The sequence below is a fragment of the Streptomyces physcomitrii genome (genome assembly GCF_012273655.1).
Taxonomy (GTDB): Bacteria; Actinomycetota; Actinomycetes; order Streptomycetales; family Streptomycetaceae; genus Streptomyces; species Streptomyces physcomitrii.
In genome coordinates, this window is record NZ_JAAWWP010000018.1 from 56,744 (window position 1) to 114,414 (window position 57,671).

Sequence of the window (57,671 nt, forward strand, 5' to 3'; positions counted from 1 at the left end):
AGCACCACCATGCTCAGGTATCTGCCGTTCCTGCTGGTCCTGGCGCTGTGGATCTACGCCTTCATCGACTGCCTGAACACCCCCGAGGAGGAGGTCAAGCACCTCCCGAAGGTGGTGTGGGTCATCATCGTGCTCCTCTTCGGCGAGGTGCTGATCGGCCCGGTCGCCTGGCTCGTCGCGGGCAAGGCGCGCCGCCCCGCCGGAGCCGGGGGCGCGCACACCCCCTGGAACCGGGGCGGCTCCCGGGGCGGCTGGGTCGCCCCCGACGACAACCCCGACTTCCTGCACGGGCTGAAGAAGGAGGGGCCCGCGCGGGCGGCGGACGAGGACGGCCCCGCGGACCCGGACCCGGCTGCCCCGGACAAGGACGCGGCCCTCCTGAAGGACTGGGAGGCCGACCTGCGCCGCCGCGAGGAGGAGCTGAAGCGGCGCGAGTCCGCGGACCGGCCGGAGGGAGAGGGCCGCAGGTCGGAGGACGAGTCCTGACCGCGGATCCGAGGAGCTGACAGCAGGGGGAGCACGGTGGACTGGGGGACCCTCGTCGCGACGGCCAGTGGCGGCCTGCTCGCCGTGACCGGCACGGTGCTGGCCGACCATCTGCGCCACCACCACGAGGACGACCGCGGCCTGGAGGAGCGCCGCCGCGCCCTCTACCTCGACTTCATCGCCGCCGCCGGGGCCTGCCACACCCGCCTCCGCGAGATCGCCCAGCACCCGGCCACCACCGCCGGCCGCGACACCGACTCCCGGGCGGCCCTGAACGACGCGGGTATATACGAGGCCCGCGAACGCCTCTACATCGACGCGACGACCGCCGTGGCGGGCGCCGGTCAGTCCCTCTTCGAGCACCTGCGCGCCCTGCAGCGCGCGGTGGCGGGCGGCGCCGCCCAGGACTCGGCCGCCTTCCACGAGGCCTACCACCCCTACCTGGACAGCGTCTGGCGCTACCGGGTCGCCGTACGCCGGGAGCTGGAGGGCCGCTCGCTGACACCCGCCGCCTTCGGCTGGCAGAGCTGGGACGGCCGGGACCGCTGCCCCAACTGCCGGGAGCGCGCGGCGGAACCCGGACTCGGCGGCGGCCCGGCCGGGTAGCCTCCCGCCATGCCGGACACCGCACCCGAACCCCTCCTCCACCTCACCGAACGCTCCCTGTGGGAGGCCGCGAAGGCGAGCGGCACCTACGAGTGGTCCACCCGGGGCAGGACCCTCGCCGAGGTCGGCTTCATCCACTGCTCCGCCCGCCACCAACTCCCGCGCGTGGCCGCCTTCTTGTACGGCTCCTACCAGGGCCCCGACGAACTCGTCGTCCTGGTCGTCGACCCGACCCGCCTCACCGCCCCGATCCGCCACGAGCCGGGCTCCCCCGACTCCGAGGAGACCTTTCCGCATGTGTACGGGGCGATCGAGGTGGGGGCTGTGGTGGGGGTGGAGCGGTGGGAGGGGTGAAGAGAGTGGTCGCGGCGGACAGACCGCGAGGCATGGGTTCAGCCGTTCGAGGTTGACGCCATGACGGTGGATCTTTGGCCATTTTGGGAACGGAAGTAGTGCACGTACCTGCGAGTACGAGAGAGTGTCAGAGCTATGGAGAACACTCACTTACACAAGGCACCGTTCGCTGGGGGCAGACGATGACAGTGGTTGAGCAGTGGACGACCGATCATGAAGACGAGTCCGTCATCGTTGTCTCCGAAGACGAGTTCCGGGAGGCCGCAGCACGGGCGCTGGCCGACCTGGGCCTGACCTACGCGGACCTGGAAGAGCAGGCGGAACGCAGAGACTTCTCCTCGGCTCAGGCACACGCCCTCTGGGTATCCATCGGCGGCACGGTTGACCTTTGAGCTTGCGCGTCAGGCTCGTGACTTCGCCAGGGATCTGCAATACACACTGAACGCCACGATCTGCAGCGATGTACGCATCATGGCTGTCCAGCGACCGTCACGGACGCTGGACGTCTTCACTGTGGGTTCAGGTCTCTCTCGTCAGAACCTGACGCAACCAGAGGGTTTCCCCGTCCGGATCGACAAGAAGGCCCCTCGGCTGTGGATGAACCTCAGCTACCAGGTGCACTTAGATCATGAGCAGAAATACCTAACGGTAAGTAAGTCGTACTGTGGCATCTTCTCCGACGCGGATCTGAAGACGGCCCTCTGCCACTTCGATTTCGAGCGCGAGAAGGAGCAGTACACGGCCGCGCACCTCCAGGTCTACGGACAGTCCGCGGCGTTGCAGGCCCTGAACAGAGAAGGCGACCGCAAGAGAGCGCTGGACAAGATCCACTTTCCAGTCGGCGGCAAGCGTTTCCGGCCGAGCCTGGAGGACGTCATCGAGTTTCTCGTCAACGAGCGGCTGGCTGAGCCCCGGGAGGGCTGGGAGCAGGTGGTCGAGGAGGGCCGGAACCGATTCCATCGCAGCCAGTTGCGTGCGGCGATGCGACGTGACACGGCACTCGTCGAGGAATTCATGCGCGAGCAACAGCAACAGTCGTAGAGACGCTTATGTGGCGCGGTCGGCAGCCTGCTGGCCGCGCCCACGCGTGTACCGCGCCCCTCGCCAACTCCCGCTCCGGACCGCCCTCTTGAGTAGCGGTCGCCTCACCCTCGTCACGGCACGCGATGAGCCCGGGGGGTGAGCACCCCCCGGTACCACCCCGCGTACTCCGCCAGCCGAATCGCCGTGCCCGGGCCGGGAGTTGTGCCCGCCGTCTGCCAGGCCTCCGTGCGGTACCAGCGGTCCTCGGTGAGCATCCGGGCCTGGTGGGGGGTGACGCGGCCGGGGGTGTCCCGCACCCGGTCGAGGTACTGCTCGGCGGTCAGGGAGGCGGTGGGTGCCGCCAGGCCCAGGTGGCGGGTGAGCAGGGCCGCGAACTCGTGCAGCGGGACGGGGTCCGGGTGCGCGGCGTGCTGGATGCCGGGGGTCAAGTCGTCGGGGCTCAGGGCGAGTTCGGTGAGGAGGGCGGCGAGGTCGTCCACCGCGACGAAGGAGAGCAGGGCGCGTCCCTCGGCGGGGAGGGCGGGGACGCGGTGCAGGAGTTCGGCGAGGGCGGGGACCACCCACTTGTCGCCGGGGCCGAGGACGAAGGGGGCGCGCAGCACGGTGCCGCCCGCGGCGAGTACGGCCTGCTCGGCGGCGAGGCGGCTGCGGCTGGTCGGGGAGGCCGGCGCGGGCGGCAGCTCCTGCGCGCTCAGGCCGCGGTGCGGGCCCGGGCCGTAGACGGCGGTGGTGCTGACGTACAGGACGCGGCGCACCCCGGCCCGCTCGGCCGCGGCGAGCAGGTCCCGGGTGCCCTGCGCGTTGACCGCCTCGCAGGCGGCGGCGTCACCGCCGACGTACGAGGCGCAGTGCACCAGGGTGTCGGCGCCCTCGCAGGCGGCGCGTAGCGAGGGCACGTCGGTCAGGTCGCCGGCGCAGAACTCGACGCCGGGCTGCCAGCCGCGGCTGCCGGGATCGGGGAACTGCCGTACGAGAGCGGTGAGATGGCGTGGACGTGGAGGTCGGCCCTCGACGCGCGGGGCCGGCACCACGGGCCGAGGGCGGGGCAGCCCGCGGGCGGGCGCGGCCAAAGCGCCCGGGTCGGGGCAACCGGGCCGGTGCGCCGACCCGTTGAGGCGCTCGGCCAGGACCCGCAGTACCGCCGAGCCGATGAACCCGGTCGCTCCGGTGAGGAGGAGCCGTCCGCGGGCGGTCACCGGGGTGGGGCGGGGTGCTGGTGGGGGAACGCGGATTCCGCGTCCTGGATGCGCAGGAGGCCGCGGGCGACCGTCTCCTCGTCCTGGGTCAGGGTCACCGCGACGGGTATCTGCCCGTGCGGTACGGGGCCGGTCGACTCGGCGTCCTGGGGCCCGAGTTGGCGGGCGGTGAGATAGCAGGGGCGGTCGAGTTCGACGTACTTGCTGAACTCGGCGCTGACGTAGGGCGCGAGGGCGTGCTCGAAGCCGGTGGCGAGCTGGGCGGCCTGCCGCATCGCCTCCAGGATGCCGCGGCCGGGGACGTGGTCGCTCTGGCTGTCGAAGATGACCGGGTGGGCCGGGTCGGCGCGCAGCAGCAGGGTGCCGGGGCGGCCGGAGGCGGCGAGCATCACGTCCCCCGGCTCGGCGCCGGTGAGCCCGTGCGGCACGGGCGAGGGCACCTCGATCTGGACGGAGTCGGCGCGGCCGGGGCGCAGCCGCCGATAGGCCGCGGGCGAGACGCAGTTGGCGGCGGCGCCGCCGCGGCCGACCAGGATGCCCTCGCAGTACAGCTCGACCTCGACCCGGATCACGGCCAGCCGCTTGCCGCGCATCTTGATCTCGCGGGCGTGCACGGCGGCCGTGGCCGGGGCGCCGAGCGCGGCGACGACCGGGTGGTCCGGCACCTCGTAGTGCAGGTCCCACAGGAGGAACTGGTTGTCCAGCGGGGCGTGGTAGGCGGCGTGGGCGAGGGCGGTGCCGGCCTGGCGGATCGTCTCGGCGATCAGCATCGGGTTCTGCCTGCCGCGCACCGGGCGGAACAGGGCGTGCGTCTGGGGCCAGCGGACGGCGAAGTGGTAGCTGTCGGTGTCCACTTGGCGGAAGTGGGTGAGGAGGACGTCCGCATCGTCGGCGCGGTGGACGATCTGGCGCGGAACGGAGGTGACATCCGGGGAGTCCACGGCGAGGTGGCGCTGGGCGGCGTGAACGGGCTGACCGGATGCGGCGACGATCAAGCTCATCTGATTCTCCCCCCTTGCGTGAGAAGCGGGGCGCCTCTCGTGTGGTGACGATACCAAAAAAACCACCGGACCGGTTTGTTTGGGTCTCAAACATTCTTTGTCATCTTCGGCCGCGATTCGAGGCGGCCGAGATAACGGACAGAACGGCGAATTACCAGAGATTTCGGCCCGGTGACGCCGGTAACGCAGGTGCCGAAGCACAGCTCACACGAGCCCGGGGGCGCTCGGCAATCGCTGGCTGGAACCCTTTACCCGGCAAAGAGGGGAATCCCCTGCCCGCACAAAACAAACCGGTGCTCACGTAGACTGGACAGATCGTCACCCCCTTGTTGATTACCCGGCGCGAAGCGGGTGAACGCGAGCAACATCCGGAGGCAAACGAATGGCGAAGCAGGCGCGTGCCGTGCAGACGCGGCGCTCGATCGTGGAAGCCGCCGCGAGCGTCTTCGACGACTACGGCTACGAACGCGCCGCCATCTCCGAGATACTGCGCCGGGCGAACGTCACCAAGGGTGCTCTCTACTTCCATTTCCAGTCCAAGGAAGCCATCGCCCAGGCGATCATGGACGAGCAGACGGCGACCGTCGACTTCACCTCGCACGAGCGCGCGGGCGGCTCCCCGCTCCAGGCACTCGTCGACGGCGGCCAGCAGTTCGCGTACGCACTGCGGCACGACCCGATGGCGCGGGCCGGCACCAGGCTCTCCATAGAAGGCGTCTTCTTCGGGGGGCCGCACCCCTGGGGCGACTGGTTCGACACCACCGCCCACCTCCTGAAGGAGGGCAAGGCGCGCGGCGAGGTGCTGCCGCACGTGGATCCGGAGACCACGGCCGAGCTGATCGTCTCCTCGTTCACCGGGATCCAGCTGATCTCCGAGTCGGTCACCAAGCGTGCCGATCTGCGGGAGCGCGTCGCCCAGTTGTGGCGGCACCTGCTGCCCGGCATCGCCAACCCCGCCGTCATCTCCTGGATCAAGACCGAGGGCACCCTCCAGCTGGAGGAGCTGGCGGCGCTGGAGGAGAAGGAGCGCGGCGCGGCCCCGGACGAGCGCGGCGCGGGCGGCGACATCGATGCCGCCGCCGGGTCCCCGGAGGCCGGAGACCTCGACCGCATAGACCGCGTCGGCTGAGGCAGCCGCACCCGCGCCTGCTCCCGCGGCCCCGGGCACCTCGCGCAACGCGCCGGTCCCGTACGTCACTTCGCGCCCCGCGAGCACTTCGGACTCCGCGGTCGCGTCCCCCGCGGTCGCCCGCCGTGCGCTCGCCGCCGCGCCCCCTGTACGCGGCGGGAGCGCACCGGCCGGCCGGAGCGTGAAGGATCCGCTCCCCGGTGACTCACCTTTCCCGCACGGCGGTCGAGGGCGTCCCGAGAGGGCATGGCGGGTTCGCCGCGGACTTCTCGCATCGCGTTCACGCCCTCCCCTCCCTGACCGACTCCCCCGGCCGCGGCCCCCCAGGGCCCCGGCTCCGGCCGTCCGGTGGGCTGAGCATAAAACCGGGTGCCTGGTTTATCAATCGTCAGCATTTGTGACCTCGCCCGCTTCCTTCGCACGGTTCGCGCCAGGAACCACGGGGGTTCACGCCAGAAAACAGTGGAGCCGACACACAGTTGACGGACCGGTCGGTCTGTTTTTAGGCTGTGCAGTGTCAGAGTCAGGTTCGGCGACTGCCAACGGCCGTGGCCGAACCGTGCGTATCTCCACGTACCCATCGCGCACACGCGGTGGCGGGCCGAGCATCGGGGCGGTGTGAAGTGGCACTTCAGGAACGAGCCGAGAGAACCAGGGCGAAGCTGATCCAGGCCGCGGCGACCGTCTTCGACGAGGTCGGATACCAGCGGGCCACCCTGATGACCATCAGCGAACAGGCGAAGGTGACCAAGGGCGGGCTGTCCTTCCACTTCACCACCAAGGCCGAACTGGGCCGCGCCGTCCAGGCCGAGGCCAGTTCGCTCTCCGCGGCGGTCCTGGAGGACCTGGCCGAGCGGCAGGGCCCCGCCCTGGAGATCGTGGTCGAAATGACGCACGCGCTGGCCGAGTTGCTCACCGCGGACGTGGTGGTGCGCGCGGGGACCCGCCTGGCCCAGGAGTTCGAGAGCCCCCAGGACCCGGCCCTCAACGCGCAGGTCTACTGGCTGAGCACGCTGCACCGGATGCTCAACCGCGCGGTCGTGGACGGCAGTCTGGCCCCCGGCACCGATGTGCGGGCGGCGACCGCCCTGATCATGTCGGTGACCATGGGCGCCGAGCGGCTGACCAGCACCCCGTACCAGTGGGCCGCGCTCGGGCGCCCGGAGGTTCCGGCGGAGAGCACCCAGCAGTGGATGTCCCGGATGTGGCGGGTGCTGCGCCCGACGCTGGCGGCCGCCCCCGGCCCCCGGCACAGCGCCGCCGCTGCCGCGGGGGGCTCTCCACTCCCCTCCGGGGGCTCCCCGTTGAGCAGCGTGCCCGCGCCCGGACTGCCCTCGGGCAGCAGCGGCACCGTACGGCAGCTGGTCCCCGGCCGCCTGCGCGGCTGAACGCCGCACCCTTCAGTCCTCCCCCCACGGAAGAGGCCGGCCCCGCACATCGCGTGCGGGGACCGGCCTCCGTGCTGTTCCGGGGCGGGCCTTCGGGCCCTCGCGCGGAGGGCCCGGCGGGCTCAGACGCCCGCGTAGGAGTGCTTGCCGCTGACGAAGATGTTGACGCCGTAGTAGTTGAACAGCCAGCAGGCGAAGGCGAGCAGGGCGATGTAGGCGGCCTTGCGGCCCTTCCAGCCGGCGGTGGCACGGGCGTGCAGATAGCAGGCGTACGCGATCCAGGTGATGAAGGACCAGGTCTCCTTGGGGTCCCAGCCCCAGTAGCGGCCCCAGGCGTCGCCCGCCCAGATGGCGCCCGCGATGATCGTGAAGGTCCACAGCGGGAAGACGGCGGCGTTGACGCGGTAGGAGAACTTGTCCAGCGAGGCCGAGGCGGGCAGCCGCTCCAGGACCGAGGTGGCGAAGCGGCCGGGCTGCCCGCCGCGCTCCAGCTTCTTCTCGTAGGAGTCGCGGAAGAGGAAGAGGGCCGTGGCCATCGCCCCGACGTAGAAGACCGCGCCGCAGAAGATCGCGGTGGAGACGTGGATCCAGAGCCAGTACGAGTGCAGGGCGGGGACCAGCTGGTCGCTCTCGGTGTAGAGGACCGTGACGGCGAGGCCGAGGTCGAGCAGGACGGTGGTGACCAGGATCAGGCCGAGCCAGCGGATGTTCTTGCCGAGTGCGAGCAGGCCGAGGTAGACGCCGATCGCGACCGTGGAGAAGGTGATGTTGAACTCGTACATGTTGCCCCACGGCGCGCGCTGCACGGAGAGCGCGCGGGTGAGGACGCCGGCCGCGGCGATCAGGAAGGCGAGCGTGGTGAGCGAGACGGCGATGCGGCCGTAGAGGTCGCCCTGCTCGTCGCCGCCCGCGGCGCCGGGGCCGTCGGGGACGTCCGAGGCACCGGCCGCGGACCGGGTCACGACCTTCGGCCGCTCCAGGACCGCGGTGCCGCCGCCCTGCTGCTTGACCCGCACGGCGGGCGCCGCCGGGGTGGCGGCCTCCCCGGTGGCGGTGAGGGCGGCCGCGGTCCGGCCGACCTTGCTCCGGCTGCCGAGGATCCACTCGGCCAGGTGCGCGAAGAAGGCCAGCGTGTAGACGGCCATCGCGGAGTAGATCAGGACGTTGCTGATCTGCGCGAGGTTCTCGTTGTTGGCGACGGCGAGGGTCACTTCTCAGCCCCTTCGGCGGGTACGAGGTCGGGGTCGGCGCCGGCCGCGGCGGTCGGCGGGGTGGCGGCGGAGGTCTCGTGCTCCGGCTCGCCGACGGACGGTACACGGGTGTGGAGCGCGCCGGAGAGCTGGCCGAGCTCCTCGCCGAGCCGGGCGGACTCGCTGCGGCCGAGGCCCGCCATCTCGACGACGGTCACGCCGTCCTCACCGGTGCGGGCGCGCACCCAGACGCGGCGGCGCTGGATGAAGAGCGAACCGCTGAGCCCGGCGATGGCGGCGACGGCTCCGCCGAGCGCCCAGCCGTTGCCTGGCTGCTGGGAGACCTGGAAGGTGGCCCACTCCTTGATCTCCTTCTCGAAGGTGACCGAGCCCGCGCCGTTCGGCAGCTTCAGCGTCTCGCCGGGCACCAGCCGCTTCTTGAGCAGCTCGCCCTTGGCGTCCTTGAACTTCGCCATCTTCCGGGTGTCCAGCTGGTAGACGTTCTGCGGGATGCCGGAGTCCACGCCGAGGCTGCCGTGGTAGGCGGAGAGCGCGAGGACGGGGAAGTCCAGGGCCGGGAACTGGGAGAACATCTGGCCCTTGCCCGCGCCCGCGAAGGTCGGCACGAAGAAGGCGTTGAAGCCCAGCTGCTCCTTCCTGCCCTTGCCGTCCTTGTATCCGTCGAGGACCTTGACGGCGCCGGTGGAGGTCTGGTTGGAGTCGATCGGCAGCAGCGGCACGGCCTGGCTGTAGACCTTCTCGCCGCGCCCGTCGCGCACCGTGATCACCGGGGCGTAGCCGTGGCCGACCAGGTAGACCTTGGAACCGTCGACGTCGAGCGGCTTGTTGACCTCGATGGACTTCTTCTTCGGGGGGCCGTCGGCGCCCTCGCGGTAGGTGATGTCGGCGCGGTAGGTGCGCGGGGTGCCGGTGTTGGGGCCGCTGCGCTCGTAGGTGCCGACGAAGTTGTCCAGGTCGAAGCTGAACGGGGCCAGGTCCTCGGGGTCGTAGAGGCTGCCGGACTTGAAGTCGTCGTACTGCGGGAGGGTGTTGGCGAAGCCGTCGCCCTCGATGATCAGCTTGCCGCCCTCGGACTTGAAGAGCTGGCCGCAGGCGAAGGCGATGAGCAGCACGATCAGCGAGAGATGGAAGACGAGGTTGCCCGCCTCCCGCAGATAGCCCTTCTCCGCGGCGATCGCGTCCCCGCTCCCGTGCACCCGGAACCGCCGCCGCCCGAGCAGGGCCCGCGCCTCGGCCCGGACCTCCTCCTCACCGGCCGCGGTGCGCCAGGTGGTGTACGCGGGCAGCCGGGTCAGCCGCTTGGGGGCGCCCGGCGGGCGGCTGCGCAGCTGGCCGACGAACTGCCAGGAGCGCGGCACGATGCAGCCGACCAGGGAGACGAAGAGCAGGATGTAGATCGCGGAGAACCACACCGAGCTGTAGACGTCGAAGAGCTGGACCTTCTCGTAGAGCGGCCCGAGGGTGGTGTGGGTCCGCTTGAACTCCTCGACCTTCAGCTCGTCGGCGCCGGTCTGCGGGATCAGCGAGCCGGGGATGGCCGCGAGCGAGAGCAGCAGGAGCAGCAGCAGCGCCACCCGCATCGAGGTGAGCTGGCGCCAGAACCAGCGCACCCAGCCGATCACCCCGAGCGCCGGCAGCTGGGCGAGGCTCTCCTCCCGGGGCGCGGTGGACAGCTGGGCACCGGCGGCGCCGAGTTCCGGTTCGCTCTCGGGGCGGGTGTCCCCGGAGCGGGGCGGCGCGGTGTCCGGCGCCTCGGACTCGCCCGGGGCACTGGTCCCCGTCGGGGCGGAAGACTTGCTCATCGAATCTCAGATCCCCACCGTGAAGCCGTTGGACCAGACCTGCATCTCCTGTACGACGCGCCCCCAGGCGCCGGTGAGCAGCAGCAGTCCGGTCGCGATCATCATGCCGCCGCCGATGCGCATCACCCAGGCGTAGTGCCGCTTGACCCAGCCGAAGGCGCCCAGTGCCTTGCGGAAGGCGACCGCGGCGGCGACGAAGGGCAGGCCGAGTCCCAGGCAGTAGGCGGTCATCAGTATGGCCCCCCGCCACGCGCTCCCCTGCTCGGCGGCGAGCAGGTTCACCGAGGTGAGGGTCGGGCCGAGGCAGGGCGTCCAGCCGATGCCGAAGAGCGCGCCGAGCACCGGGGCGCCGGCGAGCCCGGTCACCGGCTTCTTGTGGAAGCGGAACTCGCGCTGGGTGAGCCAGGGCATCAGCCCCATGAAGAAGATCCCCATCAGCACCATCAGCACGCCGAGGATCTTCGACAGCGGCCCCTGGTACTCCTGGAGCGTGGCGCCGAAGTAGCCGAAGAGGGCGCCGCCGGAGACGAAGACCGCGGTGAAGCCGAGCACGAACAGGCCCGCGCCGCCGACCATCCGGCCGCGCCGGGCCTCCGCGAGGTCGGTGCCGCTGACCCCGGTGACGTACGAGAGGTAGCCGGGGACCAGGGGCAGTACGCACGGGGAGAAGAAGGAGACGAGCCCGCCGATGACGGCGATCGGCAGTGCGAGCAGCAGGGCTCCGCTGTAGACCGTCTGGTTCATGCCGGCGGCGAGGGTGTCCACAACATCACTTCTCGGCGATCAGGGGGTCGAGCATCTTCCGCAGATCCTCCCCGCTGAGCGGCTGCAGCGAGCGGGCGGCCACCCGCCCCTTCCGGTCGAGGACCAGCGTGGAGGGGATGGCCTGCGGGTTGAGGGTGCCCTTGGGGAAGCGGAGCATCAGCCTGCCCGCCGGGTCGTACAGGCTCGGGTAGGGGACGCCGAAGTTCTCCTCGAAGCGCTTGGCCGGACCGGTGCCGGTGTCCCGGGTGTTGAGGCCGACGAACTCCACGCCCTTCGGCCCGGTGGCCTTGGCGACCTTCACGAAGCCGGGGGCCTCGGCGCGGCAGGGCGGGCACCAGGAGCCCCAGACATTGAGGACGACGAGCTTGCCGCGCAGGTCCGCGAGGTCGAGCGGCTCGCCCTGGAGGGTCTTGCCGCTGATCTCGGGGCCCGGCTTGCGGTCCGCGCTCTTGACCGTGGAGATGCCGTCCTTGCTGGTGACGAAGTTGGTGTTGCCGGAGCCGCCGGAGGTGCCGCCGGCCCCGCAAGCGGCCAGCGCGAGCGCGGCGGCCGCCGTCAGCGCGCCGAGGCGGACGGCACGACGAACGGTTGCAGCGGGGCGGGAATCGCGGCTGGCGGCACTCATGTGAAAAGTTTCGCATGCCGTATCAGGGGATCTTGGCCGCCCCCCGCCTGTACGGATTTTCCCATTTCAGCGGGGGTTTGGGCGGGGTGCGGCACCGGTCTCCGGCGGGGTGGCTCAGCCCGCGCTCTCCTGGCCGCCCTGCCCGTCGGATTCCGGGGTGCCCGATCCGGCGGAGCCCCCGGTCTCCTTGGCGAATCCGCTCCATCCCGCGGCCGGGGCCTGGCCGACGTCGAGGCCCTGGAGCTGTTCGAGCACCGCGGGCTTCTGCACGTCGAGCCAGTCGGTGAACTGCCGGAAGGAGACCAGGCGGACGTCCTTCTTCCCGCTCTTCTCGCCCGCCCGCACGATCCGCTTCAGCGCCTCCTCCACGGCGTCCATGTAGATCCCGCCGTTCCAGGCCTCGAAGTGGTTGCCGATGAACAGCGGCGCGCGGTTGGACTCGTAGGCGCGGGTGAATCCCGCCACATAGGCCTCGGTCGCCTGGGTGCGCCAGCCCGGGTAGTTGTGGGCGGGGGCCTGGGTGGAGTTCTTCGACTGGTTGGCGAGGATGTTGTAGTCCATCGACAGGACCTCGAAGCTGTGCCCGGGGAAGGGGACCGCCTGCAGCGGCAGGTCCCAGACGCCGTTCTTCTTGCCCGGCCAGCGCTGGATGCCGCCGGGCGAGGAGGCGTCGTAGCGCCAGCCCAGTTCGCGGGCGGTCGGCAGCAGGTTCTCCTGGCCGAGCAGGCAGGGGGTGCGGCCGCCGACGAGTTCCTTCTCGTAGTCGAAGGGCAGCGGGTCGAGGTCCTCGAAGCCGGTGTTGGTGCGCCACTTGGTCACGAAGGACTTCGCCTGGGATATCTCGTCGCGCCACTGGGCCCCGGTCCAGTTGCCGACCGAGCCGGTGCCGCCGCAGAAGTGCCCGTTGAAGTGGGTGCCTATCTCGTGGCCCTCCAGCCAGGCGCGGCGCAGATTGGTCAGGGTGTCCCTGATGTGCGCGTCGGTGAGGTAGCCGATGTCGGAGGCGCCGACCGGGTTGTTCGGCGGGCGGTACAGGCGCTTCTTCGACTCGGGCAGCAGATAGAGCCCGGAGAGGAAGAAGGTCATCGAGGCGCCGTGCTCCTTGGCCAGGTCCAGGAAGCGGGGGAAGAGCCCGTTGCCGACCTCGCCCGCGCCGTCCCAGGAGAAGACCACGAACTGCGGCGGCGTCTCACCCGGTTCGAGCGGCTTCGGCGTCTCTGGCTGGTGCGGCTGGCGCCCGGTGTACGCGGTCGAGCCGTCGCCGATCAGCTGCGGATCGCGGACCGAGGCGGGGGGCCGCCCCTCGGGCCGGGTCCGGCCGGGTCCGCCACTGCCGCCCTTGTCGTGGCTGAGGGTGCCGCACCCGGTGAGCCCGAGCGCCGCCGCCGCGGCCCCCGCTCCCAGTACGCCCCTGCGGCTGACCCCGCCTATGCCGCTCATCTCCGGCCCCGCCTCTCTCTGGTCGTCTGCTGCGCGCCCGGCGGCTGCCGGACACTGTGTGAGAGGCCGCGAAGGGCGCGGAGGTTGCGCCGGATTGCTGTGTTCAATGCCCTATGCAGCCTTCTGCCGTGCTGTGAACCCCCCTGCACCGATTCGCCACGTTCCGCTCCCCCTCCACCACGGGGAGCGAGCGCGAACGGGCAGCAGGGCCCGGCCCCCGAGGGGCACCACGCGGGCCCGGATCACCGAAGGTGCGAGGAGCCACGCGCATCACTGACAACGACGACCACGGCGCACGCATGGTTCCCTTTCGGGCCGTGCGTGCGCCGTGTGCGCGGGGTTGTGCGCCCCCATGTCGTACGTGTCGTACCTTGCTCGGTCGCCCTTCGCTCAGGCGTTCCGCCGTGCCCGGCGAGGCGTGCAGCGCGGGCGGACGCGGACGGGCCCCGAGGCCGCTCCGGACCGAAGTCCCTTACGCCCCGTACGCCTTGCTCTCGCCCTTCACCGGCTTGGCGCCCGCCAGGAGGTGGGCCGGGACCAGATCGCGGGCGGGCTCGCTGTAGCCGACCGAGACGAGCCGGTCGCCCTCGAAGGTGAAGCGGGTGAGGGAGGCGAGGGTGCACTCCCGCTTGCGCGGGTCGTGCCAGAGCCTGCGGTTCTCCAGATGGCTGCGGAGCGTCCAGATCGGCAACTGGTGGCTCACGCACACCGCTTCGTGCCCCCGGGCCGCGTCCCGCGCCGCCTCGACGGCGGCGAGCATCCGCTCGGCCTGCTCGGTGTACGGCTCGCCCCAGGACGGGCGGAAGGGGTTGACCAGGTGCTTCCAGTTGGCGGGGCGGCGCAGCGCACCGTCCCCGACGCCGAAGGTCTTGCCCTGGAAGACGTTCTCCGCCTCGATGAGCCGCGGATCGGTGGCCAGCTCCAGGTCGTGGCCCTTGGCGATCGGCGCCGCCGTCTCCTGCGCCCGCTCCAGCGGGGAGGCGACGACGTACGTGATGTCGCGCGGCGCCAGGTGCTCGGCGACCCGGTCGGCCATCCGGCGGCCGAGTTCGGAGAGGTGGTAGCCGTCGAGGCGGCCGTAGAGGACGCCCTCCGGGTTGTGCACCTCACCGTGCCGCATCACATGGACGACGGTCCGCTCCCCGCTCACTGCCTCACCGCTCCCCTGCCGTTGCCCGCCCGTGCGCTCTTGCTGCCGCCCGCTCATCCGGTGGCCTCCGCGGCCGCGCGGGCGGCGGCCGGGAGCGCGGCGGCGACGCGCTCCACGGCGCGGTCGTCGTGCGCGGCCGAGACGAACCAGGACTCGAAGGCGGAGGGCGGCAGATAGACGCCCTGCGCCAGCATCGAGTGGAAGAAGGCGGTGAAGCGGAAGCTCTCCTGGGACTTGGCGTCCGCGAAGTCGCGCACCGGCCGCTCGGTGAAGAAGACCGAGAACATATTGGACGCGGACTGCACCCGGTGCGCCACGCCCTCCTTGCTCAGCGCCTCGGTGACCAGCGAGCGGATCCGCTCCGAGGCCGCGTCCACCTTCCGGTACGCCGCCTCGTCGAGCAGCCGCAGCTGGGCGAGGCCCGCCGCGGTCGCCACCGGGTTCCCGGAGAGGGTGCCGGCCTGGTAGACGGGGCCCGCGGGGGCGAGGTGGGCCATCACCTCGGCCCGGCCGCCGAAGGCCGCCGCGGGGAAGCCGCCGCCCATCACCTTGCCGAAGGTCATCAGGTCCGGCACCACACCGTCGACGCCGAACCAGCCCGCCCTCGACGTACGGAAGCCGGTCATCACCTCGTCCGAGACGAAGAGCGCGCCGTCGGCGGCGCACAGCTCCTTCAGCCCGGCGTTGAAACCGTCCTCCGGCGGCACCACGCCCATGTTGCCGGGCGAGGCCTCGGTGATCACACAGGCGATCTCGCCGGGGTGCGCGGCGAAGGCGGCGCGTACCGCCTCCAGGTCGTTGTACGGCAGCACCAGGGTGTCGCCGGCCTGGGCACCGGTCACGCCCGGGGTGTCCGGCAGCGCGAAGGTGGCGACCCCCGAACCGGCCGCGGCGAGCAGGGCGTCGACATGCCCGTGGTAGCAGCCCGCGAACTTGACCACCTTGCTGCGCCCGGTGAAGCCCCGGGCGAGGCGGATGGCCGACATGGTCGCCTCGGTGCCGGAGGAGACCAGGCGCACCTGCTCGACCGGCGCGACCCGGGCGACGATCTCCTCGGCGAGCTCGACCTCGCCCTGCCCCGGCGTACCGAAGGAGGTGCCGCGCCCGACGGCCGCCTGCACCGCGGCGAGCACCTCCGGGTGCGAATGGCCGAGAATCATCGGCCCCCAGGAGCAGACCAGGTCGACGTACTCGCGCCCGTCCGCGTCCGTCAGGTACGGACCCGTGCCCGAGACCATGAACCTCGGGGTGCCGCCGACCGCCCGGAAGGCGCGGACCGGCGAGTTCACGCCACCTGGGGTCACCTGCGCGGCCCGGTCGAAGAGCGCCGCGGACCGGGGCGCGTCCGCGGGGTAGGGCACGGTCTCCGCCGGGTGAACGGTGCCGTGGTCAATGTTCGCCTCTGCCATACCCCTCAGCGTACGGCCCGCGCGGCGGGCACCCCGGCCGGGCCCGGGCGGGCGGGCCGCGGGGTGGCGGCGGCGGGAGCGGCGGGTGGCGAAAGGGGGGCGGCGGCGGAAATACGCTCCCGCAAGCGATCGGCCCTCTTCTTCCGTGGTCGCGGCGCGGGCACACCACCTACCATGGGCCGGGGTTCTCACGAGCACCTCCCGCATGCCGCCGCGTCCGGGCGCCCCACGCGCCCGCGCCTCGCGGACAGCTTGTGCCGCCGCACGTTTCGGCGGGCGGCCGTGGGGGAGGTCATTGACACGATGATCGGGCTGCGCGGTACTGCTGTGCATCCAGATGAGCAGTCGGGTGGAGATATGCATCGCGGTGGCGGACTGGGCGAGGGCACTGACGACCTCGGTCCCAGGCGTGCCCGGCGGGGCAGGCATCGCCGGGACGCGCACGCGGCGGAGACGGACACGACCGGCGGCCAGTTGCCCGGCGAACGGAGCGAGACGAGCGGAACGGTGCCGGAAAGCAGGAATGGCCGGGTGGGGGTCACCTACAAATACTTCGGCGCGCCCGACGGCGCGACCGCGGCCCGGGTCCCCATCTCGATGCGGCCGGACGAGCTCGGCGGTGACGAGCTGGGCATGGGCGGCATGTTCACCAAGATCAAACCCGAGACCATGGCCGCGATGGTCCTCACCGGCATCGAAGGCGTCCCCCTGCACCGCGTCCCCCCGCTCGAACTCGTCGTCCTCCACCCGGACTACGCCGTCGTCAAGCTCCCGATGACCGTCGTCGACCCGCTCCGCGGCATCGGCGAGGAATCGGTCGGCGCCGCCGCCTTCATCTGGTCCACGGTCCCCGACCGCGGCGGCCCCCGCGACGCCTTCGACGTCTACCAACTCCTCCACGAATGGCAGGACTTCAGCCACCGGCTGCACGAGGCGGGGCATCAGCCGTACTGTCTGGTGTGGCCTTGAGCTGAGGGGCCGGTGGTTTCGGGCGGGGTCTTCGGGCCTCGCCCTCGGCATGTTCCGGGTGCGGTGCCGAGCGGCCAGGGGCTGAAGGCAACGGGCCGCCGAGGAACTGCTGCTTGGTCAAGTGGCTGGTGCCTTCCTCGCGTTCGGCGTCGGCGGTGACGTAGTCCCGGTGGCGGACGGGCGGCTGGCGCTGCTCGCGCAGTTTCCTGCACTCCACGGGGCCGGTGAACTTCCCGCCGGCGCTGCCACCGCCTGCAGTGCCGCCACCTGCGCTGCCGCCACCTGCGCTCACCAGCCCAGCAGGGTGTTGCGCAGGCTGGCCCCGGAGTGTGGACTGCGGGCATGACGAAGCCGGTGCTCTACCTGATCGCCTGTGCGGCCGGCCCCGCACAGTACGTGGACGAGGGAGTCCGGGCAGCCCAGGAAGCCGGATGGGACGTCTGCCTGGTGCTCACCCCCTCGGCCGCCCGCTGGTGGGAACCGCGCATGGCCGAGATGGCCGAGCTGACGGGCCACCCCGTGCGCTCCCAGTACAAGCTGCCCTGGGAGAAGGACGTGCTGCCGAAAGCGAGCGCGATGCTGGTGGCGCCCATGTCGAGCACCACCCTGAACAAATGGGGCGCGGGAATCTCGGACACCCTGGCCATCGGGCTGGCCTCGGAAGCCGCGCACCTGGGCGTACCGGTGGCCGCGGTACCGCACTTCAACCAGGCCCAGGGAGCGCAGCCTGCCGTCGCCCGGTCACTGGCGGTCCTTCGCGAACAAGGCGTGCTGGTGCTCGACGGACCGCAGGGCCCCGGGGCGCATCCGCCCGAGCAAGGGGACCCGCGGGGCTTTCCCTGGGCTCGGGCGGTGGGGGCGCTGGGCCGACTCCTCACCGACGGCGGCCGGTAGAGCGGCACCAGTTCGCCCCTCCATGGCGGCCGCACTCAGCCGGAGGCGAGTGCCGCGTACACGACCAGGTTGTCCTGGTAGCCGCCCTTCGCTCGGTCGTAGGGGCCGCTGCAGGTGATCAGGCGGAGTGCCGGTGGTCCGGTGTCGGTGTAGACGCGGTCCGTGGGCAGGGAGTTCTTCCCGTACTCGCGCAGGGCCCGGACGGTGAAGGTGACGGTGGACTGGTCGTCGCGGGCGAGGACGATCCGGTCCCCGGGGCGGAGCGAGGACAGACGGTGGAAGGCGCCGGGGCCGGTCGCCGAGTCGACATGGCCGACGATCACGGCAGCGCCTGGTTGGCCGGGGGCGGGTCCGTCGCTCCACCAGCCGACCTCCGACGCGTCCTCCGGGACACCGAGGCGGCCGTCCTGCTGGACCCGGAGGTCCCGGAGCGGCTGTTCGAGTCCGAGGGCGGGGATGCTGAGGAGGACCGGCGAGGCCGAGGGCTCGTCCCGGGCGGAGGAAGTGGTCCCGGCGGAGCGGCCCACGGGCAGCGAGCCGACCTCGACATGGGCGGGCGTATCCGGCTCGGCGGCGGTCAGTTCGACCGTCCCGAAGGCGGCGAGTGCCACACCCGCGCCGACGGCGACGGTCGCCGCTATGCGGCGGGGCAGGGTCGAGCGCTCCGCTGCGGTGCACTGCGGCAGGCCGCCCCGCTCAACGCGGGGCGGCCTGCCCGAAGGGGCGGGGGCGGTCATGCCCGGCCGGTACGCCGTCGGCGCAGGGCGAGCACTCCGGCGCAAGCGAGGAGCGCGCCGCCGCCGAGCGCGGTGACGGGGACGACGGGGAAGCCGCCGCCGAGCGCGGTGCCGCCGAGGCCCGCGCCCACACCGCCTTCGGGGTGCAGGTTCTCGGCCTGGTTGACGGCCGCCGTATTGGGCAGCGCGACGTACGGGAAGGAGTCGCCGGGCTGGCGGTAGGGCTCGTCGACGGCGTCGCCCGCGGCCAGCGCGGGCACGATCTTGCCGGTCTGGGCGGCGCCTTCGAGGGCCTGCAGCTCGATGTCGACGACGTCGTCGTTCAGGCGGCGGCCGTTGGGGAAGCCCTGGAGGTCCTTGCCGAGGACGCCGAGGCGGTTGGGGCGGGCGGTCGGCGGGACCGACATGTTCAGCCGCAGTTCCTCGGCCGGGAGGATGGCGCTCTTGTCGGCGTCGGCGTTGAGCTGCTGCGAGTTGAGGTCGGCCTTGATGGGGCCGCAGCTCTTGCAGATGCCGGTGAGGAAGATCTCGACCAGGTCGTTGCGGGGCGTGGCGGGGGCGGGCACGCCGTAGATGTTCTCGATCAGCTTCGGGACGATCGGGTCCTTGACCTTGTCCACGACGGGCGTGACGGTGTTGTCCTTGTCGGGGCTGAGGCCGTTGAAGGCGTCCTTGTACTTCAGGGGGACGACCACCTCGTTGACCAGCGGGTTGCCCAGCCGGGAGACCTGGCGCCAGCCGCTCTCGCCGCCCTTACCGGGTACGCCCTTGCCGTCGCCGCCCCCGCCCGCCCGGGGCGCGGTGTTCTCGCCGCCCTTGCTCCCGGCGCCGGTGACCTCCGCCCCCTTGCGGTCGGTGGTGGCCCAGACGCCGATCACAGGGTTGCGGCGGACGTCGCCCTTGAGGGCCAGGTCCTTCTTGGGGACCTGGATCGCGAGGGTGTTGACGTTGTACCCGGCCAGGGTGTTGTGGCCGGTCTCCTTGAGGTTGCCGCCGTAGAGGAGGTCGAAGATCCGCAGGTCGAGGAAGAAGGAGTCGGAGGCCTGCCCGGCGAAGGTCACGCCGCCGCCGGGCAGTTGGGTGAGGGCCTCGTCGCGCAGCGCGGCGTAGTCGGGCATCGAGGCCTTGCCGACGTTGGAGGGCGCGGCCGGGGCGTCCTCCACGAGCGTCTTGGTGTTCCCCCCGCTGTCGGTGGAGGTCAGCTTGTAGGTCTGACGGAAGTTCAGGGTCTCGTCGTCCACCGACCGGACGACGCCGGTGTTGTAGAGGAACTGGTCGGCCGCGTCCCGGACATGGTCGGTGAACGTCCAGGTGTAGGTGGTGTCCGGCTTGCCGTTCCCGTCGCTGTCGATCCTGATGTGGTACTGCGCGTCGTTCGCGAACGGGTAGAAGGTGGGACCGCCGTTGGGCTCCTCGAAGGGGATCCAGTTCGCCACCAGGGTCACGGTGTCGGGCTTGTCCGGGCTGGTGAAGGCGTAGACATCGGTGTTGTCGGCCTTCGGGTCGCCCGAGGTCATCGGCGCTTCGCGGTGGCTGGAGGCCGAACTCGTGGCGGGGGCGAGCCCGGTGAGGGCGGCCGCGGTCACCAGGGCGAGCGTGCCGGTCGTGGCGAAGGCGCGTTCGATGCGCCGGGTCGCGGGACGTTTTCGGGAGCGCGGGAGAGACTGCATGGTCGATCCGTTCCGGTGGGGCCCGTTGCGAGGGCCGTGGGTGCAGGGCGGAGCAGGCGGTGCTCGACGCGCCACAACGGGCCGGGCAGGGGCTCGCCGGTGGAGCGACCACTGCGCGGTAAAAGTCCCATAAGCGACGTTTGCGTCACCAGAAGGGCACCACGGGTGAACCGCCGCGGCAATCGGCGCCGGACCAGAGGAGCCGGCAACCCCGTGTGAGGTGCCGCCGAACCGGTCGGACGCGCGGCGCCGGGTGGGTGAGGTGCACGCCTCGGAGCCGAAGCGCGCGGCGACCGAGCCCCTACGCCGTCACCGCCGGGCCGCATCCGGACGGCCCGCTCGGCCCGCCCGGACCGGCGGCAGCGCGCTTACCACACCCGCGGCAAAGCCGTCGGCCCGTTGCCGGGTCCACCAGACGGAGGAGAAGGAGGAACGGGGACCGTACGCGGCTGCGTCGAGGAACGCCCGGAAGCGCGCAGCGCACCGGTGTACTGGTCGGCCAGCCGGGCGCATTGGGCGGCGGCGTAGCGGTGCGCCTCACCCGCGTCGACGCTCCCGTCGTGGTCCCGGTCGATACGCGGGCGCTCCTGAGCCGCCGCGATCTCCGCCCGGTCGACCACGACGAGCGCGTCGACAGGGACTCACACATCAGGTTCGGCGCCCGCACACACGGAGAACAGTGGGCCGTACACCTCCCCCGAGGGACCGGCGCAGCCTCACGGACGCACGGTGCACAGGGCAAGCAGGCAGAGATTGAAACCCTGGGTGTTGCTCGGTCCGGAATTCGGTCCGGAGTCGCCGACCGTGCACTGCGACAGCAGGCAGAGATTTCCTCCCTGAACTCCGCGGTAGGCGTCGGCGAGAGCGGCGAGTGGCGAAGGCTCACCAGCCGCACGCGTGGACAGTGTCCGGGACTCGGCGGATCCGGAGTCACCGGTGGTCGCCCCCGCGGCACCCGCGGAAACCAGCAGAAGTGCGGCGGATATCGGCAGCGCCCACCAACGGCGGGATGTCATCGACTTATTCAAGATCATCTCCGGGTTCGAGGAATACACAGATGCCCCCTCCCTTCGGAGCGGCCGGCTCCCCGGATTGGTGCGGATGCCGCGGAAGCGGCCCGGGCGGCGGTTGTACGGTTCTCCAACCGCATGGGGTTGATGTGACCTGTGACACACGAGCAATCCATCTGGACCACGGCCCCGAAGGCTTCCACAGCAACGCAACCGAGAAAAAGCCGACATGACGGGGACTCACCTCGTTGTGCCCGGACACAACGAGGGGGTTGCCGCGGGCCGTGGCCGGCTGCGGCGGTCTCCTGAACCAGCAGATATCTGCGGCGTCACGGATGCAGGAATTCACCGCATGTGCGGATGACCTTTCTTGCCTGCCAGGCCGCGGCGCCGACCAGCCGTCCCTGCGAATCCGGAATTCGAGCATCACCGAGCCGAGAGGTGAATTCCTTCATGACCGACTCCGGAAACACGGGGGCCACGGAGAACACGTCCGGAGCAGGCATCGTGCAGGAACTGACTGCCGCTCAGCAGGGAATCTGGTTCGCGCAGAAGATCGACCCGGGAAATCCCGGCTGGAACATCGCCGAATACGCGGTCATACCCGGCGCGGTCGACCATGAGGTGCTCCGCGCGGCCGTACGGCACGTCGCCGGGGAGACGGACGCGCTGCGGCTGGTCTTCGGCGAGCGGGACGGCGTTCCGTACCAGCGGGTCGGGGCCGAGTCCGCACTCGACGTGGACCTCGTCGACCTCTCCGCGGAGCCGGAGCCGGAGCGCGAGGCGCAGCGGCGGATGGCGGCGGACCTCGGCCGCCCGGCGGACACCTCGACCGGCCCGCTGATCCGGTTGACCCTCTACCGCTTGGCCGACCGGCTGTTCTTCTTCCACCAGCAGGTGCACCACCTCGCCCTGGACGGTTACAGCGCCGCGCTCGCACTCGCCCGCATCGCCGACGTCTACACCCGGCTCGCCGCGGACGGCGGCGAGCCGGTGCCCGTGGAGCCCCGTCCCCTCAGGCCGCTGCTCACCGAGGAGCGGGACTACCTGGCCTCCGAACAGTGCGCGGCCGACCGGGAGTTCTGGAGCACGTACCTCGACGGAGCGCCCGCTCCGGCAGGGTTCGAGGAGGGAGCCCCGACCGCCGCCCACGGCTTCGTCGCGGTCAGCAGGACGCTGGACGCCGAGCGCACCGCCCGTCTCCGGTCGGCGGCCAGGTCCGCCGGGGTGGCCTGGCCGGTCTTCTTCATGGCGGCCACCGCGGTGTATCTGCACCGCAGCCGCGGGCTGGGCGAGGTGGTCCTCGGTCTGCCGGTGACGGGCAGACGTACCGAACTCGCCCGCTCCACTCCCGGCATGCTCTCCGGCGTACTGCCGGTGCGACTGACGGTGTCCCCCTCCGACCGGGTGGCCGACGTGGCGAAGCGCGCCTCGGCGGCGGCCCGCAAGGTGCTCCGGCACCAGCGCTACCCGACAGAAAGGATTCGCCGAGACCAGGGCCTGACCAGCCCCGCGGACCGGCTGACCGGTCCGGCGGTGAACGTCATGGCCTTCGACGACACCCTCCGCTTCGGTCCTCATACGGCGACCCTGCACAACCTGTCGGTGGGCCCGGTCGACGACCTCGTGGTGGCGGTGCACGGCTCCTTCACGGACGGCGGCCTGCGGATCGACGTCCTCGGCAACCCGGCAGTGCACACCCGCGCCTCGCTGGAAGGCCACCACACGCGTCTGCTGCGGCTGCTCTCCGCCTTCGCCTCCGACCCCGGCCTGAGGGTCGGTGCGCTGCGCACCACCGCCGAGGGCGAGCACCTGCGGCTGCTCGAACTCGGGCGCAGCGAACGCGCCTCGGAGGGTTCCGGTGCCTTCGCCACACTCTCGGAGGAGTTCTCCGCCCAGGCGGCACGCACCCCCGAGCTCACCGCAGTGGTCGCCGGCGGCGCCTCCCTGACCTTCCGGCAGCTGGAGGACCGCGTCGCGGCTCTCGCCTCGGTACTGGCCGACACCGGTGCGGGCCCCGGCACCCGGGTCGCGGTCGGGCTGCCCCGCTCCGTGGACCTCGTGGTGGCGATGCTCGCCGTCCTGCGGGCAGGTGCCGCCTACGTACCGCTGGACCCCGGCTACCCCACCGAGCGCCTGGTCCACATGCTCGACGACGCGCGGCCGACGGTCCTGACGGCCACCCCGGAGACCGCCCGGCGGGTGGATCCGGACGGCTCCGTACCCCTGGTGACCGCGGATCGGCGCCCCTCCCCCGGCGCCGTGCCCACCACCCCGCCGCACCCCTCCGCGCACGACCCCGCATACGTCATCTACACCTCCGGCTCCACGGGGCGGCCCAAGGGCGTGGTCGTCGAGCACCGTTCGCTCAGCAACCTCCTGGCACACCACCGCGCGGAGGCGTACACGCAGGCCGAGCGGGTCTTCGGGCGCAGGCTCCGGGTCGCTCTCACCGCCGCCGCCTCCTTCGACGCCTCCTGGGACCCGGTGCTGTGGATGGTCGCCGGACACGAACTCCATCTCGTCGACGAGGCCACCCGCCGTGATCCGCAAGCGCTCGCGGCCTTCCTGGCGGCGGAACGCATCGACGCCGTCGAGACCACGCCCAGCTTCCTGCGCCAGCTCATGTCGGCCGGGCTGCTCGACCCCGGCTCCGCCGGACCGCGGGTGGTGGCCCTGGGCGGTGAGGCCGTCGACGAGGCCCTCTGGGAGGAACTCACCGGCCGCTCGGATCTGCTGGTCTTCAACTTCTACGGCCCTACCGAGGCGACCGTGAACGCGGTGACCGCCCGTGTCCAGGGCACCGCCCCCTCGATCGGACGCCCGGTGGCCGGTGCCCTCGCCTACGTACTCGACTCGGGTCTGCATCCACTGCCGGTGGGCGTCGCGGGAGAGCTCTATCTGGGCGGTGCGGGGGTGGCCCGGGGTTACGCGGGGCAGTCCGGCCTCACCGCCGACCGCTTCCTCCCCGACCCCTTCGCGGGCCCCGGCAGCAGGATGTACCGCACCGGCGACCTCGCGCGCTGGAGTACCGAGGGCACGCTGGAGTTCCTCGGCCGCAGCGACCAGCAGGTGAAGATCCGGGGATTCCGCGTCGAGACCGGCGAGATCGAGTCCGCGCTGCGCGCTCTTCCCGGAGTCGGCGACGCGGCGGTCGTGGCCGCCCCCGGGGACGGCGGTGAACGCCTCGCCGCCTATGTCGTACCGGCGGGCGGACGGTCCGTGGAACTCGCCGAGGCGCGCGAGTCCCTGGGCCGGATGCTGCCCGACCACCTGGTCCCGGCGCTCTGGGCGGCGGTCGAACGGCTCCCGCTCACCGCGAACGGCAAGCTCGACGCGGCGGGCCTGCCACCGGCCCGGCCGGTCGGCGCGGGCGCGGGCGGGGAACCGCGCACACCGGAAGAACGTGCGGTGTGCGAACTCTTCGCCGTGGTCCTCGACGTGCCCCATGTCGGGCGCGAGGACGACTTCTTCGCGCTGGGCGGTCACTCCCTGCTGGCCACCCGCCTGGTGAGCCGCGCACGCCGCCGTTTCGGCGTGGACCTCTCGATCGGAGCGCTCTTCGACGCGCCCACTCCGGCGGCGGTGGCCCGCCTGCTGGCCTCCGCGGAACGGGCGTCGACGCCCTCGGCCCGCCCGCGGCCCCGCCCCGGGCGCCTGCCGCTCTCGCACGCGCAGGAGCGGCTGTGGATGCTGGAGCGGCTCGGCGAGGGCGGCACCGCCTACCACCTGCCGCTCGCCCTGCGGCTGCGCGGCGACCTCGACGCGGCGGCGCTGTCCGCCGCCCTCACCGACCTGGTCCACCAGCACGAGAGCCTGCGCACCCTGATCAAGGAGGACGCGCAGGGAGCCTTCCAGGTGATCCTGCCGCCACGGGAGGCCCGGATCGGACTGGAGGTGACGGACCACCCCGCGGACGGACCCGCGGTACCCCGTCCCCGTGTCCCGGAGTTCGCGCTGGACCGCGACCTCCCCCTGCACGGGCAACTGCTCCGCACCGGGCCCGAGGAGGCGCTCCTCGTCCTGACCCTGCACCACATCGCCGTGGACGGCTGGTCGCTCGCTCCCCTCCTGAGGGATCTCTCGGCGGCCTACGCGGCCCGTCGGGCGGGCAGTGTGCCCGCCTGGAAGCCACTGCCGCTCCAGTACGCGGACTACGCCCTGTGGCAGCGGGAGGCCCTCGGCGCCACGACCACCCCGGGCAGCCTGGCCCACACGCAGCTGGCCCACTGGCGCGAGGCCCTGCGGGGTCTGCCCGCGGAGGTCACCCTGCCCGCCGACCGGCGGCGGACGGCGCACCGCTCAGGGCGGGGCGGTGCGACCGGAGTGCGAGTGGAAGCGGCGGTCCACCGCCTGCTCACCGAGATCGCGACGGAGTGCGGTGTCAGTTCCTTCATGGTGCTGCACGGCGCGCTCGCGGCTCTGATGAGCCGGCTCGGTGCCGGTGAGGACATCGTGGTGGGCACCCCGGTGGCCGGACGTACCGAGGAGGAGTTCACCGACCTGGTGGGCTTCTTCGTCAACACCCTGGTGCTGCGCACCGACACCTCGGGAGCACCCGGTTTCCGTGAACTCCTGCACCGTGTCAGGGCGGGGGACCTGGAGGCGTACGCCCACCAGGAACTCCCCTTCGAGCGACTGGTGGAGGAGCTGAACCCGCCGCGCACTCCCGCGCGGCACCCGCTGTTCCAGGTGATGCTCAGCCTCAACAACACGCCCGCGCCGCAACTGGCGCTCTCCGGCCTCGACGTGCGCCACGACCCCTCCTTCGGCCGTCCCGGCGCCAAGTTCGACCTGACCTGGGACCTGGCCGAGCACTTCGGCGCGGACGGCGCTCCCGCCGGGATCGACGGTGTCCTGGAGTTCAGCGAGGACCTCTTCGACGAGGCGACGGCGCAGGGTTTCGCCGCCCACTTCACCCGGCTGCTCACCGCCCTCCTCGACGCCCCGGACCGCCCCTTCACCGACATCGCGTTCCTCACCGGCAGCCAGCGGGACACGGCCCTGGGCGAACCGCCGTACCCCACCCAGAGCTCCGGCGCCGCTTCGGGGGACGGTCGGAGCGCGACGCTCCTGGACGTCCTGGCCACGCGCGCCATCGTCACCCCCGACCGCGTCGCCGTGGTGGACGCGGACGGAACCCTCGCCTTCCACGAACTGCACCGCCGGGTGGAGGACTTCGCCCGGCTGCTGCGAGCGGCGGGAGTGGCGCACGGCGACCGGGTGGCCGTCGCCCTGCCGCGTACGGCGGGCTACGTGGTCGCGCTGCTCGGGGTGCTGCGCGCGGGCGCGGTCCACGTGCCGCTGGATCCCCATGGTCCTCGTGACCGCAACCGGCTGATCGTCGAGACGGCGCGACCCGCGCTCCTGGTCACCACGAGCGGGCTGAGCCACAGGCTGCCCCCGGTCGAGGACTGGGCACTGCTCCTCGTGGACGACACCGCCGCCCTGGGGCGCCCGGACAGCCCGTCGCCCCTCCCGCCCCGGCCGTGCGACGCCGCGTACGTGCTCTACACCTCGGGGTCCACGGGCCGGCCCAAGGGCGTCGTGGTCGAACACCACGCGCTCACCAATCTCCTCGCCACCCACCAGGAAAGGCTGATCGGACCCGCCGAGCACGCCGTCGGCGGCGCCCCCCTGCGGGTGGCGCTCACCGCGGCGATGACCTTCGACGCCTCCTGGGACCCGCTGCTGTGGATGGTCGCGGGCCACGAACTGCACCTCGTGGACGACGCCACCCGTACGGACCCCGAGCGCCTCACCGCCTACCTGCGCGAGCACGCCGTCGACGTGATCGAGACGACCCCGTCCTTCCTGGAGCAGCTGCGCTCCTGCGGCCTGTTCGACCGCGCGCAGGCGCACCCCCGGCTGGTCGCCCTGGGCGGCGAGGCGGTCAACGAGGGGCTCTGGACCGCCCTGAGCGAGCTGGAAGGCGTGGAGGCGTGGAATCTGTACGGTCCCACCGAGGCCACCGTCGACGCCCTCGTCGCACCGCTCACCCCGGGTACCGCCCCGCACCTCGGCGATCCCGTCGCCGGCACCCGGGCCCGGGTCCTGGACTCGCGCTTCCAGCCGGTGGCACCCGGCGTGGTCGGTGAGCTGTACCTGAGCGGTCCGGGGCTGGCCCGCGGATACGAGAGGCAGGGCCCGGCCACCGCCGACCGCTTCCTCCCCGACCCCTGGGGACCTGTCGGCAGCCGCATGTACCGCACCGGGGACCTGGTGAGGCGGCGCGGCGGACGCCTGGAGTACGTGGGCCGCGCCGACGGGCAGGTCAAGGTCCGCGGATTCCGCGTCGAGACCGGCGAGGTCGAGGCCGTCCTGGCCCGGCACCCCTCGGTGGCGGACGCCGCGGTCACCGTACGCGAGGACGACACCGGCACGGCCCGGTTGCTCGCCTGGGCGGTCAACCGGGAGGGACAGCCCCTCGCCTCCTCCGACCTGCGCTCCTTCGCCAGGGAACGGCTTCCCGCCTACATGGTGCCCGCGAGGCTGTCGGTGGTGGACGCGCTGCCCCTCACCGCCCACGGCAAGACCGACTTCGCCGCCCTCACGGTGTCCGACCCTCCGGACACCGAGGAGCGGGCCGCTCCGCGTACGCCCCAGGAGGAGATCCTGTGCGCGCTCTTCGCCGAGGCGCTGGACCTCGATCGGATCGGACGCGACGACGACTTCTTCGACGCGGGCGGCCACTCGCTGCTCGCCACCCGGGTGATCGGCAGGATCCGCTCCGCCTTCGGCGCCGAACTCCCGGTACGCGCCCTCTTCGAGGCGCCCACCCCGGCCCTGCTCGCCGAGCGGCTGCGGGACGCGGCGGCCGCGCGCCCGGCACTGCGCCGCGCGGTCCGCCCCGACCCGCTTCCCCTGTCGTACGCGCAACAGCGGGTGTGGTTCCTGCACCGGATGAACCCCGAGGACCCCTCGTACCATCTGCCGGTCGTCATCCGGCTGGACGGCGCACTCGACCGGGCGGCCCTGCGGGGAGCGCTGGCCGATGTGGTGGAACGGCACGAGAGCCTGCGCACCGTCTTCCGGGACGGCTCCGAGGGCCCCGTCCAGATCGTCCTCGGCGCCGGTGACGCCGCCGTGGAACTGCCGGAGACCGCGACGGCCGAGCACGGACTCGCCACCGCCCTGCGGGCCGCCGCCGCGGAACCCTTCGACCTCAGCCGTCAACCGCCCTTGCGTGCCCGCCTCTTCACCCTGGACGCGCACCGCCACGCACTGCTCGTGACGGTCCATCACATCGCGGCGGACGGCTGGTCCATGGGCCCGCTGGCCCAGGACCTGGCAGGTGCCTACGCAGCGCGCGCGGGCGGCTCGGCCCCGCGCCGGCACGCACTGCCCGTGCAGTACGCCGACTACACCCTGTGGCAACGCGCGCTGCTCGGCGGGACCGGCGCGCCCGAGGAGGTGGCCGTCCGGCAACTCGACTACTGGAAAGCCCAGTTGGCCGGTGCCCCGGAGGAGACCTCGCTGCCCGCCGACCGGGCACGGCCGACCGTGCCCTCGGGCGAGGGCGGTCTCGTCGGACTGCGGCTCGGCCCTGAGGCAACGGCGGCCGTGGCGGACCTGGCGCGGGCGAGCGGCTCCAGCGTCTTCATGGTGCTGCACGCCTCGCTGACGGCACTGCTCCACCGGCTCGGCGGCGACGAGGACCTCACCGTCGGCACGCCGATCGCCGGACGTACCGACGAGGCGCTCGACGGTCTGGTCGGCTTCTTCGTCAACACCCTCGCGCTGCGGGTGCGCGCCACCGGCGATCTCACCTTCCGCGAACTCCTCGGCCGGGCCAGGGAGACGGACCTCGCCGCCTACGCCCACCAGGACATCCCCTTCGAGCGTCTGGTCGAGGAAGTGCGGCCGGCCCGCTCCCTCGGCCGCCATCCCCTGTTCCAGGTGATGCTCACGCTCGACAACACCCCGCCGCCCAGCCTGCGGCTGCCCGGTCTGGAAGCACGAGTGGAGCCCGTCGCGACCGGCGGCACGAAGTTCGACCTGTCCCTGAGTCTGCGCCCCACGCGCCAGGCCCCGCACGGCGCCGGACAGGCGGGATCCGTCCAGGAGCCCGATCCCGCCGCCGTCATGGACGGCACCCTCGAATTCGACCGGGACCTCTTCGACCTCGCGTCCGCCCAGCTGCTCGCCCGGCGGTTCGTGCGGCTGGTCGAGCAGGCGACCGCCGCACCGGACACCCCGCTGCGGGAGTTGACCGTCCTGCTGCCGGGAGAGGAGGCGCAGCAACTCGCCCTCGGTACCGGACCGTGCCCGCCCGAGGACGGCCCGGAGACGGTGGTGGCCCACTTCGCCCGGACCGCGGCCTCCCGCCCGGACGACCTCGCGGTCGTCGCGCCCGACGGGCGATTGACCTTCGCCGAACTCGACGCGCGTGCCGGCCGACTGGCGGCCCTCCTCACGGAGGAAGGCGTACGGCCCGGCGAACCGGTCTCCGTGCTGCTCACCCGCTCGGCGGACTCGCTCACCGCGCTGCTCGCCGTGCTGCGGGCCCGGGCCGTCTACGCGCCGCTCGATCCCGGCCTGCCACCCGCCCGGCTCGCGCTGCTCCTGGACGACACCCGCCCCCGTACCGTCGTCACCACGCGGGAGACGGCCAGCCGCATACCCGGGGAGCAGGCTCGTCTGCTCCTCGACAGCGCCCCCGTGGCCGCCGCGCTCGCCCGGGAAGCGGTCCGGCCGGGCCCCCCGCCCGGTCCCGCGGATCCCGCCTACCTCGTCCACACCTCCGGATCCACCGGGCGCCCCAAGGGAGTCCTGGTCGGGCACGGCTCCCTCGCCCGTCTCCTGGGCCACCACCGGGAGCACCTCTTCGCCTCGGCCGTCCGCGGCACCGGGGAGCGGCTGAAGGTGGCGCTCACCGCCTCCCTCTCCTTCGACGCGTCCTGGGACCCGATCCTGTGGATGTGCGACGGGCACGAACTGCACCTGATCGACGACCTGACCCGGCGTGACCCCGAGGCCCTGGTGGACCGGGTGCGAACAGCAGGACTCGATGTCTTGGAGACCACGCCGACCTACGCCCGGCAGCTCCTGGACGCCGGACTGCTCGCCCCGCACGCACCCGGCCCGCGGGTCCTGGCCCTCGGCGGGGAGGCGGTACCCGAGAGTCTGTGGCGCGAGCTGGGCGACGGCACCGGGGACCTCCGGTGCTGGAATCTCTACGGGCCCACCGAGGCGACGGTGGACACCCTCACCGGCCCGGTCGGCGGCGGGCAGCCGGTGCTCGGCAGCCCGGTGACCGGCACCCGTGCCTACCTTCTGGACACCCGGCTCCGTCCGGTGCCGCCCGGTGCCGTCGGCGACCTGCACCTGGCGGGCGACAGCCTCGCCCTCGGCTACCTCGGCCGCCCCGGAGAGACCGCCCGAAGCTTCGTCCCGGACCCGTTCGGACCACCCGGTGCCCGCATGTACCGCACCGGCGACCGGGCCCGCCGCACCGCGGACGGCTCCCTCCTCTTCGAGGGCCGCGCGGACGACCAGGTCAAGATCCGCGGCTTCCGCGTCGAACCCGACGAGATCGCCACCGTCGTGCGGAAGCACCCGGCCCTCGTACAGGCCGCGGTCGCCGTCCACGAGGACGGGCGGCTCGGCACCCGGCTGGCCGCCTGGGTGGTCCCCGCACAGCCCGGCGAGGCACCCGGCATCGCCTCCCTCCGCGCACACTGCGCGGCGCACCTGCCCGGCCACATGGTCCCCACCGCCTGGAAGGTCGTGGAGAGCCTCCCGCTCACCCCGAGCGGCAAGCTCGACCGGGCCGCCCTGCCCGCGCCCGCCACCCCCGAGACGGGCACCGGCGGCCGCGGTCCGCGCAACCCGCGCGAGGACGTGCTGTGCGCCCTCTTCGCCGAGGTCCTCGGCCTCGAGCAGATCGGCGTCGACGACGACTTCTTCGCCCTCGGCGGCCACTCACTGCTCGCCACCCGCCTCATCACACGCATCCGCGACGCCCTCGGAGTCGAGGTCGGCATCCGAGCCCTCTTCGAGGCCCCCACGGTCGCCGCGCTCGGCGCACGACTCCTCGACGGCGGCGAGGACAACTCCCTGGCCACCCTGCTGCCCCTGCGCACCAAGGGCGAGCTGCCGCCCCTGTTCTGCGTCCACCCCGCGGGCGGTCTCGCCTGGTCGTACGCGGGGCTGCTGCCCCACCTCGACCCAGACCAGCCGCTCTACGGACTCCAGACACCGAACCTGGACGGCGAGGCGCCCTTCCCCGCCGGCATCGAGGCCATGGCCGCGGTCTACGCACAGGAGATCCGCACCGTCCAGCCGCACGGACCGTACCGCCTGCTCGGCTGGTCCTTCGGCGGCAACGTCGTCCAGGAGGTCGCGGTCCAACTGCAGGAAGCGGGCGAGGAGGTGGCCCTGCTCGCCATCCTCGACGCCTTCCCGCTCGCGCCGCTGGACAGCCTGGACAGCGCGGACCGCGACACCGTCTTCCGGGCCCTGCTGAGCAACCTCGGGGTCGACGAGGAGCTGCTCCCCGAGGACACCGCCGTCGACGCCACCGCTGTACGCGACGAACTGCGCCGCCTCGGCAGCCCGCTGGGTGGACTCGAACCGCCCACGATCGAGCGGATGGTGGACAACTTCGCGGGACAGGCCCGGCTGATGCGCGCCTACACCCCGCGCGCCTTCCACGGCCCGCTGCTGTTCTTCAACGCCACCGAGGGCCGTCCCGCGGACGCCTTCGGCACCGACCTCTGGGCGCCCTACGTGACCGGTCCGATCGACCGGCACGACGTGCCCTGCGCACACGCCCAGATGATGCGGCCGCCCGGCCGTGAACAGATCGGCACCACGGTGGCCGCGCAGCTGCGCGCCCTCCTCCCCACCCCGTCAGGAGAAGCCTCGTGACCAATCCCTTCGACGACCCCCAGACCGAGCACCGCGTCGTCGTCAACGACGAGGGGCAGCATGCCCTGTGGCCCGCCTTCGCCTCCGTCCCCGACGGCTGGGAGAGCGTGCACGGCCCCGCCGCCCGCGAGGAGTGCCTGGACTACGTCGACCGCAACTGGACGGACCTCACTCCCCGCAGCGCCCGCATCGCCGTCGGCTGATCCGGCCCTCGACCACCGAGAAAGGCAATGATGACGTCTCGTCCGGCACCACCGGCCCCGGCCATCCGCGCCGAAGGCCTCGTCAAGCGCTTCGGCGCGAAGCAGGCACTCGCCGGGGTCGACCTGGAGGCCCCGCGCGGCACCGTCCTCGGCGTCCTCGGCCCGAACGGCGCGGGGAAGACCACCACGGTGCGCATCCTCACGACGTTGATGCGCCCCGACGCGGGCCGCGCCGAGGTGGCCGGACGGGACGTCCTCGCGGACCCCGAGGGCGTACGCGAGCACCTGGGCCTCTCGGGCCAGTACGCCGCCGTCGACGAGAAGCTGACCGGGCGCGAGAACCTCTACCTGGTGGCCCGCCTCTACGGCATGGGCCGACGGGCCGCCCGGCGCCGCGCCGACCGGCTCCTCGGCGAATTCCGCCTGGAGGAGGCGGCGGACCGGCCGAGCGGCACCTTCTCCGGCGGGATGCGCCGCCGCCTCGACCTGGCCGGGGCGCTCGTCGCCCGGCCCGAGGTCGTCGTCCTCGACGAACCCACCACCGGCCTCGACCCCCGCGGCCGCGCCGACACCTGGAAGGCGGTACGCGACCTGGTCGGCGAGGGCACCACCGTGCTGCTCACCACCCAGTACCTCGAAGAGGCCGACCAACTGGCCGACAGCATCGCCGTCATCGACCGGGGCCGCGTGATCGCCCGTGGCTCCGCCGCGCAGCTCAAGGCGCGGATCGGCGGCGAGCGGCTGACCCTGACCGTCGCCGATCCGCGCGCGGTCGCACCGGTCGGCGAGCTCCTCGACTCCCTCGGCCCGCACCGCTGCGACCACGACCCCCGCACCGGCCGCTTCACCGTCGCCGTCGAACACGGCGCCCACAGCCTGGAGTACGCCCTCTCCCTGCTGCGCGGCTGGGGAGTCACCGTGCGCGACGTGGAACTGGCGCCGCCCACCCTCGACGACGTCTTCCTCGAACTCACCGGCGGAGCACCGCCCCCGGGCCCGGTTCCCGCGGAGCCGGACGCCGCGGCAGCCCTGACCACGGGGAGCCGCGCATGAGCGCCGTGCACCGCATCCCGCGCGACGCCACCATCGTCGCCTGGCGCAACCTGCTCAACCTGCGCCGCACCCCCGGCTCCGTCATCGCCGCCCTGATCCAGCCGGTGATGTTCGTCCTGCTGCTCGCCTACGTCTTCGGCGGCAGCCTCGGCGGCGGCGACTACCGCACCTTCCTGATGGGCGGCATCTTCGCCCAGGCGGTCACCTTCAACGCCGCCTTCACCGCCCTCGGGCTCGCCAAGGACCTCGACAACGGCATCGTCGACCGCTTCCGTTCGCTGCCGATGCCCCGCATGGCCGTCCTCCTCGGGCGCACCCTCTCCGACCTCTCGATGAGCGTCGTCACCCTCACGGTGACCTCGCTGTGCGGCCTGCTCGTCGGCTGGCGCGTCGGCGGATCCGCCCTCGAGGCCGTCCTCGCCTACCTGCTCATCCTGCTCTTCGCCTTCGCCATGTCCTGGGTCGGCGCCGCCATCGGCCTGATGGCCCGCAGCGTCGAGGTGGCGCAGAGCGCCGGGCTCATCTGGCTCTTCCCGGTCACCTTCGTCTCCTCCTCCTTCGTCTCCACCCGCACCATGCCGGGCCCCCTCCGGACCGTCGCCGAGTGGAACCCGGTCTCCGCCACCGCGACCGCCGTCCGCGACCTGCTCGGCAACCCGCCCCCGCCCGGCACCGACCCCGGCACCGCCTGGCCCGTCGTCCACGCCCTCCCCTACGCACTCGGCTGCGCGGCACTGATCACCGCCGTGTTCATGGCCCTGTCCCTGCGCCGCTTCCGCAGGATCTCTCTGGTCTGACGAACCGCCCACGCCACCCACCCGGGACGAGCACGCTGCTTGCGGCGGGCGATCCGGCAAGGAGCCGGACACCGCAGCGGCGGGCCTCCGGCCGTCCACGGCCCGGACCGGCCTTCACCTCGCTCGGACACCAGGCGGACTGCCCCGGGCTGTGCGGGCATTCAGTGCCGAACCGATGCTCAGTGGCCGACGGCTTCCACCGACGGCTGGTCATCGGGGACAAGCTGCGGGGGCTTTCCCAGGCCGACGCACATTCTCTTGCGAACCCCCAGGTCAGCGCCCTCCCCTCACCAATCCCTCCCCGCATGGCAGGACTTCAGCCACCGGCTGCACGAGGCGGGACATCAGCCGTACCGTCCGGTGTGGCCTTGAGCTGAGGGGCCGGTGATTTCGGGCGGGGTCTTCGGGCCTCGCCCTCGGCATGTTCCGGGTGCGGTGCCGAGCGGCCAGGGGCCCCGTACGGGCACCCGGGTTGTGCCGGAGCCGCCCGCCCCGGCCCGCTCGGCGTGCCGCACTTCTCCTCCGGCCCGGGCGATGACTCTTGTCGTGATGGCCGGTCTCCCTTCCGGAGACCCCATCGACGGACCCCGGCGGACCCCGTCGGATCCCGTCGGATCCCGTCGGATCCCGTCGGATCCCGTCGGATCCCGTCGGATCCCGTCGGATCCCGTCGGCGGACTCCGTCGACAGACCCATCGGCCGCACCGAGGAGAACACCATGACCGCCACCTACACCTTCGACGTCTTCTCCAGTCTCGACGGCTTCGGCGCCGCCGGGGGCGACTGGACCGGCTACTGGGGCAAGCAGGGCCCCGAACTCCTCGACCACCGCCTCGACTTGTACGCCGAGGAGCAGCGGATGGTCTTCGGGGCGGGCACCTACCGGGCGTTCGCCGCGATGCTGGCGTCGAGCACCGAGGACTCCGATGTACGCGACCCCTGGGTCACGCGGATGCGGAACATGCCGGCCACGGTGGTGTCGACCACCCTGGAAGGCCCCCTGGACTGGCCGGACGCACAGCTGGTGCGCGGCGACGCCGTCGAGGTCGTGGCCCGGCTGAAGGAGGAGTCCGCGGTGCCGCTGCGCTCGCACGGCAGCCTGTCGATGAACCGGGCGCTGATGGCCGCCGGGCTCGTCGACCGCGTCCAGGTCACGCTCTTCCCCGCGATCACCGGCCGGACCGGACTCGACCCGATCTTCCGGGGCGCGGCCGACTTCGACCTCGAACTGCTCGACCACCGCACCCTCGACGGCCGCATCCAGGAGCTGGTCTACCGGCCGACCCTGCACACCTGAACCGCTCCACGCGCGCCCCGCCTAGGGCCTGTCTTCACACTCCCCTCTGCGTCGCGACGCCTGGCACGCACTCTCGCCGCACCGGGCACAAGGCCAAGTACGTCCAGTACGAGACCTTGCACCCGGCACACCGAGAGCACGCACCAGACGCCGCAACGCCGCCCTCCGGGCGACGAGGGGAGTGTAAAGACAGGCCCTAGCAGGTCCCCCGCCCCGGCGCAATCGCCTGGCGTACGGAATCGGGGCGCGCGGTTCCGGGGGAACGCTCATCCGGCGACTAGGAAGCCGCGTTACCGCCGGATACCTTCCTCCGAGACCACCAGTGTGTTCCAGTTCACTCACCCCGGGGGACCCATGCCCAGGAAGTCCGTACGGCTGCCGGCCGCCGCCGTCGTCACCGCCCTCGCCGCGGGCATCGCCCCCGCCGCCACGGCGGAGGCGGCGCCCGAAGCCGCCGCGGCCACGGCGAAGGACGCCTTCTACCGCTACGACGGCGGCAAGCCGCTCTCCTCGTACCGGCCCGGAGACGTCCTGAAGAAGCGGACGCTGACCTATCACGTGGTGGGCATCCCCACGCCGGTCAAGGCGATCCAGCTGCTCTACCGCTCGACCGACGCGCTCGGCCGCCCCGCCGCCAATGTCACCACCGTGGTGCGCAGCATCAAGGGCGACTCCACCAAGGCGGTCTCGTACCAGTCCTTCTACGACTCCCTCAACCCGGAGGACGCGCCGTCCCGGGCCATCGCGGGCGATGTCCGGCTCGGCGGGCTCATCGCCAACGCCGAGAACATCTTCCTGGCGCCGCTGCTGCTCCAGGGCTACAACGTGATCATCCCGGACACCGAGGGGCAGCGGGCCGACTTCGCCGCCGGACCGGAGTACGGGGCCAACACCCTGGACTCGATCCGCGCCTCGACCCGCGCGGAGGCCGGGGCCGGGATGGACGCCGCGACCCGGGTCGGCCTGATCGGCTACTCCGGCGGCGCCATCGCCACCAACTGGGCGGCGGCCCGGGCCCCCGAGTACGCGCCGGACGTCAACAAGCGCCTGGTGGGCTTCACCGAGGGCGGACTGCTCGTCGCCCCGGCGCACAACCTGAAGTACGTGAGCGGCTCCCTGGTCTGGTCCGGGGTCATCCCGATGGCGATCATCGGCGTCGCCCGCTCGTACGACATCGACCTCAAGAAATACATGAGCCCCTACGGCGTCGAGGTCTACGAGAAGCTGGAGGACGGCAGCCTCCTCGACGCCCTGGGCCACTACCCCGGGCTGACCTGGAAGAAGCTGGCGAAGCCGGAGTACGCCGACCCGAACTCGGTGCCGGAGTTCGTCACGGCGGTGAACAAGGTCAACCTCGGCTCGGCCGCCACCCCGACCGTCCCCGGGCACATCGCGCAGGGCGTCGGCGGCGTCACCGAGGGGACCCTCGGCAATCCCGAGGGCATCGGCAGGGGCGACGGGGTCATGGTCGCCGGGGACGTGCGGGCGCTCGCCCGGCAGTACTGCGCCACCGGCAACGACTCCATCCGCTACCAGCAGTACGGCCTGCTCAGCCATCTCCCGAGCGCCGCGGTCTGGGCGCCGGGCGCGCTCGGCTGGCTCAACGACCGGTTCGCGGGCAAGAAGGCACCCTCCGACTGCGGCCGCATCCCCGCGGGCAACTCCCTGGAGCCGGAGCGGCCCACCTCCGGGTCGTGACGACCGGACCGCGGAGCCCGGTCCCGTGACCGCCGGGTCCTGACCGGGAGAGCACCGAGGCCGGGCCCCGGCGGTTCGCGGGGCCCGGCCTCGGTGCTCTCCCGGGTGCGGCGACCGTCAGGAGGTCGCCACCGCGAAGACGTGCAGGTCACCGCCCTGGGTCGACTCCGGCAGCGTCACGCTCACCAACCGCGCGCCCGGGCGCAGCGGGATCGGGGCGGTGGCGAAGACATAGGTGTCCACCGGCTCGGTGGTACCGCCCTCGACCGTCCGGTACGGGGTGTGCACCGCCTTCACATTCCCGTACGAGGGCTCCTCGCTGCCGCCGCCCAGGGTCCAGTCGCTGAAGCCGAACTCGGCCTTCTCGGTGCTGCCGTCCGCGTAGGTGAGGGTGAGGCTTCCGCTGCTCGGGCCGGAGGCGGCGCTGCCGAGCAGCCCGAGCCGGGTGGCACCGGCGGAGCCGGCCGAGAGGTCCAACACCTGTTCGCCGCCGCCCACTTGGACGTTGTCCGGCGAACCGGGCTTCACCTGGGGCCAGTTGAAGTCGAAGCCGCCGGCCGTGACCTTCCCGCCGGGCACCGCGCCCGCCGCGGCGAGGGCCTTGGCGGAGTAACTCCAGCCGCCGCCGTCGAAGTTGCCGGTGGGCTCGGTGTCGTCGGCGGAGATGCCGGTGTTGTTGACCAGCCAGCTGAGGGTGCCGCGCTGACCGACCGTCACCGAGAGCCAGGCCTTCGGGACGCTGCCGCCCTGCGCCGAGGACACCGTCAACGGCACCTTGTAAAGCCCGGGTTGAGTGCCCGCCGCCGCGGTGACCGAGAGCTTCGCGGTGGCACTCCCCCGCTTCGGCACGGTCAGGGCGCCCCGGCTCGGGGACACCCGGATCCCCTCCGGCGGCTTCGCGGACCAGCGGACCGGGACTCGCCGGTCGCGCAGCGTGGAGACCTCCAGGGCGGCCCGTACCGAGGTGCCGGGCTCGGCCTTGACCTGGTCGGGCACGGTCCCGGCGAAGAACGGCGACTCCCCGGTACGGAAGGAGGGCGGCGCGTCCCGCGGGTCGCTGCCCCAGGAGGTGTCGGGGCTGCCGCCGAGGGTGTAGTCCAGGGTGCCGCCGTGCTCCACGAAGGAGGCGGGGACCCAAGGCCGGTCGGAGGAGCGGCCGTTGACCTCGACGCCGTGGATGTAGATGTTCTCCGCGGAGGCCCCCGGAGCCCGGACGGTGATCTTCTTGCCGCCTCCGGTGTGCACGACCGCCCGCGGGAACACGGGGCTGGAGAGCACCAGGTCGGCGCGGCTGGGGACCTGCGGGTACATCCCGAGCGCCGAGAAGACGTACCAGGCGGACATGGTGCCCGCGTCGTCGTTGCCGGGGATGCCGCCCGGGCCGGTGGTCCACAGCTGGTCCAGCTCGGCGCGGACGGTCTCCTGGGTCTTGTAGGGGGCGCCCAAGTAGTCGTAGAGGTAAGGGGCGTTGATGTCGGGTTCGTTGGTGGGGTCGTAGCGCGTGGGGTCCTCGGCGGAGAAGTCGAACTTCCCGTCCGGGGTGCGGAAGAAGGCGTCCAGGCGTTCGGTGGTCCGCTTCCGGCCGCCCATGGCCTCGGCCAGCCCGGCGACGTCCGAGTAGACCATCCAGGAGTAGCGCGCGCTGGTGCCCTCCACGAAGCCCTGCTCGGTGGCCGGGTCGAAGGACGCGCCCGCCCAGGAGCCGTCCGCCTTGCGGTCGCGCATATAGCCGCCCTCGGGGGTGGCGCCCGGGTCGAAGACCTTGGTCCAGTTCCCGGCCCGCTTCAGGAAGGTCCGCCGGGTGGCGAAGTCACCGGTCTCGCCCGCGAGTTCGGCGAGGGCGAAGTCCGCGGCGCTGTCCTCCAGGGTCTCGGCGGCGCCGCCCCAGCAGTGGCAGTCGTCGGCGGGGACGTAGCCGTTCGCCAAGTACTTGTCCAGGGACGGGCGTTGGCCGACGCACTCGACATTGCAGCCCGCGTCGCTGGAGTCGTTGGCGGTGGGCACGGTGGCCTCGTGCACCAGCGAGGAGAGGGCGCCCTTCACATCGAAGTCCCGGGCGCCGAAGGCGTACATCCCGGCGAGCGCGGGCGCCGAGGGGTCCCCGCTCATCACGCTGGTCTTGCCGTGCTGGAGCAGCCAGCGGTCCCACTCGCCGCCGCGCTGCCGGGCGTAGTTGAAGAGCGACTGCGCATAGTCGCTCGCGGCCTTCGGCTGGAGCAGCGCGAGCAACTGCACCTGGCTGCGGTACTGGTCCCAGCCGGAGAAGGTGCCGTACTGGGCGTGCTGACCCCTCGTCAGGCGGTGGGTGCGGCCGTCGGCGCCCCGGTACCGGCCGCCCGTATCGCTGGTGAGGGTCGGCTCCAGCATCGCGTGGTAGAGCGCGGTGTAGAAGGTGGTGCGCTGCTCGCGGGTGCCGCCGCCGACCTGGACCCGGCCGAGGGCCCGCCGCCACTGCTCCCGGGCGGCCGACCGCACCGCCCCGAAGCTCCGCGAACTCGGGTTCTCCGCGCGGAGGTTGGCCTCGGCGCCCGCCGCGCTGACGTAGGAGATCGCGACCCGGGCCCGTACCTGCCGGGTGCCTTCCGGGAAGGTGACGTACGCGCCCGAGCCCTTGCCCGCTACCGGCCTGCCGTTCTTGTCGAAGCCGGTGCCGCCGCGCGCCGCGTCGGTGCCGGGGCGCAGCTTCTCGTCCTGCCAGGTACCGGAGGCGGCGAAGGGCCGGTCGAAGCGGACGGTGAAGTGCAGGGTGTAGAGCTTCCTGCGGTTGTTCTCGCTCTGCGGCCCGCAGAAGTTGCCCGCGTCGACGGAGCCGGTCACGGTACGGCGCCCGGCGTCCACCTTCACCTGTGAACCGGTGCTGCCCGTCTCGGAGTTGGAGGTACGGAAGAGCATGCTCGCGGGCTTGTCCGCGGGGAAGCCGAAGCGTCCCGAGCCGGTACGCGCGGTGGTGGTCAGCTCCGCGCTCGCCCCGCTGTCCAGGCCGACCTTGTAGTACCCGGCGGCCGCCTTCTCGTTCCGGTGCGAGAAGGTGCTCGCGTAGACCTCGTCCTCGGTGTCCGCGCTCGGCGAGGAGGTCACCTCACCGACGTGCGGCATGATCGGGATGTCCCCGTTGGCCCCCGAACACCCCACCCCGCTCAGGTGCGTGAGGCTGAAGCCCCGGATCCGCGTCGCGTCGTACTGGTACCCGCCGGGCGCGGGCGTCGCCACCTGACTCCCCTTCGAGTTCTGCGGACTCCAGGCCAGCATCCCGAAGGGGACCACCGCGCCGGGGTAGGTGTTGCCGAGGTTGGCGCTGCCGATCAGGGGGTCTACGTAGGGGACGGGGTCGGTGGTCAGCTTCTCGGCCGCCGGGGCCGAGGGGGTCGCCGCGGTGGCCGCGGGGGCGGTGAGACCGGCGGCTGCGAGGGCGGTGGCGGCCGCCAGGGCGGCGAGGGCCAGGCGCCCGCGGGGGCGGCCGGGCGGGGCGGGGGACGTGTCCGGCCTGGTGGATCTGTACGACACCATTGCTGCCCTTCCTGCGTACGGGTGGGGGGCGGGGCGGTGAACTGTCCGGCCGTTGCGCGCACTTGACCAGACAACGTTGTCAGAATCTGCCGGTAGATGCTTCTGGGCGCGGGCGGGGCTGTCAAGGGTTTGGACGGGGGTCCGCCCGACGCCGGGGCCGCCCCACGCCTCCTTCGCGTCGGGCGGCCCCCGCCACCTGCCTCCCGACCTCAGCCCGTGGCGGCCGTCGTCGCCCGGTGGAGGGTGTCGACGATGCGGTCGATCTGGGCCGCGTTCACGATCAGCGGCGGGGCGACGGCGAGGACCGGGCCCTCGCTGCGGACGATCACCCCGGCGCGCAGGCAGCCCAGCATCACCTGGGTGGCGCGGTCGAAGGTGTCGAACTCGATGCCCGCAAAGAGGCCGACGCCGCGGACGTCGCTGACGCCCTCCAGGTCCTTGAGCCGGTCGGTGAGGCCGCCGCAGAGGCGTTCGCCCATGGCGGCGGCGTGCTCGATCAGGCCCTCCTCCTCGATGGTCTCCAGGACGGCCAGCGAGACCGCCGCGCCCAGGGCGTGCCCGCTGGTGGTGTGGCCGTGCCGCAGGCCGCCGAGCATCGGGTCGGCGGCGAAGGCCTCGGCGATCTCCGCGGTGGTCGTGACGGCGGCGAAGGGCACGTATCCGGCGGCGAGTCCCTTGCCCAGGGTGAGCAGGTCGGGGCGGATGCCCTCGCGGCGGTGCGCGAACCACTCGCCGGTGCGGCCGAAGCCGGTGGTCACCTCGTCGACGACGAGCAGGACCCCGTGCCGGTCGCAGATCTCCCGGACGGCGCGCAGATATCCGGCGGGCAGCGGGCGGATGCCGCCGACGCCGAGGACCGGCTCCACGAAGAAGGCGGCGACGTTCTCCGCGCCCTGGGCGAGGATCGCCTCCTCCAGGGCCTCCGCGCCGGGCCGGACCTCGCCCCGGTCGCGCACGGTCGAGCCGGGGGTGGGCACCCGTACGAAGCCCTCGGGCAGCGGGCCGCAGCCCGTCCAGGCGAGCGGGGAACCGGACATCGCGGCGGCGGCGAGGGTGGTGCCGTGGTAGCTGTCGGCGAGCGAGAGCACCGTGGTGCGCTGCGGCTGGCCGCGCAGGGCGTGGTACATCCGCACGATGCGGATGGCCGCCTCGGTGGCCTCCGAACCGGAGTTGCAGAACAGGGTGCGCCCGTCCGGCTCGCCGAGCAGTTCGGCCAGCCGGGCCGCGAGCCGCACCGCGGGCTCGTTGGACGAGCCGAGCAGGGCGTACGTCATGAGCTTGCCGGCCTGCTCGGTCAGGGCGGCCACCACCCGCGGGTGGCTGTAGCCGAGCGTGGCGTTGAACTGGCCGCTGCGCCCGTCCAGATAGGTGTTGCCGTGCGCGTCGGTGACCTCGACCCCGCTGCCCTCGACCAGCACCAGCTGGTCGCCGACGCCGTACGGGGTCCAGGGGTGCAGCAGGTGGCGGCGGTCGAGCTCGGCCAGTTCCTCTCCGGCGGGGCGCGGCGCGGTGGGTGCGGGCGGGGTGTCGGTCATCGGCGGGCTCCAGAGGGGTGGCGGTCGGGCGGGTGGCGGCGGGGGCTACCAGCGCACGGCGGCAGCGGCGGCGAAGTCCCCGGCGTGCGCGAAGCCGGAGAGCACGACGAGGTCGCCCTTGCGGAGGCTCCCCTCGTCGCGGGCGTGGGTCAGCGTCACCGGGATGCCCGCGCCGAAGAGGTTGCCGTAGCGGTCGAAGGTGTCCGGGTGGCGTTCCGGCTTGAGACCGAGGTCCTGGCGCCAGTTGCTGAGGAACATCCGGTTCGGCTGGTTGGTGACGAGGAGGTCGATGTCGGTGGTGGGGGTGCCGAGGCGCTCGCACAGCTCCCTGGTCACCTGCGGGACGAGCTGGTTGCCCCGCGCGACGATCTGCTCGACCTTGCTGTCGGTGAAGCCGATGTCGATCTCGCCCTCGCCGGGCTCCCAGTATTTGCGGGTGTCCGCGGAGAGGCTCATGTCGTTGGCGTACTCGACCCCGTGGTGGGTCACCACGTCCAGGATCGGCGACTCGTCGCCCGCCGTGAGGTAGCCGACGCCGCAGCCGTCGCCGGGCACCGGGGCGTGCTTGCGGCCGCGGACGCCGGGGCGGGCGAAGACCTGGCCGGCCATGTTCTGCACACAGCAGATCAGCGCGGTGCGGGCCTGGCCCGAGGCGATGAGGGCCCGGCCGATCTTCATCAGGTGGACGAAGGCGGCGCAGCCGCTGTTGTGCACGTCGATGATCCACTCGGGCACCGGGTCGAGCCCGAGCCGGGCCGCGATGTCGGCGCCCGCCCCGGTGAACGCCCTGTCCGGCAGCGCGACATTGGTGAGCAGCACGTCCAGCGGCCCGTCGCCGCGCGCGCGGCGGCGCTCCAGAAGCGGTCCGGCCGCCGCCACCGCCATGTCGGTGGCGCTCTCCTCGGGTGCGGCGTGCCGCCGGGCGAGCGGCGGTCCGAACATCGCGCCCTCGGAGTCCTGCGCGCTCCCGCCCGTGTAGAACTCGGTGCCGACGCTGCGCTCGGGCAGGTAGCTGTCCACGTCGACCAGGCTGACCGGGATCACGCGGCGGCCTCCGGACCGGGGGCGACCGCGAGGGGCAGGCCCCGGCCGCTGCGGTACTCCAGGATGCGCTTGAGGTTCTCCAGCTCGATGCGGTGGCCGGCGTAGAAGAGGGGCCACAGGTCGCCGACCCAGATCCGCTCCGGGTCCGGGGACAGCTCGGGGTAGGGGTTCTTGTCGTAGTTCGGGTGGTGGCAGTTGGTCCACAGGACCACCGAGCCCGGCTTGCCGAGCACCTGCTCGGCGGGGACGATCCGGAAGAGGTAGATCATCCAGAGTTCCTCGCCCTGGTCCCAGGCGCAGTGGTAGTCCAGCGTCAGCGCCTCGCGGTTGGGCTCGATCCGCATATAGATCCTGGTGTTCTCGGCCAGGGTGTCCCAGCCGACGAACAGCCCCGGCTCGCCCGCGGGTTCGAAGGCGCGGGTGCTGACGGAGTACTCGTCCAGGGTGTTGATGTCCGAGAGGTAGTCGAAGACGTCCTCGGGCGGGCAGTCGATGTACTGCTGGATGGTGCAGTAGTCGCCGTACACCTCCTCGTGCGGGTACGCGGTGCGGGTCATCCCGGTGGCCCGCGCGAGGATGTCCGGCACGCTGTGCGTCTCGCACCGGACGAGCCCGGGGATGTCAGCCAACTGGTGTGACGCGGTCGTCATCATGTGCTCCTGAAGAGGTGGCGCGGTCGTCGATCAGCTTGAGGAACGGCAGGAACGGGGGCAGTTCGTCCGGGTCGGCCTCGACGCAGACCAGCGCGGGGCCGGTGCGCTCGTTCGCGGCGAGCAGGGCGCGGCGCAGTTCCTCGGCGGTGGTCGCGGTGGCGGTGCGCAGCGAGGGGAACATCGCGCCCACCCCGGCCGCGAGGTCGGCGGGCCGGAAGGTGTTGTACGAGTAGTCGGCCGCGTAGAGCAGTTGCTCCCGGGTCACGCACATCGCGTGCGCGTTGTTGTTGAACACCACGAAGGTGACGGGCAGTTGGTGTTCGACGGCGGTGTGCAGCTCCATGCCGTGCGCGTAGAAGCCGCCGTCGCCGGAGAGTACGTAGGCGCGCCGGCCGGTGCCGAAGGCGGCGCCGATCCCGGCGCCGAAGCTGTGCCCCATGCCGCCCATGCCGAGGGCGAGGACGAACTGGCCCTCGCGCGGCACGCTCAGATGGTGGATCACCGCCGAGCTGGCGTTCCCGGCGTCGGAGACCACGGTGGCGCCGTCCGGGAGCGCGGACTCGATGGCCCGCACCGCGTCGTCCAGGCGCACCCCGGGGGAGTCGGGGCGCGGTGCCACCAGGTACTCCGGTCCGCCGGACGGCGGTCCCCCGGGCCCGCGGTCGGGCAGCGCGGCCAAGGCCTCGGCGGCGGCGCGCAGTTCGGTGCGCAGATCGCCGTCGACATGGACGACCGGTGCGTCCGCGCGGAGCGCCCCGGGGTAGGGCGCTTCGGGGTCGAAGCAGACCAGGGGGGTGGCGTCGAGGGCCGCTTCGAGTCCGGCCCGCGCCATCACCGGCAGCCGGGTGCCCACCAGGACGCACAGGGCCGCCCGCTCCAACTGCCGCCGCACCGTGGGGTGTCCGATGGTTCCGGCGACGCCCGCGTACCGGGAATCGCCGTTGTCGAAGGCGTCCTTGGCCTCCGGGGTCACGGCCACCGAAGCTCCCAGGAGCCGGGCCAGTTCGGCGAGTTCGGCCCGGGCCCCGGCGCGGCCGACGCCGTCCCCGGCGATCACCAGGACCCCGGCCCCGCTCGCGGCGGCGCCGGTGAGCATCCGTGCCGCGGCCGTCCGGTTGCCCGCCGCCGCGGCGGGCCGGTCCGGCTCGGCCAACAGCTGGTCCAGGGAAGGCAGTTGGTCCACGGTGGCCTGCTGCACGTCCTTGGGCAGCAGCAGTACGGCCGGTCCCCGGCACGGGCCGCGGGTCGCGGCGACGGCCTCGGCGAGCAGCTTGCCGATGTCCGCCGGGTCGTCGACCCGGGCGCAGAAGCGGGTGAGGGGCCTGAAGAGGTCGACCGCGTCGAAGGTGCCGGCGAGGCCGCTGGAGTCCTGGAAGGCCCCGCGGCCCTCCAGGGGGCGGGGCGGCTGGCCGACGAGGGCGAGGGTGGGGATGCGCGCGGCGTACGCCTCCGCGAGGCCCGGGACCAGGTTCATCGCGCCGGCGCCCGAGGTGGCCATGGCCACGCCGAGGCGGCCGGAGGTGCGGTGGTAGCCCTCGGCCATGGTGGCGGCGGAGAACTCGTGTTTGGCGACGACCGCCGTGACCCGCCCGCCGGAGAGGTGGGCGGCGTCGTAGAGATCCTCGATGTTCGCGCCGCCCACTCCGAAGACGTGGTCGGTTCCCTGGTCGGCCAGGGAGGAGATGACGTAATCGGCGACGCGTGGGGGACCTTTTCGCATGACGTCTCCCTTGAGGCTCCGAAGACCGGGCCCGTGAACGTACTGTGCTATTCCTTCCGGTGTTTCTCGGAAAGAGCCGGACATCGCGCCGGAGCGCCGTGGAAGACAGCGGGAAGCGGTCCTCGGCGGCGGGCCGGGCAATGCACAACCTAGCCCGGGAGAGGGGCGCCCAAATGGTCCCGGGCGACCGGTCTGCAAGTTTCACTAGTGTTCCCCGCGGCCCCGATCCGCCGGGAACCGGCGCCCGGCGGCGGGCCCCGTCGCGGGCTTTCGGCCGGTCAGGGGCGGCCGGAGACCGGCAGCAGGGGTCAGTGGTTCGCGGCGTGCTCCCCGCGCGGGGTGCCCGGCCGCCTACCGCAAGCCGTTCCCTTTCCCGCACGCGTGGGCATTCCCGCACGCATCGGCAGGGATATCCCGATTCCCCGGGCAGCTGCCGGACCGATTCCCCCTCGAAACCGCGGACTCGATTCCCGGGCGGTCTGCCGAAGAGCCTTCCTTCCCCGTCCGGTGGACAAAGAAGGCCGCCCTTCCTCATTCTCCGGCAGCGGCCGGGGAATTCCTCGGCCGCGGCCGGGCTACTCCCCCGCGTCCAGCAGGAGTTCGGCGAGCCCCTGCCGGGTGGCCGCGAGGATCACCCGGTCCTGGGGGCGCAGTACGTACCCGGCGGGCGGGTCCCACAGCAGCCGGGGCTCGCGGGCGGTGCCGTGCGGGGTCTCGGGGCGGGACGGGGCCTCCTCGGCCTCGGTGTCCAGGGCGAGGACCCGCCAGACGCCGGGCCGGAAGACCTGGCCGACGGTGCGCTCGCTGAGCTGGTGGTGGGCGCCCGCCTGGAGGTCGGCGAAGAGCAGTACCCGGCGCTCCACCGGCATGGCGCCCAGGATCTGACGGCCCATCATGGCGCTGGCGAAGGCGGGCGCGGCCAGGGTGGTCACGCTGCGGCTGCGGGTCAGGCCCTCGGGGTGGGCGGCGCGCAGGGTGCGGTAGACGGCGGTGGCGAAGCGGTCGTCGTACAGGCGCAGGGCGACCTTGAGGTCGGGCTTGACCCCGCGGGCGTACAGGACGGCTTCCAGGTTGGTGGTGTCGGAGCTGGTCAGGGCGAGCAGGGCGGCGGCGCGGTGCACCTTCGCCGCCTCCAGTACGCCCTCCTCGGTGACGTCGCCGAGCACGGTGGGCACCCGCAGTCTGCGGGCCAGCGGCACCCCGCGCGCCTCGGGGTCCTCCTCCACGCAGACCACCGGGATGTCGAGTTCGCGCAGCCGTCCGAGGACCCGGCTGCCGATCTTGCCGAGGCCGAGCAGGACGACATGGCCGGACAGGCCGCGCGGCGGGCGGCGCAGCGCGTAGGCGGTGCGGAAGGTGCCGAGCCCCTCCAGGACCGCGGCCACAAGGACCGGCAGCAGGAGCAGTCCGACGAAGCCGGAGAGGAGTTGCAGGATCTGGCGGCTGACCGGCTCGCCGTCCGCGGGGTCGCCGATGGCGAGCAGGTCGAGCAGGGACAAGTAGGCGGCGTGCAGGGGGTGTTCACCGGTGGTGAGCCAGCCCGCCACGCCGAGGGCGACGACCAGGAGGAGGATCGCGGCCAGCGACCAGTTCAGGCGCCGGGAGAGCAGCGAGGAGATCGGGGCAGCCAGGCTCACCAGGCGCTGCGGGCGGGAGCGCCTGGCGGCCGGGGCGGCGACGGTGTCCAGGACCACGGCGGCCCGCCCGCGCGCCCGGGCCACCGTCTCCTCGTCCGGCAGCAGCAGCGGGCCCTCGGTGCCGCTGCTGTCGGAGCCCTCGCTGCCCGCGGGGTCGCCCGCCGTGGAGGAGAGCAGGGCGAGGGTGCACAGGCCCTGCCCGGCACTTTCGTCCTGGTCGGCGGGGGTGCGTTCGACGGCGCGCAGCAGCAGCCCGTCGGCCTGGACGATCTTGCGGGTGCCGGCGACGGCGGTGGCCGCGAGCGCCGGGGCGGCGGTGTCGGCGTCGGAGAGGACGGTGGTGGTGGCGTCCAGGGCCTCGGCGTCCAGGCTCGGGTCGCCGAGCACGGCGGCCTGGTCGAGGACCTCCTCCAGATGGCTGCCGAGCTTGCGGTTGTACATCCGGATGACCAGGCGCAGCCGGGGGTTGAGGCGGCGGGCCCGCAGCGCGGTGTGGATGTTCAGCTCGTCGTCCTCGAAGACCAGCGCCAGCGCGCTCGCCTCCTCCACGCCGAGCCGTACCAGGAGGGCGTCGTCCACGGTGGGCGCCACCAGGACCTGCGCCTCGGCGGTGGGCACCGGCCGGGCCGCCCCGCGCTGCCCGCCGCCCTGCCGCGGCACGCCCTCGCGGGCGCCGGGGCCGCCCTGCGGCTCGTGCCCCGAGGCATCCGCCGGGCCCGAACTCCCGTGTCCCGCGTGGCCGTTCGCCGGTGCGGCGGTGCCGCGGGCCATCGCCGTGGTCATCCGGCCGAGCAGCGCCGCCGCCCGGCCCGCCGCGCCGCCGCCCGCGAATCCGCGTTCGCGCGCGCCCTCGCCGGGCAGCGCGGTGTCGGTGGCGACGACGACGGTGGTCCGCACCCGGTAGACCTCGGCCAGCTCGGTGCCGAGCCGGTGCGCGAGCGCGTCGTCCCCGCAGACGATCATGCCGGGCGCCTCGGGCGGCGGCTGCGGGCGGAAGGCCGTCCGCCCCCACTCGGAGGCCGTCCGGGCACGCTCGGAGGGCGCCCGCCCGCGTTCGGGTGCCGTGCGTCCTCGCTCGGAAGCCATGCGTCCTCTCCTGGTACGGGGCCGTACGGTCCCCTGAACCTACCTTCCGGGAGCGGGAGTTGACGGGACGAGGCGGGCAGGCCGACGACGGGGGCACCGAAGGCCGGGGGGCGGCATGCGCCGCAGCACTCAACTGCCCGTGAGGATCACGAGTCGCCCCGTCGCCCGGGTCATCGCCACATAGCGGTCGACCGCGCCCTCGATGCCCTCGCCGAACTTCTCCGGGTCGACGAGGACGACGAGGTCGAACTCAAGTCCCTTCGCCAGTACGGGAGTCAGCGAGCGCACCCGGTCGCTTCCGCGGAAGCCGGGGTCGCCGATGACACAGGCGGTGCCGTCGGGGTGCGCCGCGAGCCAGGTGCCGAGGACGGTGTCCCGTTCCGCGCGGGAGCCGCGCACGACGGGGACGCCGCCGCTGCGGATCGAGGTGGGCACATTGGCGTCCGGTAGCACGGCTCGGATGACCGGCTCGGCCTCCGCCATGATCTCCTCCGGTGTGCGGTAGTTGACGCTCAGCGAGGTCAGGCCGATCCGGTCGAAGCCGACCCGGGCGAGGCGTTCGGCCCAGGTTTCGGTGAAGCCGTGCCGGGCCTGGGCGCGGTCCCCGACGATGGTGAAGCTCCGGGAGGGGCAGCGCAGCAGCAGCATCTGCCACTCGGCGTCGGTGAGTTCCTGCGCCTCGTCGACCACGATGTGCGCGAACGGCCCGGCGAGCGGCTCCGGTTCGGCCCCGGGCAGCCCGCTCTCGTCGACCAGGGTGTCCTGGAGGTCCTGCCCGAGCAGCATGGTCACCGCGCCCTCGCCGTCGGCATCGGCCGCGACCGCGTCGCTGATGACATCGGCCATCCGCGCGCGCTGCGCGGCGAGCGAGGCGCGCTGCCGCCGCCTGCGCACCGGCGCCTCGGGGTCGCCGAGCCGCTGCCGGGCCGCGTCCAGGAGCGGCAGGTCGGACACCGTCCAGGCCGCGCCCTCCGGACGCCGCAGCCTGCGTACCTCCTCGGGGGCGAGCCAGGGCGCGCACATCCGCAGATAGGCGGGCACCGTCCACAGGTCCCCGACCAGGTCGGCCGGGTCGAGCAGCGGCCAGGCGCGGTGCAGGGCGGTCACCAACTCCCGGTGGTGGGTGAGGAATCGGTGCAGCAGCTCGGTCGGCACCTGCTCGTCGTGACGGTCCGTCAGAATGGTGAGCAGTTCCTCCCAGACCTGGTCCTGGGCGTCGTTGTGCGGGGTGCCCGACTCGGCCGCCTCGAAGGCCGCGGCCCAGTCCTCGGGGCCGAGCCGGACCTCGGACCAGGGGGTGGTGACCGTCAGCGCCTCGGTGGGCGGCTCCTCGTAGAACCGTACGGCCGTCTCGACGGCCCGCACCATGTCCGCGGCGGACTTCAGCCGGGCCACCTCCGGGTCGGACTCCTCCACCGCCTCGGCACCCTCGGGCACCAGGTCCCGCAGGGTGCAGGTCCGCACGCCCTCCTCGCCGAGGCTCGGCAGCACATCGGCGACATAGCCCAGGTACGGCTGGTGCGGGCCGACGAAGAGCACTCCGCCGCGGCGGTGGCCGAGGCGGGGGTCGGCGTAGAGCAGATAGGCCGAGCGGTGCAGGGCGACCACGGTCTTGCCGGTGCCGGGGCCGCCGTCCACCACGAGGGCGCCCTGCGAACCGGCCCGGATGATGGCGTCCTGGTCGGCCTGGATGGTGCCGAGCACATCCCGCATCCGGGCCGAACGGTGGCCGCCCAGACTGGCGATGAAGGCGGACTGGTCGTCCAGCGCGGCATGCCCGGCGAAGCCCTCGGCGGTGAAGACCTCGTCCCAGTAGTCGCTGATCCGACCGCCGGTCCAGCGGTATCTGCGGCGGCTGGCCAGGCCCATCGGGCGGGCGTGGGTGGCCCCGAAGAAGGGCTCGGCGGCCGGGGAGCGCCAGTCCACCAGGAGCCGCCGGCCCGCGCTGTCCTTCAGGCCGAGCCGCCCCACGTACACCGGTGCGGAGCCGTCCGCCGCGACCATGTGCCCGAGGCACAGGTCGAGACCGAAGCGGCGCAGCGCGCGCAGCCGTCCGCTGAGCCGGTGGACCTCCACATCCCGGTCCATCGCCTGCCGCCCCGCGCCCCCGGGCGCCCTCAGCTCGGCGGCGAGCTGCTCGGACAGTTCGCCGATGGACTCCGCCAGGCAGGCCTCGACGGCCGCGAAGTGCTCCTCGTCACGGGCGATCAGCGCCGGATCGGCCTTGGCCGCGAGCCGCTCGGGAAGCTCGAAGGCGCTGGTACGGGCGCCGGTGGAGGTGGTGGCGGCAGTGGGGCGGGGCGGGGGTTTCACTGGTACAGCTCCGTTCTGGGGGCCGCGGGGGCCGGGGGTGTTTCACGTGCGGGTGGGGCGGGAGGGCTTCGCGGGTTCGCCCGCAAGTGCAGGCATCGCGGGTGGACTTGACCGGCGCGTCATCGCAAGTGGAGCCGCGGTGGGTGGACTTGGCGAGGTGTCTCAAGTGCAGTCAGGGCACGGGAGCCGGCCGGGGGCTTGGCCGTCAAGTACGGCCGTGGGATGGGGACTTGACCCGAAGACCCCAAGTGCGAATGCCATAGGGGGACTTGACGACAGGAACGTACGAGGCCGCGGCGCACACCGAGGATGTCCGCCGCACGCCTAGCAGCACCCGCCCCCTCAAGTCGCCGCTTCCAAGAGCAACTTGGCCGCCACCTCTGCTCCGTCCGTACGGATCGCACCCGCCAGGGCGGTCGCGCGTTCCCCAGTCTCGGGAGCGAGGGCGACCCGGAGTCCGGCCGACAGGGAGGCATAGGTGGGCGTCGGGCCCTCGTGGGCCGCGCCGATGCCGAGGGCGGCGACCCGGCCGGCCCAGTAGGGCTGGTCCGCGGCCTGGGGGACGACGACCTGGGGCGCACCGGCCCGGGTGGCCGCGGTGGTGGTGCCGGCGCCGCCGTGGTGGACGACGGCGGCGACCCGGGGGAAGAGCGCCTGGTGGTTGGCCTCGCCGAGGACGAAGCAGTCCGCCCGGTCCTCGCTGAGGTCCAGGTCCGCCCAGCCGCGCCCGAGCAGTACCCGGCGGCCCCGCGCGCGGACCGCCTCGACGGCCGCCCCGGCGACCTCCGCGGCGGTGCCGAGCGGCATGCTGCCGAAGCCGACGTAGACCGGCGGTTCCCCCGCGTCCAGGAAGGCCGTCAGCTCCTCCGGGAGCGGGCGCCGGTCCCGGGTGAGCCAGGCGCCGGTCTGGACGACGTCGAGGTCGGCCGGGAGCAGCCAGGGGTCGAGCACCGGGTCACTGGCCAGCCAGGGCCGCTCGCCGACGACGTAGTCCCGGACATGCGCCACCGGCGGCAGCCCGGAGGACTCCCGGTTGCTGTTGAGCGCCTCGCCGAAGAGCAGGTCGATGGTCTCGGCGTCCAGCTCCCACAGCGCCTTGTTGTCGGTCACCTCCGGCGGGAGGGGCCGCCCCGGATAGGCCAGCGGCGGGTGGTGCGGCGAGGGCAGGGTGAGCTGCTGGAAGGTCACCGAGACCGTGGGGACGCCCAGCTTCTCGGCCACCGAGAGCGCCCCGGCCGCGGCGGGCATCATGCCGGTCGCCATCAGCACGTCGGCGCCCTCGGCGGCCTCGGTGACCGCCTCGAACTGCCCGGCGATCAGCGCGGCCGCCCGCTGGGGCAGCCCGGCGGGCCCCGGTTTCGCCACGGTCAGCGCCCGCGCCGAGGGCCCGACCGGCACCAGCGGGGCGCCCGCCTCGGCCAGCCGCGCGGCGAAGACCTCGTCCGGCGGCGCGCACACCCGCACCTCCGCGCCCCGCTCCCGCAGCCGCGCCGCGAGCGCCACCAGGGGCTCCACATCTCCGCGCGACCCGTAGGTCGACAGCACCACACGCACTTCGTACTCCCGTTTCCGCAGGTCCTGGCTTCGGCCGCCAATCTTGCGGGACAACGGGGGCCTTGCCGCAAGCCCCCCAGTGCGCTATACGTTGAGAGTGGCAAGGAGTGGGTCTCCTCCTTTCGCCGCCCTTCCTCCCCTCCCCCGCCTGGGCTTCACCTTGCCTGCGGCTTGCCCTCGACTGCCCCGACGTGCTCCGTGCGACCTGGGGCAGCTCTGTGTACGGGGCAGCTCAGCTTCGGCCGCCCCGATCCACCGAACCGGCGATCCGGCGACCCGCAGGTCCGCTGGTCCGCCGGTCCCCGCTCAGGCCGCCCGTACCGCCGCCAACTGCTCGGCGAACGGCACCACTTGGAAGCCCTGCACGGACTCCGCTGGGAAGCCCTGCCCGGACTCCGCGCCGGATTCCCGCTCGGGGGCGGTAGCGCCCGGGGCCGCCGTGCCCGGCGCCGACTCCCGTACCAGCAGGGCGAGTTCACGGCCCGCCCGGTCGATGCGCTCCGCCAGGCCGTCGGCGCCCCAGTCCTGCGAGGCCGCGTAGACGCCGGTCGGCGCCACCACGGCCCGCAGGTGGGCGAAGAGCGGACGCAGGGCGTGCTCGACCACGAGGGAGTGGCGCGGGGTGCCGCCGGTGGCGCCGATGAGCACCGGCTTGCCGGTGAGCGCGTCCGGGTCGAGCACGTCGAAGAAGGACTTGAACAGCCCGCTGTACGAGGCCGAGAAGACCGGGGTCACCGCGATGATGCCGTCGGCCGAGGCCACCTTGTCGAGCGCCGCGCCCAGTTCGGGCCCGGGGAAGCCGGTGAGCAGGTGGTGGGCGAGGGGCACGGCGAGGTCGCGCAGTTCGACGGTCTCCCCCTCGACCGGGGCCGCGCCGTCCGGCCCGGTCCCCGCCGCGCGGCGCACCGCCTCGGCGAGCCGGTCGCCGAGCAGCCGGGTCGAGGAGGGCGAGCCGAGCCCGCCCGAGACCACGACGATCCTGGTCATGTGTTCTCCACCTCCGACTCCACGTTCCCGTTCGCGGACGCCCGCGCGCTCCCCGACGCCTGCCCGCTCACGGACAGCTCCGGCTCCCCGGCCGCCCGCGCCGCCCGCTCCCGCAGCAGCGAGGCGTGGGTCGGCGCCTCCGGCACCCCGGCGGGCCGGTCCTTGGCGAACTCCTTGCGCAGCACGGGGACGACCTCCTCGCCGAGCATGTCGATCTGCTCCAGGACGGTCTTCAGGGGCAGCCCCGCGTGGTCCACCAGGAACAGCTGCCGCTGGTAGTCGCCCGCGTAGTCGCGGAAGGAGAGCGTCTTCTCGACGACCTGCTCCGGCGAGCCGACCGTGAGCGGGGTCTGCGCCGAGAACTCCTCCAGGGAGGGGCCGCCGCCGTAGACCGGCGCCCGGTCGAAGTAGGGCCTGAACTCCCGTACCGCTTCCTGGGAGTTGCGGCGCATGAAGACCTGGCCGCCGAGTCCGACGACGGCCTGCTCGGGGGTGCCGTGCCCGTAGTGGGCCCAGCGCTCCCGGTAGAGCCGGACCATCTGGGCGGTGTGCTCCTTGGGCCAGAAGATGTTGTTGTGGAAGAAGCCGTCGCCGTAGTACGCGGCCTGCTCAGCGATCTCCGGCGAGCGGATCGAGCCGTGCCAGACGAAGGGCGGCACCCCGTCCAGGGGTCGCGGCGTCGCGGTGAACGACTGGAGCGGCGTACGGAACCTGCCCTCCCAGGTGACCACGTCCTCGCGCCACAGCCGGTGCAGCAGGGCGTAGTTCTCCACCGCGAGGTGGATCCCGTCGCGGATGTCCTTGCCGAACCAGGGGTAGACCGGGCCGGTGTTGCCGCGGCCCATCATCACGTCGACGCGCCCCTCGGCGAGGTGCTGGAGCATCGCGAAGTCCTCGGCGATCTTCACCGGGTCGTTGGTGGTGATCAGCGTGGTCGAGGTGGACAGGATCAGGTTCTCGGTGCGTGCCGCGATCCAGCCGAGCATGGTGGTGGGCGAGGACGGCACGAAGGGCGGGTTGTGGTGCTCGCCGGTCGCGAAGACGTCGAGGCCCGCCTCCTCGGCCTTCTGCGCGATGGTGACCATGGACTTGATGCGTTCGTGCTCGCTCGGCGTACGCCCGGTCACCGGGTCCGGTGTGACGTCGCCGACGCTGAAGATCCCGAACTGCATGACCGCTCACTTCCCAGATTGTTGACGATTCAACTACACCCTGGAACGGAGGCGCCCCCACGACTATTCCTGCCGACCGGCCGCCGCGGGGCCGGGACCGGAAAAGCGCCGGAACCGGTCCGCGCGACCGGCCCCGGCGCTCCTCCACCGCCGGGCGCGGACCGGCTCAGCCGCGGCTCCAGTGCGGGTCGCGGCCGGTCTCGGCGAGCAGCTTGTCCCACTCGGTGGCGTTGGCGGGCGCCTGCACGGCCGGTCCGAAGGCGCCCATGCTGCGGCCGGTCGGGCCGATCGCCGCCATGGTCTCGCGCAGCTCCCGTACCACTCCGAGGCCGCCCGGATCCGGTACGTAACCCTGCTCGGTCGCCCGGGCCAGGTCCCAGCCGTGCACGGCGAGGTCGAGCAGCGCCATCCGGCCGACGGTCGCGGCGGGCATCTCCAGGGAACCGGTGGTGCCCTCCTCGGCGCCGGGCTCGGCCCAGGCGGCGACCAGCCCCTCGCACTCGCGCGCGAAGTGCTCCCGCCAGTCCGGCCGGACACCGGCGTTGCCGGGGGTGGTGCCGAAGTCGGAGTCCTCCTTGCGGGCCAGCAGCTGGAACTGCTCCGACATCTGGATGAGGTGGTCGGTGAGTCGGCGTACGTCGTAGTCGGGGCAGGGTGTGGGGCGGCCGAGGTCCTCGTCGGCGATCCCGTGCACCACCCGGACGCAGTGGTCCGCAGCGGCGGCGAGGTAGTCGGCGATGCCCCGGCTGGGGGCGGAGAAGGACGGCATCTTCGGCAGGTCGCTCATGCCGACGACGGTACGAGCAGCGGGCGCCCCAGCCCCGGACAGACGCGACCGGGACCTGTCCGGCCGGCCCGCGGCACCCCCACGGCCCCACGGACAAGCGGCCGGAGTCCCGCTACTTCGCGTGCCGTACCGCGTAGATCATCACGAAGGCGACGATGTGGAGACCGAACAGGAAGTAGGCGAGGGCCCACCAGGCGTACCGCTCGTTGTGCTTCTGGTGCGCGCGCCGCGTCCGGGCCTGCGCCTCGGGCTCGGGGGCGTCGGCGCGGGAAGGGATATCGGCGCGGGCGGAGGCGTCGGCGCGCGCGGGAGCATCGGCCGCCGGATCCCGCTCCTCGCCCCCGGCCGGACCCGTGCCGCCGCCTCCCGTCCCGGTCACCGCGCTCACAGCTCCCGGTGGACCTTGCTGTTGGAGGCCTGGGCACGGGGGCGGACCACCAGGAGGTCGATGTTGACGTGGGAGGGGCGGTCGACGGCCCAGGTGATCGTCTCGGCGACGTCCTCGGCGGTCAGCGGCGCCGCGACACCCGCGTAGACCTTCTCGGCCTTCTCCTCGTCGCCGCCGAAGCGGGTCTTCGCGAACTCCTCGGTCTTCACCATCCCCGGCGCGACCTCGATCACCCGCACCGGCTGCCCGACGATCTCCAGGCGCAGTGTCTCGGCGAGGACGTGCTCGGCGTGCTTGGCGGCCACATAGCCCGCGCCGCCCTCGTAGGTGCCGTGCCCCGCGGTCGAGGTGAGGACGACCACGGTGCCGTCGCCGCTCGCGGTCAGGGCGGGCAGCAGGGCCTGGGTGACGTGCAGGGTGCCGAGCACATTGGTCTCGTACATCTGCCGCCACTGGGCGGGGTCGCCGGAGGCCACCGGGTCCGCGCCGAGGGCGCCGCCCGCGTTGTTGACCAGGACGTGGCAGGAGCCGAGCGAGCGGGCGAAGTCCTCGACGGCGCCGCGGTCGGTGACATCGAGCGGCTGGGCCACGGCCTCGGCGCCGGACTCCCGCAGCTCCGCGGCAAGCGCCTCGATGCGGTCCTTGCGGCGCGCGGTCAGCACCACCCGGAACCCGGCCGCGGCCAGCTGCCGCGCCGTCGCCGCCCCGATCCCGCTGCTCGCGCCGGTCACCACGGCGGTACGGGCGGAATCCTGCGCGGCGGTCATACGGTGCTCCTCGTCCGGCGGGGCGCCCTCGCTCGTACGGGCGCGCGATCCGCACCCAGGATAGGCGGGCGGCACCGGCGGACCGGGGGCGCGGGGGCCGGGGTGCCGGTTCTCACAGTGGCCGGGGCGCCGCCCTCACCGCGGTCAGGGCCCCGGGCGCCGCACCTCGCGCCACGGGTCCGCTCAACGCCCGCCGCGCGGCACGTACATGATCACGGCCATCCCGGCGAGGCAGATCAGCGCGCCGAGGACGTCCCAGCGGTCGGGGCGGTAGCCGTCGGCCGCCATCCCCCAGACCAGCGAACCGGCGACGAAGACCCCGCCGTACGCGGCGAGGATCCGCCCGAACTCCGCGTCCGGCTGGAGCGTGGCCACGAAGCCGTAGAGCCCGAGCGCCACCACCCCGGCCCCGACCCACACCCAGCCCCGGCTCTCCCGCACGCCCTGCCACACCAGCCAGGCGCCCCCGATCTCGAAGAGCGCGGCGACGACGAAGAGGACCACGGAACGCAGGATCGACATGGGGGCAGCCTTCCAGACGGTCGCGGCGGAGGGTCGGCAGCGCCGTCCGGTGTGCGGGCGTCGGCTGGCACCAGGCTGACGCCTACGTGGCATCACGTGGCGGCAGGTGACGCCATACGACACCACGATGGCGCCACACGGGTGCCACTCGGGACGCCACCAGAGGGCTCCGACTTCTCCATCAGGCCGGACGCAAGCACTTCCGCATCACCTCGCGGCAGCATCCCACCCGCACAAAATCCCAGCCCAGAGAGCCGATCGCCATCCATTCCCGCGCACCCACCCCTGCCCCGTCCCGCGAAGACACCACACAGGCTTGCGCGTAGCGCCAAAGTGGTGCCACTATGACGCCATGGACCTCACGCCCTATGTCGACACTCTCCGCCGCGAACTCGCGGTGGCCGCCGAAGCCGGTGGGGACGAAGCCCGCGCCCTGGCCGAGCGGCTCACCGCCCCGCTGGAGTCGGCGACCCGTCTGACCATGCTCCATGTGCTCTCCGCCGCGATGGACGAGATCACCCGCGAGCTCGCCCCGGGCTCCGTCGACGTACGGCTGCGCGGTCTCGACCCCGACTTCGTGGTGACACCGCCGCCCGCCGAGGGCGACACCACCGCGGCGGGCCCCGCGCCAGCCGCCGCGGCGCAGCCGCCCGCCGAGGGCGAGGAGGGCGGCACCGCACGCGTCAACCTGCGCCTGCCCGCCCCCCTCAAGGCCCGCGCCGAGGAGGCCGCGAACCGCGAGGGGCTCTCGGTCAACTCCTGGCTGGTACGGGCGGTTTCGGCCGCGGTCGACGGCGGCACCCGGCCGCCCGCCCCGGAGAAGGCCCGCACGGTCGGCCAGAGCTTCACGGGCTGGGTGCGCTAGCCGCAGCCCGCCACGCCCGGCCGACTCCCCACCCGGACACGCCACTTCACTCGTACCAGGTCAACTCGAGCCTTCGAGGCCCCAGTTCACCGCCACACCCACACCACGTCCCACCAGCGGGGACGCCCCGAAGAGCCCAGAGGACGGGACAGCCATGCCTGCTTTCGACACCCCCGAACCGATCTCGGTCACCGCCCATGTGGACGCCGGATCCCTCCAGTTCACCGCGAGCGACCGCGTCGACACCCTGGTCGAGGTGCGGCCCCGCGACCCCAATCGGGACCAGGACGTACGAGCCGCCGAGCAGACCCGGGTCACCTGTGCGAAC

At 72.9% G+C, this 57,671-nt stretch carries 44 protein-coding genes (1 of these 44 cut by a window edge); 17 read left to right on the forward strand and 27 right to left on the reverse strand.

Translation table 11 applies throughout. The features are described 5' to 3' along the window. Positions 1–9 precede the first annotated feature (9 nt). The 5 genes from HFV08_RS24600 (at position 10) to HFV08_RS24620 (ending at position 2,487) form a co-directional block, all read left to right on the forward strand. On the forward strand, positions 10–486 hold the full coding sequence (locus tag HFV08_RS24600; protein ID WP_168542539.1) for a PLD nuclease N-terminal domain-containing protein: 477 nt from the start codon (positions 10–12) through the stop codon (positions 484–486). Positions 487–522: 36 nt separating this feature from the next. Further along, complete coding sequence (locus HFV08_RS24605; RefSeq protein WP_168542541.1) at positions 523–1,092, forward strand: CchlQ; 570 nt, start codon at positions 523–525, stop codon at positions 1,090–1,092. Between the two features lie 9 nt (positions 1,093–1,101). Further along, positions 1,102–1,446 carry a DUF952 domain-containing protein gene (locus HFV08_RS24610; protein WP_040249714.1) on the forward strand — a complete coding sequence of 115 codons (345 nt, stop codon included), beginning with the start codon at positions 1,102–1,104 and terminating at the stop codon, positions 1,444–1,446. A 182-nt stretch (positions 1,447–1,628) separates the two neighbouring features. Then, entirely contained in the window at positions 1,629–1,838 is a 210-nt protein-coding gene (locus HFV08_RS24615; RefSeq protein WP_168542543.1) for a hypothetical protein, read from the forward strand. Further along, a complete protein-coding gene (locus HFV08_RS24620; protein WP_168542545.1) occupies positions 1,828–2,487 on the forward strand; it encodes a hypothetical protein in 660 nt (219 codons plus the stop codon). Before HFV08_RS24615 ends, HFV08_RS24620 begins: the two co-directional genes overlap by 11 nt. 113 nt (positions 2,488–2,600) lie before the next feature. On the opposite strand, the gene HFV08_RS24625 is transcribed toward HFV08_RS24620, so the two are convergent. Then, the gene (locus tag HFV08_RS24625) at positions 2,601–3,686 is read right to left on the reverse strand and encodes an NAD-dependent epimerase/dehydratase family protein (RefSeq protein ID WP_168542547.1); all 1,086 of its coding nucleotides are present in this window, start codon (positions 3,684–3,686) and stop codon (positions 2,601–2,603) included. Next, positions 3,683–4,687, reverse strand: a complete 1,005-nt coding sequence (locus HFV08_RS24630; RefSeq protein ID WP_168542549.1) for a ScbA/BarX family gamma-butyrolactone biosynthesis protein — start codon at positions 4,685–4,687, stop codon at positions 3,683–3,685. The genes HFV08_RS24625 and HFV08_RS24630 overlap by 4 nt, the downstream gene beginning before the upstream one ends. A 382-nt stretch (positions 4,688–5,069) precedes the next feature. Between HFV08_RS24630 and HFV08_RS24635 the strand changes: the two genes are divergently transcribed. Both HFV08_RS24635 and HFV08_RS24640 read left to right on the forward strand, forming a co-directional pair. Beyond that, the gene (locus HFV08_RS24635; RefSeq protein ID WP_168542551.1) at positions 5,070–5,816 is read left to right on the forward strand and encodes a ScbR family autoregulator-binding transcription factor; all 747 of its coding nucleotides are present in this window, start codon (positions 5,070–5,072) and stop codon (positions 5,814–5,816) included. A gap of 623 nt (positions 5,817–6,439) precedes the next feature. Continuing rightward, on the forward strand, positions 6,440–7,204 hold the full coding sequence (locus HFV08_RS24640; protein ID WP_168542553.1) for a ScbR family autoregulator-binding transcription factor: 765 nt from the start codon (positions 6,440–6,442) through the stop codon (positions 7,202–7,204). Positions 7,205–7,326: 122 nt separating this feature from the next. On the opposite strand, the gene ccsB is transcribed toward HFV08_RS24640, so the two are convergent. The 7 genes from ccsB to hemL all read right to left on the reverse strand — a co-directional run bounded on the left by ccsB (position 7,327) and on the right by hemL (position 15,606). Then, on the reverse strand, positions 7,327–8,415 hold the full coding sequence (gene ccsB, locus HFV08_RS24645; protein WP_312885814.1) for a c-type cytochrome biogenesis protein CcsB: 1,089 nt from the start codon (positions 8,413–8,415) through the stop codon (positions 7,327–7,329). Further along, complete coding sequence (gene resB, locus HFV08_RS24650; protein ID WP_168542555.1) at positions 8,412–10,217, reverse strand: cytochrome c biogenesis protein ResB; 1,806 nt, start codon at positions 10,215–10,217, stop codon at positions 8,412–8,414. The genes ccsB and resB overlap by 4 nt, the downstream gene beginning before the upstream one ends. Positions 10,218–10,223: 6 nt before the next feature. Beyond that, on the reverse strand, positions 10,224–10,961 hold the full coding sequence (locus HFV08_RS24655) for a cytochrome c biogenesis CcdA family protein (RefSeq protein WP_168542679.1): 738 nt from the start codon (positions 10,959–10,961) through the stop codon (positions 10,224–10,226). 25 nt (positions 10,962–10,986) lie between these two features. Then, on the reverse strand, positions 10,987–11,607 hold the full coding sequence (locus HFV08_RS24660) for a TlpA family protein disulfide reductase (protein ID WP_168542557.1): 621 nt from the start codon (positions 11,605–11,607) through the stop codon (positions 10,987–10,989). Between the two features lie 114 nt (positions 11,608–11,721). Next, positions 11,722–13,047: a polysaccharide deacetylase family protein gene (locus HFV08_RS24665; protein WP_168542559.1), complete on the reverse strand. Its 1,326-nt coding sequence runs from the start codon at positions 13,045–13,047 to the stop codon at positions 11,722–11,724. Positions 13,048–13,519: 472 nt separating this feature from the next. Next, complete coding sequence (locus HFV08_RS24670; protein WP_246342032.1) at positions 13,520–14,167, reverse strand: histidine phosphatase family protein; 648 nt, start codon at positions 14,165–14,167, stop codon at positions 13,520–13,522. A gap of 83 nt (positions 14,168–14,250) precedes the next feature. After that, the gene (gene hemL / locus HFV08_RS24675) at positions 14,251–15,606 is read right to left on the reverse strand and encodes a glutamate-1-semialdehyde 2,1-aminomutase (RefSeq protein WP_168542563.1); all 1,356 of its coding nucleotides are present in this window, start codon (positions 15,604–15,606) and stop codon (positions 14,251–14,253) included. 357 nt (positions 15,607–15,963) lie between these two features. On the opposite strand from hemL, the gene HFV08_RS24680 reads away from it, so the two are divergent. Both HFV08_RS24680 and HFV08_RS24685 read left to right on the forward strand, forming a co-directional pair. Further along, positions 15,964–16,575 (forward strand): hypothetical protein, encoded by a 612-nt coding sequence (locus HFV08_RS24680; RefSeq protein WP_168542565.1) that lies wholly within the window; start codon positions 15,964–15,966, stop codon positions 16,573–16,575. A gap of 342 nt (positions 16,576–16,917) precedes the next feature. Further along, positions 16,918–17,469 carry a flavoprotein gene (locus HFV08_RS24685; protein ID WP_168542567.1) on the forward strand — a complete coding sequence of 184 codons (552 nt, stop codon included), beginning with the start codon at positions 16,918–16,920 and terminating at the stop codon, positions 17,467–17,469. A 35-nt stretch (positions 17,470–17,504) separates the two neighbouring features. Here HFV08_RS24685 and HFV08_RS24690 read toward each other — a convergent pair whose 3' ends face one another. The 4 genes from HFV08_RS24690 to HFV08_RS32165 all read right to left on the reverse strand — a co-directional run bounded on the left by HFV08_RS24690 (position 17,505) and on the right by HFV08_RS32165 (position 21,341). Further along, entirely contained in the window at positions 17,505–18,206 is a 702-nt protein-coding gene (locus HFV08_RS24690) for a class F sortase (protein ID WP_168542569.1), read from the reverse strand. Further along, the gene (locus tag HFV08_RS24695; protein ID WP_168542571.1) at positions 18,203–19,876 is read right to left on the reverse strand and encodes a DUF4331 domain-containing protein; all 1,674 of its coding nucleotides are present in this window, start codon (positions 19,874–19,876) and stop codon (positions 18,203–18,205) included. The genes HFV08_RS24690 and HFV08_RS24695 overlap by 4 nt, the downstream gene beginning before the upstream one ends. A gap of 716 nt (positions 19,877–20,592) precedes the next feature. Next, the gene (locus HFV08_RS32415; RefSeq protein ID WP_312885818.1) at positions 20,593–20,892 is read right to left on the reverse strand and encodes a hypothetical protein; all 300 of its coding nucleotides are present in this window, start codon (positions 20,890–20,892) and stop codon (positions 20,593–20,595) included. Positions 20,893–21,215: 323 nt separating this feature from the next. Then, the gene (locus HFV08_RS32165) at positions 21,216–21,341 is read right to left on the reverse strand and encodes a hypothetical protein (protein ID WP_281373547.1); all 126 of its coding nucleotides are present in this window, start codon (positions 21,339–21,341) and stop codon (positions 21,216–21,218) included. Between HFV08_RS32165 and HFV08_RS24705 the strand changes: the two genes are divergently transcribed. The 6 genes from HFV08_RS24705 to HFV08_RS24730 all read left to right on the forward strand — a co-directional run bounded on the left by HFV08_RS24705 (position 21,340) and on the right by HFV08_RS24730 (position 36,806). After that, positions 21,340–31,758 carry a non-ribosomal peptide synthetase gene (locus HFV08_RS24705; protein WP_168542573.1) on the forward strand — a complete coding sequence of 3,473 codons (10,419 nt, stop codon included), beginning with the start codon at positions 21,340–21,342 and terminating at the stop codon, positions 31,756–31,758. The genes HFV08_RS32165 and HFV08_RS24705 overlap by 2 nt on opposite strands. Then, positions 31,755–31,961, forward strand: a complete 207-nt coding sequence (locus tag HFV08_RS24710; RefSeq protein ID WP_168542575.1) for an MbtH family protein — start codon at positions 31,755–31,757, stop codon at positions 31,959–31,961. The genes HFV08_RS24705 and HFV08_RS24710 overlap by 4 nt, the downstream gene beginning before the upstream one ends. 27 nt (positions 31,962–31,988) lie before the next feature. Further along, a complete protein-coding gene (locus HFV08_RS24715) occupies positions 31,989–33,014 on the forward strand; it encodes an ATP-binding cassette domain-containing protein (protein WP_168542577.1) in 1,026 nt (341 codons plus the stop codon). Continuing rightward, entirely contained in the window at positions 33,011–33,811 is an 801-nt protein-coding gene (locus HFV08_RS24720) for an ABC transporter permease (RefSeq protein ID WP_168542579.1), read from the forward strand. Before HFV08_RS24715 ends, HFV08_RS24720 begins: the two co-directional genes overlap by 4 nt. 718 nt (positions 33,812–34,529) lie before the next feature. Continuing rightward, a complete protein-coding gene (locus HFV08_RS24725) occupies positions 34,530–35,108 on the forward strand; it encodes a dihydrofolate reductase family protein (RefSeq protein ID WP_168542581.1) in 579 nt (192 codons plus the stop codon). A 354-nt stretch (positions 35,109–35,462) separates the two neighbouring features. Next, positions 35,463–36,806 (forward strand): lipase family protein, encoded by a 1,344-nt coding sequence (locus HFV08_RS24730; protein ID WP_168542583.1) that lies wholly within the window; start codon positions 35,463–35,465, stop codon positions 36,804–36,806. Positions 36,807–36,923: 117 nt separating this feature from the next. Here the strand turns inward: HFV08_RS24730 and HFV08_RS24735 are convergent, their stop codons facing one another. From HFV08_RS24735 to HFV08_RS24800, 14 genes are all read right to left on the reverse strand, one after another. Beyond that, entirely contained in the window at positions 36,924–40,313 is a 3,390-nt protein-coding gene (locus HFV08_RS24735) for a GH92 family glycosyl hydrolase (RefSeq protein WP_168542585.1), read from the reverse strand. Positions 40,314–40,522: 209 nt separating this feature from the next. Beyond that, on the reverse strand, positions 40,523–41,848 hold the full coding sequence (locus HFV08_RS24740; RefSeq protein ID WP_168542587.1) for an aminotransferase family protein: 1,326 nt from the start codon (positions 41,846–41,848) through the stop codon (positions 40,523–40,525). Between the two features lie 45 nt (positions 41,849–41,893). After that, a complete protein-coding gene (locus HFV08_RS24745; RefSeq protein ID WP_168542589.1) occupies positions 41,894–42,892 on the reverse strand; it encodes a 3-oxoacyl-ACP synthase III family protein in 999 nt (332 codons plus the stop codon). Further along, positions 42,889–43,542 carry a DUF8713 domain-containing protein gene (locus HFV08_RS24750; RefSeq protein ID WP_168542591.1) on the reverse strand — a complete coding sequence of 218 codons (654 nt, stop codon included), beginning with the start codon at positions 43,540–43,542 and terminating at the stop codon, positions 42,889–42,891. Before HFV08_RS24750 ends, HFV08_RS24745 begins: the two co-directional genes overlap by 4 nt. After that, positions 43,514–45,265, reverse strand: a complete 1,752-nt coding sequence (locus HFV08_RS24755; protein ID WP_168542593.1) for a thiamine pyrophosphate-binding protein — start codon at positions 45,263–45,265, stop codon at positions 43,514–43,516. The genes HFV08_RS24750 and HFV08_RS24755 overlap by 29 nt, the downstream gene beginning before the upstream one ends. Positions 45,266–45,840: 575 nt before the next feature. Beyond that, a complete protein-coding gene (locus HFV08_RS24760; protein ID WP_168542683.1) occupies positions 45,841–47,865 on the reverse strand; it encodes an NAD-binding protein in 2,025 nt (674 codons plus the stop codon). A gap of 252 nt (positions 47,866–48,117) precedes the next feature. Then, on the reverse strand, positions 48,118–50,301 hold the full coding sequence (gene helR / locus HFV08_RS24765; protein WP_168542595.1) for an RNA polymerase recycling motor ATPase HelR: 2,184 nt from the start codon (positions 50,299–50,301) through the stop codon (positions 48,118–48,120). A gap of 342 nt (positions 50,302–50,643) precedes the next feature. Next, positions 50,644–51,849, reverse strand: a complete 1,206-nt coding sequence (locus tag HFV08_RS24770; protein WP_312885815.1) for a glycosyltransferase — start codon at positions 51,847–51,849, stop codon at positions 50,644–50,646. A gap of 312 nt (positions 51,850–52,161) precedes the next feature. Beyond that, positions 52,162–52,842 carry an FMN reductase gene (locus HFV08_RS24775; protein WP_168542599.1) on the reverse strand — a complete coding sequence of 227 codons (681 nt, stop codon included), beginning with the start codon at positions 52,840–52,842 and terminating at the stop codon, positions 52,162–52,164. After that, a complete protein-coding gene (locus HFV08_RS24780) occupies positions 52,839–54,014 on the reverse strand; it encodes an LLM class flavin-dependent oxidoreductase (protein ID WP_168542601.1) in 1,176 nt (391 codons plus the stop codon). The genes HFV08_RS24775 and HFV08_RS24780 overlap by 4 nt, the downstream gene beginning before the upstream one ends. Before the next feature lie 166 nt (positions 54,015–54,180). Next, positions 54,181–54,801, reverse strand: a complete 621-nt coding sequence (locus HFV08_RS24785) for a TIGR03086 family metal-binding protein (RefSeq protein WP_246342006.1) — start codon at positions 54,799–54,801, stop codon at positions 54,181–54,183. Between the two features lie 112 nt (positions 54,802–54,913). Further along, positions 54,914–55,180, reverse strand: coding sequence for a hypothetical protein (locus tag HFV08_RS24790; RefSeq protein ID WP_168542472.1), 267 nt, complete (start codon positions 55,178–55,180; stop codon positions 54,914–54,916). Between the two features lie 5 nt (positions 55,181–55,185). Then, a complete protein-coding gene (locus HFV08_RS24795; RefSeq protein WP_040249776.1) occupies positions 55,186–55,956 on the reverse strand; it encodes an SDR family NAD(P)-dependent oxidoreductase in 771 nt (256 codons plus the stop codon). Between the two features lie 183 nt (positions 55,957–56,139). Beyond that, positions 56,140–56,478, reverse strand: a complete 339-nt coding sequence (locus HFV08_RS24800) for a YnfA family protein (RefSeq protein ID WP_168542603.1) — start codon at positions 56,476–56,478, stop codon at positions 56,140–56,142. 352 nt (positions 56,479–56,830) lie between these two features. On the opposite strand from HFV08_RS24800, the gene HFV08_RS24805 reads away from it, so the two are divergent. Then, on the forward strand, positions 56,831–57,343 hold the full coding sequence (locus tag HFV08_RS24805; RefSeq protein WP_168542605.1) for a hypothetical protein: 513 nt from the start codon (positions 56,831–56,833) through the stop codon (positions 57,341–57,343). A 154-nt stretch (positions 57,344–57,497) separates the two neighbouring features. Continuing rightward, positions 57,498–57,671: the 5' portion of a DUF4097 family beta strand repeat-containing protein gene (locus HFV08_RS24810; RefSeq protein ID WP_168542607.1), read on the forward strand. The gene runs 669 nt beyond the window's last position; only the first 174 of its 843 coding nucleotides appear in the window; the start codon lies at positions 57,498–57,500; the stop codon falls past the right edge of the window.

Excerpts from the sequence above, each read along its gene's own strand:
- HFV08_RS24600 (WP_168542539.1), top strand. The coding sequence starts at position 10 with ATGCTCAGGTATCTGCCGTTCCTGCTGGTCCTGGCGCTGTGGATCTAC.
- HFV08_RS24610 (WP_040249714.1), top strand. The coding sequence starts at position 1,102 with ATGCCGGACACCGCACCCGAACCCCTCCTCCACCTCACCGAACGCTCC.
- HFV08_RS24615 (WP_168542543.1), top strand. The coding sequence starts at position 1,629 with ATGACAGTGGTTGAGCAGTGGACGACCGATCATGAAGACGAGTCCGTC.
- HFV08_RS24630 (WP_168542549.1), bottom strand. The coding sequence starts at position 4,687 with ATGAGCTTGATCGTCGCCGCATCCGGTCAGCCCGTTCACGCCGCCCAG.
- HFV08_RS24635 (WP_168542551.1), top strand. The coding sequence starts at position 5,070 with ATGGCGAAGCAGGCGCGTGCCGTGCAGACGCGGCGCTCGATCGTGGAA.
- resB (WP_168542555.1), bottom strand. The coding sequence starts at position 10,217 with ATGAGCAAGTCTTCCGCCCCGACGGGGACCAGTGCCCCGGGCGAGTCC.
- HFV08_RS24655 (WP_168542679.1), bottom strand. The coding sequence starts at position 10,961 with ATGAACCAGACGGTCTACAGCGGAGCCCTGCTGCTCGCACTGCCGATC.
- HFV08_RS24660 (WP_168542557.1), bottom strand. The coding sequence starts at position 11,607 with ATGAGTGCCGCCAGCCGCGATTCCCGCCCCGCTGCAACCGTTCGTCGT.
- HFV08_RS24665 (WP_168542559.1), bottom strand. The coding sequence starts at position 13,047 with ATGAGCGGCATAGGCGGGGTCAGCCGCAGGGGCGTACTGGGAGCGGGG.
- HFV08_RS24670 (WP_246342032.1), bottom strand. The coding sequence starts at position 14,167 with ATGCGGCACGGTGAGGTGCACAACCCGGAGGGCGTCCTCTACGGCCGC.
- hemL (WP_168542563.1), bottom strand. The coding sequence starts at position 15,606 with ATGGCAGAGGCGAACATTGACCACGGCACCGTTCACCCGGCGGAGACC.
- HFV08_RS24680 (WP_168542565.1), top strand. The coding sequence starts at position 15,964 with ATGCATCGCGGTGGCGGACTGGGCGAGGGCACTGACGACCTCGGTCCC.
- HFV08_RS24685 (WP_168542567.1), top strand. The coding sequence starts at position 16,918 with ATGACGAAGCCGGTGCTCTACCTGATCGCCTGTGCGGCCGGCCCCGCA.
- HFV08_RS24690 (WP_168542569.1), bottom strand. The coding sequence starts at position 18,206 with ATGACCGCCCCCGCCCCTTCGGGCAGGCCGCCCCGCGTTGAGCGGGGC.
- HFV08_RS24695 (WP_168542571.1), bottom strand. The coding sequence starts at position 19,876 with ATGCAGTCTCTCCCGCGCTCCCGAAAACGTCCCGCGACCCGGCGCATC.
- HFV08_RS32415 (WP_312885818.1), bottom strand. The coding sequence starts at position 20,892 with ATGACATCCCGCCGTTGGTGGGCGCTGCCGATATCCGCCGCACTTCTG.
- HFV08_RS24705 (WP_168542573.1), top strand. The coding sequence starts at position 21,340 with ATGACCGACTCCGGAAACACGGGGGCCACGGAGAACACGTCCGGAGCA.
- HFV08_RS32165 (WP_281373547.1), bottom strand. The coding sequence starts at position 21,341 with ATGAAGGAATTCACCTCTCGGCTCGGTGATGCTCGAATTCCGGATTCG.
- HFV08_RS24715 (WP_168542577.1), top strand. The coding sequence starts at position 31,989 with ATGATGACGTCTCGTCCGGCACCACCGGCCCCGGCCATCCGCGCCGAA.
- HFV08_RS24720 (WP_168542579.1), top strand. The coding sequence starts at position 33,011 with ATGAGCGCCGTGCACCGCATCCCGCGCGACGCCACCATCGTCGCCTGG.
- HFV08_RS24725 (WP_168542581.1), top strand. The coding sequence starts at position 34,530 with ATGACCGCCACCTACACCTTCGACGTCTTCTCCAGTCTCGACGGCTTC.
- HFV08_RS24730 (WP_168542583.1), top strand. The coding sequence starts at position 35,463 with ATGCCCAGGAAGTCCGTACGGCTGCCGGCCGCCGCCGTCGTCACCGCC.
- HFV08_RS24735 (WP_168542585.1), bottom strand. The coding sequence starts at position 40,313 with ATGGTGTCGTACAGATCCACCAGGCCGGACACGTCCCCCGCCCCGCCC.
- HFV08_RS24740 (WP_168542587.1), bottom strand. The coding sequence starts at position 41,848 with ATGACCGACACCCCGCCCGCACCCACCGCGCCGCGCCCCGCCGGAGAG.
- HFV08_RS24750 (WP_168542591.1), bottom strand. The coding sequence starts at position 43,542 with ATGACGACCGCGTCACACCAGTTGGCTGACATCCCCGGGCTCGTCCGG.
- HFV08_RS24755 (WP_168542593.1), bottom strand. The coding sequence starts at position 45,265 with ATGCGAAAAGGTCCCCCACGCGTCGCCGATTACGTCATCTCCTCCCTG.
- HFV08_RS24760 (WP_168542683.1), bottom strand. The coding sequence starts at position 47,865 with ATGATCGTCTGCGGGGACGACGCGCTCGCGCACCGGCTCGGCACCGAG.
- HFV08_RS24775 (WP_168542599.1), bottom strand. The coding sequence starts at position 52,842 with ATGACCAGGATCGTCGTGGTCTCGGGCGGGCTCGGCTCGCCCTCCTCG.
- HFV08_RS24780 (WP_168542601.1), bottom strand. The coding sequence starts at position 54,014 with ATGCAGTTCGGGATCTTCAGCGTCGGCGACGTCACACCGGACCCGGTG.
- HFV08_RS24785 (WP_246342006.1), bottom strand. The coding sequence starts at position 54,801 with ATGAGCGACCTGCCGAAGATGCCGTCCTTCTCCGCCCCCAGCCGGGGC.
- HFV08_RS24795 (WP_040249776.1), bottom strand. The coding sequence starts at position 55,956 with ATGACCGCCGCGCAGGATTCCGCCCGTACCGCCGTGGTGACCGGCGCG.
- HFV08_RS24800 (WP_168542603.1), bottom strand. The coding sequence starts at position 56,478 with ATGTCGATCCTGCGTTCCGTGGTCCTCTTCGTCGTCGCCGCGCTCTTC.
- HFV08_RS24805 (WP_168542605.1), top strand. The coding sequence starts at position 56,831 with ATGGACCTCACGCCCTATGTCGACACTCTCCGCCGCGAACTCGCGGTG.